This window comes from Serratia sp. Ser99, assembly GCF_024519545.1.
Taxonomy (GTDB): domain Bacteria; phylum Pseudomonadota; class Gammaproteobacteria; order Enterobacterales; family Enterobacteriaceae; genus Serratia; species Serratia liquefaciens.
In genome coordinates, this window is the sequence record NZ_JALJRT010000008.1 from 57,672 (window position 1) to 115,342 (window position 57,671).

A 57,671-nucleotide genomic window follows, 5' to 3' on the forward strand; every position below is an offset into this window, starting at 1 on the left:
CTCCTGATTATTTCCCCACCGCATTTCGTTTATTTCCCCATCAGCGCGTTAACGCTTTCGCCACCTGATTTCACGCAAAACCAACACAACGGACAATCAGCGTTTTTTATATGAAGATTTACATTATGTTACATCACAAATTCATATAAAAAAGGGTGGAAAAAGGCTCGCAATCCCCAATTCGTTACGGTAATCTCGGATGCGTTTGTGCCTGGTTTAACCTGACTCAGCTTCAAATCCACTAAAAATGTGCGTTCCAGCACGTTTTCAGAGGTAACTGATTGTCGTTAAAACAGCTGCAGATTAGTCTCGTTCCGTTTGGCATTTTTCAGGTAGCGACTGACGTCGTTAAGGACTTCAAGGGAAAACAATAACAATGGTCAAATCTCAACCGTTTCTGAGATATTTTTTGCGGGTAGTACCTGCAATTGCCGCAGCGGTAATGCTCTCCGCGTGCAGCACTACTCACACTTCGAACTTGAATAACGCACAAACTGAGATGCGTGCAGTTAATGACAAAGACGGTCTTTTACTGCAAGCCTCTCAGGATGAATTCGAAGCAATGGTCCGTAACGTTGACGTCAAGTCAAAGATTATGGATCAGTATGCAGACTGGAAAGGCGTTCGCTACCGTTTAGGCGGTGAAACCAAGCGCGGCATCGATTGCTCAGCGTTTGTACAGCGTACTTTCCGCGAACAGTTTGGCATGGACTTACCGCGTTCGACCTACGAACAGGAAGACATGGGCAAGAAAATCTTGCGCACCAAACTGCGTCCTGGCGATCTGGTGCTGTTCCGCGCCGGCTCAACCGGGCGCCACGTCGGCATCTATTTAGGTAACGATCAATTCGTTCATGCCTCTACCAGCAACGGCGTGATGATTTCGAAACTGAGCGATAACTACTGGAATAAACGTTATCGCGAAGCCCGCCGGGTGCTTACCAGCAGCTGACGGCGCATGACCTGATTGTCCTGAATACCAAACGAGCGATAGAACGCTGCCTTCGGGCAGCGTTTTTTTTTGCAGCGCTGTCTGCTCCGGAGTGAGATCTTATTATCCGTTCGCAGCGCTTTGCCCCTATCCCAGTATTTCGCGATATTATTTGTAGGAAACTACGCACCGATGAAAAACTCACCTATTATCGTCAAATGGGATAATGGTAGTCATGCCTGATTTAAACGATTAACAACCGTTAAATAATCGATGAATAATGACTGCAACAGCGCCGTTGGGATATATTACGCAGTCACTCTATAACAAAAACAAATTGATACGCCGTGCTCAGGGGGCAGGTTTATGGGCTTGAAAAGGGCATTTGCACGCCACGTCTCTCACAGACGACGCAGTTTGGCTAAAAGCGCCATCGTAGCCCTGGTCTTTTTTATCCTGTTCATGGCGATTACACTCTCTCTGATTGACCACCAGCGCACGCAATATCAACATCGGGTCGAGCAACGCACGCAAAAATTCACAGCCGATACGCTTAATGATCTGACAACCATCATGCAGCAGTTAATGCCGCTGATTGACCGCCCCTGTTCTGCCAGCCAACCGGATATTACTTACCAGGCTGCTTTCCATTCCGGCGTACGCACTTTTATGCTGGTAAAAAATGGCTTTGCCTATTGCTCTTCGGCCACCGGCGAAATGATGCTGGCGCTGAAAAACATCTATCCGGAGATTGACCCGCATCAGTCGTTGGATCTCAAATTGCAGCAGGGAACGCCGCTGGTACCGGGGAAACCGGCAGTAGCCGTCTGGTTACGTCAACCAGGAAAAGAAGACACCGGTGTGCTGGCGACGCTGGATATCGCGCTTATGCCCTATCAGTTGTTTACCTCTCGCCCGGAGCGGGCACCGGCGATCGCTATTATCCTGGGCGATCGTGCGCTGACCAGCTTTAGTCCGAATTTGATGCCGGTGAACCAGTTACCGAACGAGAAAGCCGATCGCATCTCTATCGCCGGCACGCCGATGACCATTCTGTTTTATAACCAAAAGCTGACGCCCAACGATATTCGCCTCACCCTGATGGGCAGCCTGGTACTGTCATTAATGATCGGCGTGCTCTGCTATTACATGCTGTTGCTGCGCCAGAGCCCGGAACGCGCCCTGATGCGCGGTATCAAGCGCAACGAATTCTTTATCGAATATCAGCCGGTGTTCCATACCCAAAGCGGCACCATCGGCGGGCTGGAGGCCTTGATCCGCTGGCAGCATCCGATTGAAGGCCGCATCCCGCCGGATCTGTTTATTCCCTATGCCGAAAGCGAAGGGCTGATTGTGCCGCTAACGCGCCATCTGTTCCGCCTGATTGCCGAAGATGCACCCAAGCTGGCGACGGCGCTACCGCAGGGGGCCAAGCTCGGTCTGAACATCTCCCCTTCCCATCTTAGCGCCCCCTCCTTCCATCACGACGTGTATGAATTGCTGGCGCAACTGCCGGGCGATTACTTTACGTTGGTCTTTGAGATTACCGAGCGCGGCATGGTGGAAGAAAGCAATGCGCTGGCAGAGTTCGACTGGCTGCACCAGCAGGGCATCGAGATCGCCATTGATGATTTCGGTACCGGCCACAGCGCGCTGATCTATCTGGAACGCTTTAGCATGGATTATCTGAAAATAGATCGTGGTTTCGTTAACTCCATCGGCCAGGACACGGTCACCGCCCCGGTCCTGGATGCGGTGATTTCGCTGGCGAAAAAGCTGAAAATGCAAACCGTAGCGGAAGGCGTAGAAACCGCAGAACAGGTGAGCTTTCTGCAGGAACAGGACGTGAATTTCATGCAGGGATATTATTACAGCAGACCACTGAGCATCGACAACTTCGTGGCCTTCTGCAATGCCCATACCGTAATGGATCATCAGGCGCTAAAGGGCTGATCTTTGAACTTCTTTACCCTGCGGCGCGGCGGCAAATGTTATGCTGGCCGCAGGCTTAATTGACTTTACAGCAGGAGCTTACCGTCAAGATGTCCGTGCGCGTTTTTGCTGCCCTGGTGCTCTCAGCACTGAGTTTCGGTCTGCAGGCTGAAACCCTCAATGAAAGCTATGCTTTCGCCCAGCTCGGTGAGCCCAAATACTCCACCGATTTTAGCCATTACGACTACGTTAACCCTGCGGCGCCCAAAGGTGGCGATGTGCGGCTGGCAGCGATTGGCACCTATGATAACTTCAACCGCTACGCCCCCCGCGGCGTGCCCGGCGAACGCACCGACGCATTGTATGACTCTCTGTTTACTACCTCGGACGATGAAATAGGCAGCTACTACCCGCTGATTGCCGAATCTGCCCGCTTCCCGGCCGACATGCGCTGGGTAGAGATCGATATCAACGCCCGCGCCCGCTTCCACGATAGCACGCCCATCACCGCCGCCGACGTGGCCTTCACCTTTAACAAGTTTATGACCGAAGGCGTACCGCAGTTTCGCGTCGCCTACAAAGGCATTGCGGTCAAGGCTATCTCACGTCTGACGGTACGTATCGAATTCCCGCAGCCGGATAAAGACAAACTGCTGGGGCTGTTTAGCCTACCCATATTGCCGCAAAGCTTCTGGAAAGATCACAAGTTGAATGAACCCCTGAGCACGCCGCCGCTCAGCAGCGGGCCATACAAGATTGCCAGCTACCGCCTAGGTCAATATATTACCTATCAGCGCGTGCGAGATTACTGGGCGGCTAATCTGCCGGTTAACCGTGGCCGTTTTAACTTCGACAGCATCCGCTACGACTACTACCTGGACGATAAAGTTGCGCTGGAAGCCTTTAAGGCCGGTGCCTATGACTTCCGCATTGAAGGCTCGCCAAAAAACTGGGCAACCCAGTACCAGGGGGGCAATTTCGCCCGCAACTATATAATCAAACAGGACGAAACCAACCAGTCGGCGCAAAATACCCGCTGGATGGCCTTCAACATGAGACGCCCGCTGTTTGCCGACCCCAAGGTTCGCGAGGCGATCACGCTGGCGTTTGATTTTGACTGGATGAACAAGGCGCTGTATTACAATGCCTATCAACGCACCAACAGCTATTTCCAAAATACGCCTTACGCCGCCAGCGGTTATCCTGACGCGGCTGAATTGGCGCTGCTGGCACCGCTGAAGGGCAAGGTACCGGCGGAAGTCTTCACCAGTATCTACCAGCCACCGTCCTCCGACGGCAGCGGCAACGATCGCCAGAACCTGCTGAAAGCCACACAATTGCTGAACCAGGCCGGCTGGGAAGTGAAAAACCAGCGGTTGGTGAACAGTAAAACCGGCCAGCCCTTCAGCTTCGAACTGATGCTGCTGAGCGGCAGCAACTTCCAGTACGTATTGCCGTTCCAGCACAACCTGAAACGGCTGGGCATTGATATGCAGATCCGTGAGATCGACATATCCCAGTTCACTAAGCGTATGCGAGACGGTGATTTCGACATGATGCCGACGGTCTATTTGGCTATGCCCTTCCCAAGCTCCAGCCTTGAGACGCTTTGGGATTCCAAATACATCAACTCCAGTTGGAATACCCCCGGCGTCACCGATCCGGCCGTCGACAGCCTGGTCAGGCAGATCGCCGCGCACCAGGGCGACGAGAAAGCCCTGCTGCCGCTGGGCAGGGCGTTGGATCGGGTACTGACCTGGAACAGGTACATGCTGCCGATGTGGTATTCCAATCACGATCGCTACGCGTACTGGGACAAATTCTCCACGCCGCCTATCCGCCCGGCCTATGTGATCGGCTTCGATAACTGGTGGTTTGACGTCAATAAGGCGGCGCGTTTGCCGGCTCAACAACAATAAGGAATCTGCGATGGCGGCTTATTTAATTCGCAGACTGCTGCTGATTATCCCCACCCTGTGGGCGATCATCACCATTAACTTTTTTATCGTGCAAATTGCGCCCGGTGGCCCGGTCGATCAGGCCATCGCCACTATCGAAATGGGCCAGAGCAGCGGCTTCGGCGGCGGCGGAATAGGCGACGGCTTGGGACATGCGCGCACCGGCGTTGCCAGTGCCACGGACAGTCAATACCGCGGCTCCCGCGGGTTGGATCCGGAAGTGATCGCCGAAATCACCAAACGCTATGGCTTCGACAAGCCGCTGCACGAGCGCTATTTCACCATGTTGTGGAATTACATGCGCCTCGACTTCGGCGACAGCCTGTTCCGCGGCGCGTCGGTGATGCAGCTGGTCGGTCATAGCCTGCCAGTCTCCATTACGCTGGGGCTGTGGAGTACGCTGATCATTTACCTGGTGTCGATCCCGCTAGGGATCCGCAAAGCCGTACATAACGGCAGCGCCTTCGACACCTGGAGCAGCACCCTGATTATCATCGGTTACGCCATTCCCGCTTTTCTGTTCGCCATTCTGATGATTGTGCTGTTCGCCGGCGGCAGCTATCTCGACTGGTTCCCGCTGCGTGGTCTGGTTTCCAGCAATTTCGATACCCTGCCGTGGTACAGCAAAATCACCGACTACCTGTGGCATATCACCCTGCCCGTTCTGGCGACGGTGATTGGCGGTTTCGCCACCCTGACCATGCTGACCAAGAATTCGTTCCTCGACGAGATCCGCAAACAGTACGTGGTTACCGCCCGCGCCAAAGGGTTGGACGAGAACAAAATCCTTTATCGCCACGTGTTTCGCAATGCCATGCTGCTGGTGATCGCCGGCTTCCCGGCGACCTTTGTCAGCATGTTTTTCACCGGCTCTTTACTGATCGAGGTTATGTTCTCGCTTAACGGGCTGGGTCTGTTAGGCTATGACGCCACGCTGCAGCGCGATTATCCGGTGATGTTCGGCACGCTGTATATCTTCACCCTGATTGGCCTGCTGTTGAATATTCTCAGCGATATCACCTATACCCTGGTCGATCCGCGTATTGATTTCGAGGCCCGCCAATGAGCCGCTTAAGCCCAATTAACCAGGCGCGCTGGGCACGTTTTCGCAGCAACCGCCGCGGCTACTGGTCGCTGTGGATTTTTCTGGTGCTGTTTGTCCTCAGCCTGGGGGCCAACCTGATCGCCAACGACAGGCCACTGCTGGTGCGCTACGAAGGGCGCCTGTATCTGCCGTTCGTCATCGACTACAGCGAGACCACCTTCGGCGGCGAGCTGAACACCGCCACCGACTATCAGGATCCCTTCGTAAAAAAACAGATCGACAGCCACGGCTGGGCTGTTTGGCCGCCGATCCGCTTCAGTTATGACACCATCAATTTCGCTACCGAAGTGCCCTTCCCCTCCGCGCCTTCACGCCACAATCTGTTGGGCACCGACGGTAACGGCAGCGACGTGCTGGCCCGCGTGCTGTATGGCTTTCGTATTTCGATGCTGTTCGGGCTGGCGTTGACGCTGTTTTCCAGCGTGATTGGCGTTTGCGTCGGTGCCGTACAGGGCTACTACGGCGGGCGCATAGACCTGTGGGGCCAGCGCTTTATCGAGGTGTGGTCGGGCATGCCGACGCTGTTTTTGATCATTTTGTTGTCGAGCATCGTACAACCCAATTTCTGGTGGCTGCTCGGCATCACCATTTTATTCGGCTGGATGAGCCTGGTGGGCGTGGTGCGCGCGGAGTTCTTGCGTACCCGCAACTACGACTATATCCGCGCCGCACGCGCCATGGGGGTGCAGGATCGGGTCATTATGTATCGCCATATGCTGCCCAATGCGATGGTGGCGATGCTGACTTTCTTGCCGTTTATTCTGTGCGGCTCCATCACGACCCTGACCTCGCTCGACTTCCTCGGCTTCGGTCTACCGATAGGCTCCCCGTCGCTCGGCGAACTGTTGCTGCAGGGCAAGAACAACCTTCAGGCGCCGTGGCTCGGCATCACCGCTTTCCTGGTGCTGGCGGTGCTGCTGTCTTTACTCATCTTTATCGGCGAAGCGGTACGCGACGCCTTTGACCCCAGCAAGGCGCATTAATATGGCTAGCACTCCTCTGCTTTCAATTCAGGATCTCGGCGTGGCTTTTCGTCAGGGAGAGGTATTGAACCCGGTGGTCAATGGCCTTTCGCTGCAGATCGAAAAGGCAGAGACGCTGGCGTTGGTGGGTGAGTCCGGTTCAGGCAAAAGCGTCACTGCGCTGTCGGTATTGCGCCTGCTGCCCTCGCCTCCGGTGGTCTATACCGCCGGCGATATCCAGTTCAACGGCAATTCGCTGCTGCATGCGCCAGAGGCCGAGCTGCGCAAGGTGCGCGGCAACCAGATTTCGATGATTTTCCAGGAGCCGATGGTGTCGCTCAATCCGCTGCACACCATTGAAAAACAGCTGGCCGAAGTACTGGCGCTGCATCGCGGCATGCGGCGCGACGTCGCACGCGGCGAGATCATCCAATGCCTGGATCGCGTCGGTATCCGCAATGCCAAAGGACGGTTGAAAGACTATCCGCATCAGCTTTCCGGCGGCGAACGACAGCGGGTGATGATCGCCATGGCGGTGCTGACCCAGCCCAAATTGCTGATCGCGGATGAACCCACCACCGCGCTTGATGTGACTATCCAGGCGCAAATTCTGCTGCTGCTGAAGGAGCTGAAGCAGGAAATGGGCATGGGGCTGCTGTTTATCACCCACAACCTGAATATTGTGCGTCGCCTGGCGGACAACGTGGCGGTGATGCGCCAGGGCCAATGCGTTGAGCAGAACGACCGTGTCCGCCTGTTTAGCCAGCCGCAGCATCCTTACACCCAGCAATTGCTGGCGGCGGAGAACGTGGGCGATCCGCTGCCATTGCCGGCGGATGCCGCTCCGCTGCTGAAGGTGGAAAACCTGCAGGTCAGCTTCCCAATCAAGCGCGGTTTGCTGCGCCGCACGGTCGGTCATCATTATGCACTGAAGGATTTGAGTTTTGAGCTGAAGGCCGGGGAAAGCGTTGGGCTGGTAGGAGAATCAGGTTCGGGGAAAAGCACCACCGGGCTGGCGCTATTGCGTCTGCTGAGTGCCAAAGGCGCTATGTGGTTTAACGGCCAGCCGCTGCACCAGTTCAGCATGAAGCAAATGCTGCCGTACCGCAGCCAGATGCAGATTGTGTTCCAGGATCCTTTCTCGGCGCTGAACCCCCGGCTGAACGTGCTGCAAATTATTGCCGAAGGTCTGGAAGTACATCAGAAACTGAGTGCCGAGCAGCGAGAACAGCGGGTGACCGAGGTATTGCAAGAAGTGGGATTGGATCCTGCTTTGCGCCACCGTTACCCTACCGAGTTTTCCGGTGGCCAACGCCAACGTATCGCCATCGCACGTGCGCTGATTTTACAACCGCAGTTGCTGATCCTGGATGAGCCAACCTCGTCGCTGGATAAATCGGTGCAGGCGCAAATCCTGACGTTGCTGAAATCACTGCAACAACGCCACCGGCTGGCCTATCTGTTTATCAGCCACGATTTGCAGGTAGTGCGTTCGCTGTGTCATCAGGTCATTGTATTGCGACAGGGAGAGGTGGTTGAGCAAGGCGATTGTCAGACGATCTTTAACTCGCCCGCCGCCGCTTATACGCAGCAGCTGTTGCAGTTGGCGGACTAGCGGCGGGAGTCAGAAAGGATATTGCGCACTCATGGGTTCGGCGATAGCGGCACCGACGTTTTTGAGCCGACACAGGGTGGTGCTTTCGTCACAGCGTTGCACAAACAGGCAAGGCTCCCCTTCCCACTCCACGATGGCGCAGTCGACCTGAATCTCCTGCAAAGACAGATTAAGCTGCTGCATGACCTGCCAGGCGTCAGCCCCTTCATGGCTGAGCAGTTTCAGGCCAATCAGGTTGTTATCTTCGTCTATTCCGCTGATCGGAATCGGTTCGACCTTGACGCCGGTAGAGCCTGATAGCCAACGATAACTTTGCGGCAAGCGATGCACTACCGAAAGTTGGATACTTTCCACATGAAATCCCTAGTTTGAAAAATGAAACGCTTTTAACCTGACAGGGTAACTAAGTTATAGCCGCTGCGTCCCGACTCTGCCGCCCATGAATGTTATTTAAATGTAAATAATGTCACAGACAGTTAACTTACCCCTGCGCTTACTGATGTCCTGCCGTTTTTCAGACACTCTGCGTTGTCGTTTCACAGCATTTTGCGACTCAGCTCGCATTTTTGCGTTATATGTAACCCTTTCCCGCCGCAATCTCAACTCTTTTTTCTCTCAATGCGGTTACTTTTCGCTCTTTATAATTTTACATTGTGGAAACATTTAACTTATTGACGCCGAGCTCAACCTTAAGTTAATGCCTTGATTATCAATGACCCTAACCTAAACACCCGCCGATTTCCCTTCAAAACCCGGAGTGTAAATACCCGCCACCGCTTGCCACAGGCAGAGCAATTTATTTAACAAAAAGCACACAGCATGAACGGCAACCTGTTGATTGGCGCGTGGAGGCTTAGCAATAAATCGACTGACGTCATTGAAGTTCAGGGAGGCAAAACGGAAGGTGCAACCCACTCAGGCCCAAACGTAACGTTGAGCCTGAGTCAGGGAGGAGAACTACGGCGTGTTCGGTGAGGCTTTATGGCGCGGCCGGCTGGCGTATAAATAGAACAGTACCGCAACGATACTGCACAACGCCATCGAAGAGACCATCGGCCAGGCGCTCTTGCCGGGCGCCATCGCCAGTATCGCGCCCACCAGCGCACCAATACTGAAACGTAGCGTACCGGCCAGAGAGGAAGCGGTGCCCGCCATATGCGGGAAATCGTCCAGGATCACTGCCATGGCGTTTGACGAAATCATGGCGATACAGCCCAGATACACCGCCACGCCCAGCACCAACGCCCAGAAGCCGAGGCCGATTGCGCTAACCGCCAGTAACCACAACCCCATCGCCAATTGAACAAACAGGCCCAAACGGAACATTTTGATCGCCCCCAGCCGCCGCACATTGCGGCTGTTGACCAGCGTCGTCAGGAACAAAAACACAATGTTCAGCGCAAAATAGTAACCAAAATGCTGCGGCGATACGTGATTAAGCTCGATATACACAAACGGCCCGGCGCTGAGGAACGAGAACATGCCGGCAAACGAGAAGGCGCTGGCCAGCATGTAACTCAGCACCCGCTTGTGCCGGAACAATGAAGCGAAGTTGCCCAGCGTGGTTCGCAAATGAAATTTCTGCCGTCGCTCCTTCGGCAGCGTCTCCTTGATAAAGAACGCCACCAGCAACGACCCGATCAGCGCCGCCGCGCCCATGGTCCAGAAAATCGCATGCCAACTGAACCACAGCAGCAGCGCACCGCCGATCATAGGCGCCAGCAAAGGGGCGATGGTCATCACCAGGATGACGAACGACATCATGCGTGAGAATTCGTCCTTGGTGAACATATCGCGCATCAGGGCGTTAATCACCACGCTCGCCGCCGCCGCCGACAGCCCGTGCAGGAAACGCAGGTTGATCAATTGGTCGATCGACTGCGCCATTGCACAGGCGCCGCCGGCAATCGCGAAGATCAGCGTTCCCCACAGGATCACCGGCTTGCGGCCGATACTGTCTGACATTGGCCCGTAGAACAGCTGCCCCAAAGCAAAGCCGAGCATATAGGCGCTGAGCGTCATCTGCACGCTACCCGCCTCGACGCCGAACTGTTTGGCAATCACCGGCATACTGGGCAAATACATGTCGATAGCCAATGGCATCAGCATGGAAAGCAGGCCCAGAATAAAAATCAAACCGAGGTGAGATGACCGGTTCTGTTGCACGTTCAACGACTCCTTCATCAGCCGTAGTAGAGTAATGAATTAATCCTGCAGGTGCGGTGCGCCCACGCTGGCAATCTCTTCTTCGGTCAGCGGACGGTATTCGCCCTCGGCCAGATCCTCATCCATCACGATGGCACCGATACGTTCGCGGTGCAGTTCAATAACCCGGTTGCCGACCGCTGCAAACATGCGTTTCACCTGGTGATAACGCCCTTCGCTGATGGTCAAACGCACCAGGTTGTCTTCTATCTTTTCCAGTTGCGCAGGACGGGTCAGATCTTTTTCGTTATGTAACTGCACGCCTTCGGCAAAGCGCTGCGCGGTGTCTTCCGCCAGCGGATGCTCCAGCGTCACCAGATAGGTTTTCTCACAGTGGTGTTTCGGTGAGGTGATGCGGTGCGACCATTGACCGTCGTCGGTCATCAGCACCAAACCGGTGGTATCGATGTCCAGGCGACCGGCGGCGTGCAGCTTATAGGCAACCGGCTCATCGAGGAAATACAGCACCGTCGGATGATCGGGATCGTCCGTAGAACATACGTAACCTTGCGGTTTATTGAGCATAAAGTAGCGCGGGCCCGTGAGCTGCTGCAGCGGGTTGCCGTCAAACGCCACCACCTGCTCCGGAGTCAGTTTCAGGGCTCCGCTCTTAACCACTTCACCGTCGACGGTGACGCGTTTGGCCCGAAGTTCACGCGCTACCAGCGCACGGCTAACACCTAACTGCTGAGATAAAAACTTGTCCAGTCGCATTGAATCTGCTTTGCCTGTCGTTGTTATGATCGCATTGATCGTATTGCTAAAATATGACACCCACCGTTGCACCAGGTGCAACAGGGCAGGTTCGAAGAGGGGGGAACAGCGATTACTGTCACACGAGTATAGCGGCGGAAACGGCCCCCTGACAGAGGTAATTTCCACGCTTCTCGCACCGCGCGCGCTCAGAAGGCATAATAATAGAAATTTTTTAGCCATCAGGGGAGTAGAATGTCACTGTTTTTGTGGGTTCAGATGTTACAAAACCTGTTCCCGATGGCCCTTCTCAATCCACGGCGTTAATTTATGGCCTTTACTCTGCGCCCCTACCAACTGGAAGCGGTCGAAGCCACCATTAAACATTTCCGCCAGCACCCGCAGCCGGCGCTGATTGTGCTGCCGACCGGCGCCGGTAAAAGCCTGGTGATCGCCGAGCTGGCGAAGCGCGCGCGCGGCAGGGTCCTGGTGTTGGCCCACGTGAAAGAACTGGTGGCGCAAAACCACGCCAAATATCGCGCTTACGGACTGGAGGCGGATATCTTTGCCGCCGGTCTGCAGCAAAAAGACAGCGCCGGTAAGGTGGTATTTGGCAGCGTTCAATCGGTGGCGCGCAATCTGTCGCTGTTCGACGGTGCATTTTCCCTGCTGATCATCGACGAATGCCACCGCATCAGTGACGACGACGAAAGCCAGTACCAACAGATTATTCAGCATCTGCAGAAAACCAACCCACAGCTGCGGCTGCTGGGACTGACCGCCACCCCGTACCGGCTGGGAAAAGGCTGGATTTATCAGTATCACTATCACGGCTTTACCCGCGGCGATGCCAGCAGCCTGTTCCGCGACTGCATTTATGAGCTGCCGCTGCGTTACATGATCAAGAACGGCTATTTGGTGCCGCCGGAACGGCTGGACATGCCGATTGTGCAGTATGACTTCAGCCGTCTGGAGGCCAGAAGCAACGGCCTGTTCAGCGAGGTGGACCTGAACCGCGAACTGAAGCAGCAAAATCGCATCACTCCGCATATCATCAGCCAAATCGTGGAATACGCCGAAACGCGTAAGGGGGTGATGATTTTCGCCTCCACCGTTGAGCACGCCCGTGAAGTTCACGGTCTGTTGCCGTCAGGCGAGGCCGCGTTGGTCAGTGCAGAAACCCCTGCCGCCGAGCGCGATGCCCTGATTGAAGCGTTCAAACAGCAGCAATTGCGCTATCTGGTGAATGTGGCGGTACTGACCACCGGTTTTGATGCACCACACGTTGATCTGATCGCCATCCTGCGCCCAACAGAGTCCGTTAGCCTATATCAACAAATCGTCGGCCGCGGGCTGCGGCTGGCCCCCGGCAAAGAGGATTGTCTGATCCTCGACTACGCCGGGAACCCGCACGACCTGTTCACGCCGGAGGTGGGGGTCAGCAAGCCGCACAGCGATAGCCAACCTGTGCAGGTATTTTGTCCCGGCTGCGGCTTCGCCAACCTGTTCTGGGGCAAGTGCACCGAGAATGGCGATATCATCGAACATTACGGTCGCCGTTGTCAGGGTTGGCTGGAGGACGATGAAGGCCATCGCGAACAGTGCGATTACCGTTTTCGTTTCAAAAGCTGCCCGCACTGCGGTGCGGAGAACGACATTGCCGCTCGCCGCTGCCATCAGTGTCAGGAGGTGCTGGTCGATCCCGACGATATGCTGAAGGCGGCGCTGAAGCTGAAAGACGCCCTGGTATTACGCTGTGGCGGCATGGAGTTGCAAAGCGGCCGCGATGAAAAAGGGGAGTGGCTAAAGGCGACCTATTACGACGAAGATGGCACCAGCACCAGCGAACGTTTTCGTTTGCAAACGCCGGCGCAGCGCAAAGCCTTCGACATGCTGTTCCTGCGCCCACATCAGCGTGCGCCTGGGGTGCCGTTCGCTTGGCAAAATGCCGCCGACGTGCTGGCTCAGCAAGCGCTGCTGCGTCATCCGGATTTTGTTGTGGCGCGCAAACGCGGTCAATTCTGGCAGGTACGAGAAAAAGTGTTCGATTATCAAGGACGCTTCCGCCGCGCCAATGAGCTGTACTGATCTTTGCCCCTTGCAAATCAGGCAGGTTTCCATTGCCCTGTGGGCGGCTTTCCGTTAAAATGCCGCCCGCTTTGCCTGGGTTCGCCCGGTGCTAAAGCAGGTTATCGAACTTGCTACTGGGTCGCCTGTAGCAGGGTAAATTTTCTTTTAAGAGAAAAAACAATGTTCACTATCAATGTAGAAGTACGTAAAGACCAGGGTAAGGGTGCGAGCCGCCGCCTGCGTGCAGCAAATAAATTCCCAGCTATCGTTTACGGTGGCGAAGAAGCTCCAGTTTCCATCGAGCTGGACCATGATTCTGTTAAGAACATGGAAGCTAAAGCAGAATTCTACAGCGAAGCTGTAACTCTGGTTATCGACGGTAAAGAAACCAAAGTTAAAGTTCAGGCTGTACAGCGTCACCCGTTCAAGCCGAAGCTGACCCACATCGACTTCGTTCGCGCGTAATCGCAACGTATTCGAGCTTTTCGGGACGCCGAAGTAGAAAACGCCGCAATTGCGGCGTTTTTTATTGTCTGCGATCCGGCGAAATTATTTGTTGCCACCGCCCAAACGACGTTGCAACTGATCGCGCAGGTTCGGCGGCGTGCCTTTAATGGTTAGCGTGTCGGTCGCCGCATCCCAGAATACACGTTCCCCCAGCAGCATGGCGTCAAAGTTCATGCTGATGCCGCCGCCGCTGCCGGCAAACTTGGTTAACTGACGCAGCGTACCGCGATCGGCCGGGAAGCTGTCTTCCAACTGATAGCCCTGCTCGCTGGAAAACTGCAGAAAATCTTTCTCGCCCACCGGCGCAATCTCTTTCGACAGCTCCTGCAGCTCAATCTCTTCGCCTGCCTGCAGCTGTTCGTTGCAATAGCTGTAAACCTGCTGGCGCACCGACTGGCGCTCATTTTTATCCAGCTGCGCATCAGCACAATAATCGTCAACCGCCTGCAGCAAGCCGCGGTTCTGAGCCTTGGTGTCCAGCCCTTCCGCCGCCGCCAGGAAGTCCATAAAGAAATCGGAAACCTTACGGCCCACACGTCCACGCAGGAAGGTCAGGTAACGGGTCGATTCCGGATTGGTTTCCCACTCGGTCAGATCGATACGCGCGACGATGTCGGCGTGGTTGATGTCCAGATAATGGGTGGTGTTGATATCCAGCTCTTCGTTAACGCGCGAACTGTTGCGGCTGTTGAGGACCGCAATCAATAAATACTCCGCCGCCAGATAACGGTACTGGCCAAACAGCACCACGCCACCTTCGGCGAACGGGTACTTGGCCAGCTCATCGCGCAGACGCCCGGTCGCGGCACGGCTGAAAGCCAGAAAGTCTTTGTCTTCCTTGCGGCAGGTGCGCAACGCGTCCGCCAGTTCACTGCCCTCATTGAACAGGCCGTAAGCCTTGCTCTTGGCGCTATAGACACGATGCAGCTCTTCCATCATCTCTTCTACCGCCGCATTGGTGGGCAGCAGAGTATCGCGCAGCACCACGTCCAGCGTTTGTTCGTCACGTTTGATCAACTGGTGCAGAGCAATCTGGTCGATATCCAGACTCATGGTAAATCCTCCTGTTCTTTTAGCGCGTATTCAAACACTGAAGGCCCCTGCGCTGCAACTTTAAAGCAGTGTTCAACCCGTCGACGATCAATATATTTCCACCATCCATACAGGCGCTAAATACCTCGATTCACCGACGTATTACAGGCTATACACCGGCAATCGCGCAGAATCCTTGACGGGGGAACGCAGGTGCCCCCGCCACGCTACGGTTTGAAAGACAAAGGGAATCGATAAAAGAGCAGAAAATCACTGTCCTATACGGTAAGATATGGGACTTTGTCAGGCTTTGAGCGCAATTTTTATGCCACAATCATCCCGTTACAGTGACGAACACGTTGAACAACTGCTCTCCGAGCTGGTTAATGTTCTGGAAAAACACCATACTCCCACCGATCTGTCTTTGATGGTGCTGGGCAACATGGTGACTAATTTGATCAATACCAGCGTTGCTCCAGTTCAGCGGAAAACGTTGGCAAGATCGTTTGCAGAAGCCCTGCAAGCTTCTATTCGTGAAGATAAAGCGCATTAATAATTACTTATGGTGACAAACCGTCAGCGTTATCGTGAAAAAGTCTCCCAGATGATCAGCTGGGGGCACTGGTTCGCCTTATTTAATATCCTGCTCGCCCTCGGGCTGGGTAGCCGCTACCTGTTTGTCACTGACTGGCCCTCTTCCCTGTTGGGCCGGGTTTATGCCCTGGTCAGCTTACTGGGGCATTTCAGCTTTATCGTTTTCGCCGGCTACCTGCTGGTTATTTTCCCGCTCACCTTTGTGGTGATGTCGCAGCGGTTGTTGCGATTTATCTCCGCCGCGCTGGCCACCACCGGCCTGACGCTGTTGCTGGTCGACAGCGAGGTCTTTACGCATTTCCACCTTCACCTTAATCCGGTGGTGTGGGAACTGGTGGTCAACCCGGATCAAAGTGAGCTGGCGCGCGACTGGCAGCTGATGTTTATCTGTGTGCCGGTGATCTTCCTGGTGGAGATGCTGTTTGGCACCTGGAGCTGGCAAAAACTGCGCAGCCTGAACCGCCAACGTTTCGGCAAGCCTCTGGCGGTGCTGTTTATCAGCGCCTTCTTTGCCTCGCACCTGATTTATATCTGGGCCGATGCCAATTTCTATCGCCCGATCACCATGCAGCGGGCGAACCTGCCGCTGTCGTATCCAATGACCGCGCGTAAATTCCTTGAGAAACACGGCCTGCTCGATTCGCAAGAATATGAACGTCGGCTGGTGCAGCAAGGGAACCCGGAAGCCGTTGCGGTGGAGTATCCCCTTAGTGATCTTAGCTACGGCGACAAAGGCAGCGGTTATAATCTGCTGATGATCGTGGTAGACGGCGTTCGCGAACAGGATATGAAGCAGGATATGCCAGCCCTCACCCGCTTCGCGCAGGAAAACATTCGTTTCGGCGATCACTACAGTTCCGGTAATCATGCGGATACCGGCCTGTTTGGCCTGTTCTACGGCATTTCTCCGACCTATCTGGACAGCATTCTTGCCGCGCGCAAACCTTCCGCTCTGATCAGTGCGCTAAGCGCCCAGGGTTATCAATTTGGTTTGTTCTCATCCGACGGCTTTAACGCCAGCCTGTATCGCCAGGCGCTGTTGACCGATTTCACACTGCCGGCACCTGCCCAACAAAATGATTCGGTGACTACGCAACAGTGGCAGCGCTGGTTGGCCGATCAGAACAGCAATGCCCCGTGGTTCTCTTACATCAACTTCCGCGGTGCAGAACCGGTAGCCAATGATAAAACACTGGCCCCGGCTGACTTTATTCAACGCTACCAAGCCGGTGCGCAGGATGTGGATACGCAGATTGCCCAAGTGCTCAACACGCTGAAAGAGCGTGGCGTACTGGATAAAACCGTGGTGGTAATCACCGCAGAGCACGGCGTTGAATTTAATGACACCGGTAAAGGCTATTGGGGCGCAGGCAGCAGTTTCAGCCAGCAACAGTTGCAGGTACCGTTGATTATCCACTGGCCGGGTACGCCAGCGCAGACCATTAATAAATTGACCGGCCACAACGACGTGATGCGGACCCTCATGCAGCGTTTGCTGCACGTAAAAACCGCCCCGAATGATTATTCGCAGGGGGAAGACCTGTTTACTGCCCAACGCAGAAACAATTGGGTAGCAACCGGTGATAACAGCCTGTTGGTGATCACCACCCCAACGCAAACTCTGGTATTGGACAGCAGCGGCAACTACCGTGCGTACGATAAAAATGACAAAGAGATCAAAGACGAAAAACCGCAGCTCGCTCTGTTGCTGCAGGTCTTGACCGATGTGAAACGCTTTATCGCCAACTAATTGCTTAAAATACAATCAGTCAGGTGAATTCACTCTTGCTTTGAATCGGGGAACAGGTAGTATTATTTTCCATAGCGTCGGCATGTAGCGCAGCTTGGTAGCGCACCGTCATGGGGTGTCGGGGGTCGGAGGTTCGAATCCTCTCATGCCGACCAAAAATCCTTAGAGAAACCAACCCTTTGCGGTTGGTTTTTTTTTAACAAAATCTTCAATGGTAAAATGGTGATAAAATTGCCGATAAGACCGCCATTTTTACGACGTTAAATTCAGAAGAGCGTGAAGTTATCATCAAACTCATCAGCATGCCATGCTACGCTTTTCATAATCATGATGTAATCGATCCCCCTAGCTAAGTGACACCGGCCTCCCTATCTCAAAGATGAAGGCATCATCGTATGTCTTATCTAGCCAATAACCACCGCCACATTCTTTTGGCCGTTGAATGAACATTACTCTTCCAAGGGGAATGTAATCCCGCATTTCTCCGCGGTATAAATGTCATAGTCACCGTCTTTGCAACCCATACAATCCTCACGCAACGACTGCTCATACACACATATATAAACATGGCAAAATCATTGCGCGATGATAAATTTACACGGTGAATGATATACTGCTGATAGGCAAAGAAATAAATATGTTCGGGACCTCTCCCGGCCTTATTACTACTCCCTGGCTCCCTCCCCTTGCTCACTTGATGCCAGTTTCGCCACTCTCAGGCTCTGGAAAATTCAATATTAACTGTGATTCATTTTAAATTTAATAAAGATAAAAACACATTTAGAATACCCAGAAAGCTCAAAAGACCATCGGAATCGCCATCATAGACTGTCTATTCGCGGTAGCACATCAGTTGAAGGAGGCAAGTAGAAACGGGACTTCGGGGGTTACGAGAAAGTCCGAATTACTGGCTTCAAAGGTGGAGTAAACGCGCTACTGATGTGATAATCTTTTCTGTGTTTAGACTTGATAACAGGATTTATCATGAAAAATATTTTTCAAGACACCTTTTTGGGCTTCAAAGAAGGAAGACTAAAAAGGCTACGTTATTTCTTATATACTCTCGTTTCATATATTTTCTTAATTATTGCTTTCTATAGCTTTATCAGCAACCCTAAATCAATGTCAATTATCTTTGTTTTTATTTTAACACTCATAATTTTCATGTATTTAAGTATCTTGTTCTTAGCCAAGAGATTTAGAGACATGGGGCTTCCCCCATTAATATCCTCATTAATCTACTGGGCATTCTTCTTCGTTCTATCGTATTTTTCAAGAGAGGATATATATTATGCCATCGCGGCTATTATATCTTTGGCCATATGTTTATCACCTTCGAATTCATTCGCGAAGTAGCCTGTTCGGGTATAACTTACAACAACGATATCTAGTATAAATTGCTGGAATTTCTCCAGGCACTGCTGCCACTCCTTGTTTTATTTGATAGGTGCTAGTGTTTTCACCTGGCACCTTTTCTTGACCTCCCGGTTCGGTTACCTCTGACTGTTAAGGTTCCTGAATAACTTCGCCTTCCAGCCATGGTATGAACTCCGCCTCGTCACCACCAGGCACCTCTACACGTAAATCAATCCAGCGACCCGCAGGGATATCGATTGGTGCCCCCACTTCATATTTGCACCTGATCATCGCTTCTTCAAGGTAAGGAGTTATCAAACGGTCTACCGTGGTTAGGGCTTGTTCTTATCCCCCTTCAAATCTGCTAATCAATCCACTATTTCTTTCCTTTTATCTCGCGTAGCTGATTTTTTAGATTCACCCTTCACGCGATCAACACATTCCATTTCCCAGAAGGTAATTGACCCTGACCCAAAATCCTGCTCCATTTAGAAACAGAATTCCGGCATGCAATATCGAGCTGGAACACGTCAACGCATATATAAAGGAATACCACGCTGATTCATCTGCAAACGTGCGAAACCGGAAAGTCAGTTTTCTGAAGAAGCTGTTCAGCTATGCGGTCGATGAATCATTGATGCTGGATAATCCAGCCACCCGTAAGAAAGTGCGCCGGGTTGAAGAGAAGAAAAGACTGCGTTTGTCATTCGACAATTTTATGGCCATTCGCAGAGCAGCAGCCCCATGGTTAAGAACGGCCATGGATTTAGCATTACAGACAACGCAAGCCAGGCTTGAAGTTTCCCGGATCCGTTATTCTATCCGTGAGCCTAAAAACGGTGTCTGTGGTTGCGTTTGGTTAGAACAGCCGTTAAATGGCATTCACGGTACCCTCTATATCCACCGCCAGAAAGTGCAGAAAAAAGAGGCCTCGCATGTAGCGATTCCGATCGGGGATGAGTTGAAGCGAATTATTGGCGGCAGTCGAGACAATATGGCCAGCCCGTACATAGTACACCGCATACCAGAACGTAACGTAAAACGCAGCAAAGAAGTCGCGCACCCTACCCAGGTAACACCTGAATATCTTAGCCGTTCATTTTCAAAGCTTCGGGATCAGTTTAGGTTATCCGATCATTTGGAAATGGAAGAACGCCCGACATTCCACGAGATCCGGGCATTAGCCGCACACTTGTTCGATAACCAAGGGATAGATCCACAGGGCCGCATGGCTCACAGTGATGGAAAATCCACGAAAATTTATGCCCAAAACTATATCGATTGGGTGGTAGTTCCCCATGGTGAAATCAAAACAGGGTAATGGTAAAAGTGATGATAACCTATTGATGTACATAGGCAGACTTTTGCGAGAAATGCACTGTTTGTATGAACAGCCAAAACAAAGGAGATACAGTCGTGGCGGGGCTTTCAGCGGTTTAGTATCGGTGTCATGGGGGGGAGGTCGGAGGCCGGAGATTCCAATCCGCTCATGCTGACCAAAAAATTCTTAGTGAAACCAACCCCTTGCGGTTGGTTTTGTATATCTATCGCCTCGATAAAGTTCTTCTAAAAAAACATTTTAAATCGACTCAACAGACCTATATTCAGATTTTACCCCGATAAACGTTCTCAATTGACCATGCTATACTGAAAAACTAACAAAAATTCACCTCAGTATGGGTAATTGCTAATGAAATACCGTTCAGAGAGGCTCATCAATGCAGCCGGTTAAAAAATGGTCACAGGAGTTGGAGGGGTTGCGCGGTCTCGCCTCCCTCTGGGTTGTTTTGGGTCATATTTGTATTCTAACCAGTTTCCATTTTCCAATCCTTTCAGATCCAGCAATCGGTGTTGATTTGTTCATTTTGCTCTCTGGATACCTAATGGCAAAAAACTATGTTGAGCGAAAAGACAAAGAGCTGTGGACCGACAGTGCAACCTTCAAAAAGTTTTGGCTCCGCCGCTTCTTTCGTATCGCCCCGCTTTACTACGTGCTTTTGATTGTAGCCATTGGGTTTGGTAACTATTTCGGTGAAGCACGCGAGATTATTGGTCATTTTTACAGTGAAACTCAAACCAACAGTTCGCGTTACAGTGATGCTTCATTCTTGAACGTATTCACCCATGTCACGTTTTTGTTTGGTTTCCTGCCAAGTTTCTCATTTAATACCGTGCTACCTGACTGGAGTATCGGCCTGGAAATGCAGTTTTATTTCCTGTTTCCCTTCATTATGCTAGCCGTAATGAGATTGGGCTTTGCCGGTGCGTGTTTCGCAGTCATTCTTCTTTGCGCAGCAGCCAAATACCTATTCCCCAGTTATTTTGCGGCTTTTCCAATGCCCTCAATGATTCTGATTAAGTTGCATCTGTTTGTTGCTGGTATGTTTATCGCTGAAGCCATACGCAGAAAGAGTATGTGGTATGTTATCTTTGCGTTAGTTTCTGCCATCGCTAGCATCGGTATCTATATGCAAAATGACCTGCGAGCATCCCACTTGTTAGCCCAGATAGGCATGATTTTAATGATGGCAACCATCCTTTGGCCTCGGAACCAAGACAGCACGTGGACAAACTTATTACGCCTCCCGCGCTGGATACTAACGAACAAGTTCAGCGTGTACATGGGGGATGTTTCCTACTCCGTGTATTTGCTGCACTTGTTAATCGTACTCCCCGTCGTCGCTTTCCTGCTGTCAAACACCCAATTTGCTGGCTTGCCCTCCGTCGTACGATTTATCGCCGCCGCCGCTATTATCCTCCCTCTCACTTATGGGATCGCGTCGCTACTGTATAAGTTTATCGAGAAGCCAGGAATTAAACTGGGTAAGAGTGTGATTAGTCGCAGTGAGGCCAAGAATCGTGGCTCAGTAGTCGCTGACTGAACCCGAAAAAATCAGTTTGTACAAAAAAGTAAACCCGGCCGTTTGTGCCGGGTTTTTTATTGTTATCAGTAAAACTGACATAATACATATGCAGATATACATCGGCGAGCCAAAACGAAAAACCCCAGTAACCGTTAAGATTACTGGGGTTCGTGGGCGTGATTAAGCGCCTGTACTGCTTATATGGTGCCGGCTACCGGAATCGAACTGGTGACCTACTGATTACAAGTCAGTTGCTCTACCTACTGAGCTAAGCCGGCTAAATTTGGCGGAAGGACAGAGATTCGAACTCTGGGAGCTGTTACACTCGACGGTTTTCAAGACCGTTGCCTTAAACCACTCGGCCATCCTTCCAATGGGCGCAGATATTAGCGCTACCGTTATGAAATGTCTATCGTTTCATGAAAAAAAATGCAGGAAAAAGTGCGTTTGCTTAAACTTCAAGCCGCTAACGGTTAAAAAATGAAAAACCCCGCAAAAGCGGGGCTGGATTGCTCACTTAATCGGGGATTATTTAGGCTGTGAGTCGTAATCAGAACAGGTCTGATAGCCTTTGTTCATCACATGTCCGGTATCGCTGTAGCTCACAAAATAGGTTTGCACTTTCCCGTCACGCGGCGCTACCGCATAGGTATCGCAAGTCCCCTGAGCGTGAACCAAAGTCGCCGTGGTTGACGGTGGACCGGCAATGGCACGAACCTGCTGTTTGGTCATCCCCACTTTGACATCACTGACCACAGGCTCCTGAACGTAACTGGCGGCCCTGTCATAAGCCGTACAGCCGGCAAGAATAGAAAATGTCGCTGCTGTGCAAACGGCTAAAATCAGCTTGTTCGTCATGACTTGTCCTCTTGGAGTACGTTTGTTGTACTCTAAGTCTAGAAGAGGAAAGGCTTTTCTACAAATTTCACTTTGTCGATAGGTGCGGTTTACGCCGCCGCGTAGCCAGATACCACAGCAAATCACACAGCAGAAACATCAGTAAACTGACGCCCATCACCGGTAAACAAAAGCCCAGCAGCAGCGTCAGGCAGACAATCAGCAACAGCGGCCCTTTTGGCGTTTTGCGCAGCAACATAAAGGGGGAACGGGCTGGTTTACGTACCACTCGCGTTGGCCGACCTCGCCACCACATCAGGTACCCCATCACCACCATCGCCACCAGCCCGGCGGCAAAAACCACCAGCACCAGCTCATTGACCAGGCCAAACAGGACGCCCATATGCAAATCGATTCCCCAGCGCGTTAATTTCGCCGCGAGCGGGTATTGTTCAAAACTGACGCGATCGGTAATGGCCAAGGTTACGGGATCGATAGCAACAGCATCAACCTGCGTCGGCCAACGGCGATCGATCTCCATGACCGTCCAGGCCTGCCCCGCCATCGCCGGCTGCTTGATTTCAACCCTGGCGGCGTCGATACCGGCCTGCCGTGCACCGGCCAGGGCCCTGTCATACATGGCGCCATCCTGAGGCGGTTCCGCCCTGACCATCATATGCTCATGGTGTTCCGCATGATCGCCGGCAGGTACAGCGTCCTGCCCGTTAATCGCCGTCGACAGCGAGGGCGTCGACCAGCCGAATTGCTGGCGCAGCACGCTGATATTCTCCCCAGCCCACTGTGACCAGGTCAGCCCGGTGGCAGAAAAGAACAGCAGGCCGACCAGCAGCAGTACGCCACTTTTTTCATGTAACCTGCGTAAACCACCACGCTGACGCGTTACCTTCTTACGCCTGCGCGCCCCCCAGAGGATCAGCCCCCCCAGCGCGGCAATCCATAGCCAGGAGGCCGCCAGCTCGCTGTAATTGCGCCCTACATCCCCCAGCAACAGACTGCGGTGAAATTGGTCCAGCCAGGTGCGCAACGGCAATACGCCGCTGGTACCATAAACCGTCATTACGCCGTGCGTCTGCGCCGTAACCGGATCAACAAACACCGCCAAACGTTCCGAAGCCTGAAGCCCTGCGACGTTAAACAGTACCCGGGTATTCTCGCCCTCTGTCGGAGAAGGACGCACCGCCGACAGAGAGGCTTTTGATGGCGCTATCGCCTGAGCGGCCATAATCTGCTGTTTTAACGGCAGTGCCGGACCGGTACTGTCGTTATACAACTGCGGGGCATAAAGCCGTGATTCAATTTGCGGCGTCAAGGCATAAAATATGCCACTCAATGCCGCAATAAGTAAAAACGGCCCAACAAAAAAACCAATATAAAAATGAATCCGCATAGCCAACGGAATAAACCAACTACGAGTGGTCACCTGCGGGTTAATATTCTGCGCAGCAGCAGGCAACGCAATATTGCGTTCAGACATGATAAGTCATCCGTGGTCAAATGGAATTACCCGGAATCTACCCGAATTAAATTCATTTAACAAACAGATTTCTTCTCTGTTTAGCTTAATTCTCATCAATGTTACAATAGTGGAACAACTGCTGACATTGTCATTCCTTTACGCTTCAACCCTGTAAGGACGCTCCTGGTGAAACTGTCAATTCAACATATGCGCACGCTGGCCTGGCTGGGCCTGTTCGCTATGTTGATGATATTCATCGCGCCATCAATCTCCACCCATCTTGCAAAAAATAGCATGGATAACAGCGAGATGACTGGCATGCCCATGAGTGCGGAGCATGCTGGACACAGGACAATGATGAGCCAGAACCTCGCCGATAGCCCGTTGGCAGGGCACAACATGGCGGACATGAGCACCGGCGACTGTTTTAACTTCTGTGGCTACTGCAGCCTGTTTCATCATAGCCCGCCACTGGTCATTTTGCCGTCAGCACTCCCGGCGATCAATATTCAACGCGCGCCATCCCTTATTCAAAATCTTTTTCACATTATTATCCCCTCTGCCTTTCCGCCTTATCAAACCCGGGCACCACCTTTCATCCTCATTAATTTTATTAAATATATCTAAACCACACGCCTTATTTTATTGGGTAGGGTTAATTGCGCCAAAATAAAATAGAAAGATAACTTAATCTTTACTTTGCTGCTGTTTTAACTGCGTCTCAAAAGCCCGTTGAGACTGTTGCACATATTGCTGTAGCCCCAGCCGATCGACAAAAGCATCCCGATCGCCAGCCTGAATTCGCGCCATTTTATTTTCCAGATCGAAGCGCGTTCCCTTATTAGCGATAAAAATATCCGCGTGCTGCTGGGCCAAAAGCCCAAAGCTGCTGCGGATGTCCTGCACCAGACTCGGGTAGTTTTTGTTATCGACCAGATAGTAGTCCGGGGTTGCCAAACTGTCGGCATAGACCAGCCGATAGGTTTTCCCACTCTGCCGCAGCGTGGTCGTCCATGAAGTGGCGCCAGGCAAATGCCCCGGCGTCATTAACGCCGTAAATTTCAGCCCGCCCAAAGTAACGCTATCCCCTTGCCCGACGATAATGTCGGCCTTCACCGCTGGAAAACTCAGCGCATCCCCCAAGGCAAAATCCTGTTTTCCTCCCCGTGCCAACTGTTGGGCATTGGCGGCGCTGGCAACCACTTTCGCTCCGCTCCAGGCTTTCAAACGAGCGATGCCTCCAGCCTGATCGAGACGAGCATGGCTGTTAAGAATGAAGCGCAAATCCTTGATGTTGAAGCCCAATGCCTCAATATGGGATTTTATCACCGGTGCACTGGCATCTAACCCCGCGTCAATAAGAATCAATCCTTCCGGCGTGCTGAACAGCACGGAAGAAAGGTTGCGTGTGCCGACATAATACACCTGAGGGAACATCTGGAATGGCGCCACCGGCTGCGCCCATTGCTCAAACAGTGAATATGGCGGCGCGCTGGACAACGGTTGCGCAGGATCGAGCTGTGCCTGAGCGTTAAAGCACAGTGAGAATGTCATAGCCATCAGATAACCCATGTTTTTTTTCATGTTTCAGCTCTACGGGGAAAAACAGGGCTGAAGTATACTCAGCCTAATATTGAAGCGTATTCAATTTAAAAGGCTATTAATGAACATTCTGCAAATGGACATGAACCTGCTGAAAGTGCTCTACCTGTTGACCAGCACCGGATCCAGCCAGAAAACGGCGGATAAGCTCGGCATCAGCACTTCTGCCGTCAGTCACGCCCTGGCCCGCCTGCGTGAGGTGCTGGATGAGCCTCTGTTCCGGCGGGAAGGGCATCGCCAGGTGCCGACGCTGTTTGCCCTGTCGCTTAAAGAAACGCTAACTCCCTTGTTCTCTTCGCTGGACAGTGAATTGTTCGGCCATGTGCCGGACGCGCCACGGCATTTCCCCCTGGTCGTCCCGCCGGCACTGCATCCGATCTTATTGCCGTTGCTGGCGCAGAAGAGCACGCTCGCCAATGCCGATATCCGCTGCCAAAATTTTGAGCGACGCTCATGGCGCACTGAGCTGCTGGAAGGCGCGGTAGATATGGTGATTGCCGTTGGCGATCACCAACAGCGCACCAGCGCGCTGCGTTATGAGCTTATTGGCAGCACCCGCCTGGTGGCGGTATTCGGATCGCCGTTGCGCCAGGTATTAGGTCACAAAAGCGGGCTGACATTTGGTGAACTGGCAGACTACCCGCACTATTACTGCCATCCCTGGCCACAGGCAGAGAACGAACTTGACCGTCAGTTGGAACGCCAGGGTTTACAACGCAGGATCCAGCTCAGCTGTGCCGATTACGCGCAGTTGCCACCGGTACTGCGCGCAGCGCCACTGATGGCGGTAGTTCCGCAACCCTGGTTCAATGCACAGCAGGACAAGCAGGGACTGTACGCCCTGCCGATCCTAGACGACCTGGCGATTGGTTATCTGTTTTCACACTATCGCCAGGGTGAAATCGAGTGGAAAAAACGGCTGATCTCCTCTCTCCATGCGGAACTCAAACCCTATTATCACTAACGGCAATCAGAAGCCAAACTCGCTCAGGGCCGCAATATCATCCGGGCGGCGACCGAGCGGCCAGTGGAATTGCCGATCCTGCTCGCGGATCGGCATATCGTTGATGCAGGCGTGTCTGTTGATCATCTGGCCATCCGTATTGAACTCCCAGTTCTCGTTACCAAAACTGCGGTACCAGTTGCCGGAGTCATCACGCCATTCGTAAGCAAAACGCACTGCGATGCGCGCCCCGTCAAATGCCCATAATTCTTTGATCAGCCGATATTCCAATTCCTTTGCCCACTTGCGTTGCAAAAAAGCGCAGACAGCCTCACGGCCATCGACAAACTCCGCCCGATTACGCCAATGGGTATCGACCGAATAGACCTGTGCTACCCTTTCCGGATCGCGGCTGTTCCAGGCATCTTCCGCCAAACGGACTTTCTCAATCGCCGATTCACGGGTAAAGGGCGGCAAGGGGGGTTTAATGCTCATAGCTTACCTCGGAGGTTAAATTGATGTAGACAGATTTGTCTACATCATTAAGCTAGCGCATGTAGACAGAGTTGTCTACAATCATTGAAATCGATGCTCAGGAGATATTTCAATGTCCGCTCCCCCTCAGGTTCTTCCCCCACGCCAGCGTATCCTGCTGACTGCCCACGATCTGTTTTACCGCGATGGGGTGCGAGCGACCGGTATCGATCGCATCATTAGCGAATCTGGCGTAGCAAAAGTGACCTTTTATCGCTATTTCCCCAGCAAAAACGAGTTGATTGAGGCGTTTCTGGCTTACCGCCATGAGCAATGGTTGAGCTGGTTCAGTCAGTCACTGGCACAGTATGTCGAGCAGTTCGGGGATGTCTTACCTGCCTTGGTGCCTTGTCTTGAGGAATGGTTTAGCGATCCGCACTACCGCGGCTGCGCTTTTATCAATACGGCGGTTGAACTGGCGGATATGTTGCCGGAAAGCCTGGACATCGCCCGCCGACACAAGCAGCAAATGGCCGAGGAGCTCGCTCGCTATCTGCCCCTTGGCCCGAAGCGAGAACAACGGGCAGAGATGCTGGCGATGCTGATTGACGGGGCGATCGTCAAGGTGCAAATAGAGCAGCAACCGCAGAATGCCTTATTGCTGCTGAGGGAAATGCTGAACTCATTAGCCAAAGTATGGGGTGATCAGTAATTCGCCCAAATCCCCGGCGTCACCAGTTCCAGCAGGTGGCCATCGGGATCGCGGAAGTAGATGCTCTCACCGCCGTGATCCCAGCTCATCCGCCCTTCTATCTCGATCCCCTGAGTCGTCAGATGTTGCTCCCAATGCGGCAACTGTTCTTTCGCCACCGCCAGCCCGACATGCAGTGGCCCGCTGCCGTCATGCGGGGGGATATACCCTTCTGGATAATGCGCGCCTTTCAGCGAGTCCCCTTCGATAAACAACAGCAACACGCTTTGTTCACCGACGTTGTAAGCGCGGAAACGCTCGTTCGCCACCATCACCGGCAGTTTTAAAACCTGCTGATAGAATGCAGCGGCGCGTTCGATATCTTTGACGTACAGTACGGTTTCAACCACCCGATTTATGCTGAGTTCCATGCTAACCTCCTGATTTATCTCTGTGTAGAAAGTTTAGGTAAGCCGCAGGATCTCAGAATGGCAATCCGTGCCTCATTCATGCCAATTCGTGCCAAACCGCAGGCAAAAAAAAACGCGGCCCGAAGGCCGCGTGGTGACACTCACACTCTGTTGCTTAGAACTGGTAAACCAGGCCCACGGCAACCACGTTGTCGGTGTTGATCCCGGCAGACTTGGTGAAGTCGTTGTCGTCCAACAGGTTGATTTTGTAGTCAACGTAGGTGGACATGTTTTTGTTGAAGAAGTAGGTCGCACCCAGATCCACAAATTTGACCAGATCTTCGTCGCCGTAATCCTTGCCGTTAGCGGCCAGACCCAGGTTTTTACCTTTGGTTTGGTTATAACCAACGAATGGACGCAGACCGAAGTCAAACTGGTAGTGTGCGTAAGCTTCGATACTTTGCGCCTTGTTGGCATAACCGTAAGCGTCGCTGCTGGTAGAGCCAAAGCGTGCGGCATTGTAAGACTGGGTGAACATCACGGCCAGGTAAGCGTCGTTGGCGTCATATTTCAGACCACCAGAATAACCTTCTGCACGGTCACCACGGCCCATGATGCCACTGTATGCGCCACCGCCGTTTTGCTCGCTGGTACGTTTGGAACTAAAGAAGGCACCTGCAGCGCTGATGCCATAGCCGATGTCGTAGTTCACCGACATGCCGTAGCCGTCGCCGTTCTGATTGAGAACTTCACGGCCGTTGTTAGACTCTTCGCCGCTGCCGTTTTTACCCTGGTACTGCAGAGCAAAGTTCAGGCCGTCAACCAGACCGAAGAAGTCGGTGTTACGGTAAGTTGCCAAACCGCTGGAGCGTTGGAACATGAATTGGTCGGCACCGTAAGTGGAGCCGTCGAACTCAGGCTGCAAGTCGGTATAAGCCGCAACGTCATACAGCACGCCGGTGTTACGGCCGTAGTCAAATGAACCGTAATCGCCAAACTTCAGGCCGGCAAAGCCGTAACGGGTAAAGTTCTTGTTGTCTTGGCTTTCAGCATGGTTGAGGTTTGCCTGATATTCCCATTGACCAAAACCGGTCAACTGGTCGCTGATTTGTGTTTCGCCACGCAGGCCGAAACGCATATAAGACATGTCGCCATCGGAGCCATTGTTGTCAGAGAAATAGTGAAGACCATTGATCTTGCCGTACAGATCCAGTTTATTGCCGTCTTTGTTGTAGATTTCCGCCGCACCTGCGGTGCCTGCAACCAGCAGTGCGGGGACGATCAGAGAAAGAACTCGAAGTTTCATTGTTATTATCCTCGTTTATTATGTCGAGCTATGGCCACTGCCCTTTTGAGCATTATTAGCACGACTGTGCATTACCATTCTGGTAACAAGGGTAATATTAATCCAGAAAGAAAATGATACCAAGTATCCGATAGTGTTTCAGTGTGATTATTAAAGGTTTCCAAATGTAAAATTGAGCGAACTTCCACAAAACATTACAGACATAAAAAATAAGGCACGCAATGACAAAAAACACACTTATAGATATAAAATCATGTAGTTATACAAAAACTTAAGAAAAAAAAGATAGCCATACAAAAGTCACTATCAATAAGCACATTGTGCCAAAAGAATCCCATAACGCTGACGTTATAATAATCCCGCTATCATCATTATTTTCATTATTACCTTCATTATCTGTAAGATAATTTTTTGTACATTCTGTACACTTCAACCGGCTTATGGCCGGTTTTTTATTTCCTCATACTTAGCTCACATTTCATCTTAATTCGCACTTTATGCCAAAAAATAATCACTTGAAGATATTATCCCACCAATTAACTTCCGCACTAATAGCTAATCTTTTCTTCTGTTTTAGACTACTTATTAAGCGCGCTAATTTGGAAAGCATTTTATTGCTTAAATAACTTTCGCTTCGTGCTGCAGGGTTTTGAACCAACAACATTGGTCGCACGGTTGCTATTTTGATAACCTGCACAAAATGCCCCGAAGAAGATGAACCATGCTATTTCAACCCAAAGCGCTATGGCGTCGGCTACAAAGCTCCCCTTTCCGCGCCAAATTTCGTCTGAATCCCAAAGACCAGCTTTATTTTGAAACCAAAGGCTTGCCGCTGATCCTCAGCCATGCACGAGATTTTATCGATCAACGGTTGGCTGCGCCTTTTCCGAACAATGACGGCAAGCAGACCCCCATGCGCGGCCATCCGGTGTTTGTCGCCCAGCACGCCACCGCGACCTGTTGTCGTGGTTGCCTGGCCAAGTGGCATAACATTCCGCAAGGGCAAGCACTGAGCGAACAGCAAAAGCAGTATATTGTGCAGGTCATTGGCCTGTGGCTGGAACGTCGCGCAGCACCGAAGGCCAATGACGGCGCAATTCCTTTCGACCCGGATCGCGGATTGTGATAAAAACATTCCATAACTTTCAGTCCCTCTTCCACAATAGATCCCAAAGCCCACATGACATCCACCTTATGCAATGAACAGCAAAAACCCGGGGTACCGGCTCAGATCGCCACGCGGCTGGCCTTTTTTGTCGCCGGGTTCGGCATGGCCGCCTGGGCGCCCCTGGTTCCCTTCGCCAAAGCGCGCATCGGCATTGATGATGGCTCTCTGGGTCTGTTGCTGCTGTGCATTGGTGCGGGTTCGATGCTGGCGATGCCGCTCACCGGTTTTCTGACCGGCAGATTGGGCTGTCGGCCGGTGATCTTGCTTGCTGGTTTAGCGCTGTGCATCGATTTACCGCTGCTGGTGCTGATGAATACCACCCTGGGCATGGCGTTGGCACTGCTGCTGTTTGGCGCAGCAATTGGCATGATCGATGTGGCAATGAATATACAGGCCGTGGTGGTCGAGCGTGCCAGCGGCAAGGCAATGATGTCGGGCTTTCATGGTTTCTTCAGCGTTGGCGGCATTGCCGGCGCCGGGGGCGTTAGCATCATGTTGTGGCTGGGACTCTCCCCTCTGTTAGCGACCTGTGTCACCGTATTGACCATCGCGGCGTTGCTAACCGTAGCCAGCCGCAATTTACTGCGCGAAAGCGGCGGTGAAGAAGGTGGACCGATGTTCGTCGTGCCACGCGGTTGGGTGATGTTTATCGGCATCCTGTGCTTTATCATGTTCCTGGCGGAAGGGTCGATGCTCGACTGGAGCGCCCTGTTCCTCACTACCCTGCGTGGGGTTGACCACAGCCAGGCCGGATTAGGCTATGCGTTGTTCTCCATCACCATGACCCTCGGCAGGTTGAACGGTGACCGCATCGTCAACGCCCTGGGCAGATATAAGGTTTTGCTGCTCGGCAGCCTGTGTGCCGCTATCGGTCTGAGCATGGCGATTGTGTTCGATAATGCCATGGTCTCGCTGATCGGGTTTATGCTGGTAGGGTTGGGTGCCTCTAACGTGGTGCCGATCCTGTTCAGTGCCGCAGGCAATCAACATGATATGCCGGCCAATCTGGCTATCGCCTCGGTGACTACCGTAGGCTATGCCGGCATTCTCGCCGGGCCGGCGTTAATCGGCTTTATCGCCCAGTTCTCCAGCCTGACGGTAGCCTTTGCCTGCGTTGCCGTCTTACTCCTGGCTGTTACCGCCAGCGCCCGGGCGATAACCCGTTGATTCAGGAAATGCGCAGCCAACTATGCAAAACAAACAACTGACCATTAGCTCAAGCAATATTACCCGTTGCTTCCTGCTATTTGCCGTGCTGCTGACGATTGCCATTGGCCTGTACGGCTACAACTATACCAACGCCTGGCTGGCGGAGAAAAAATATGCGCTGAACAGCATCGCCAATGGGCTGCAAAAGCGCATCGACAACTATCGCTACGTCACCTATCAGATCTACGATAAATTCGGCAATGCGGCCTCCCTGAACGTCGATCCCAGCCTGCAAGAGACCCGACTGCGGCCAGACGTTTACTATCTGGAAAAACCTCACAAGAAAACCGACGCGGTGATTTTCGGCAGCCATGAAGAAAGCACATTGGCGATGATCGCCAATATTTCAGACTATCTGGATGCCCGCTGGGGGGCCAAGACCGAAAATTACGCCATGTATTACCTTAATGGTCAGGACAACAGCCTGAGTCTGATCACCACTCAGCCTTTAAAAGAGTTGGCCTCTCGCTTCAAGGAAAACTACCTGACGACATCGGCGGAAGATCGTCGCGCCGAAATGCTGCAACAGGCAAATATGCTCGACGAGCGCGAAAGCTTCTCCGCCTTACGCAAGCAGCGTTTCCAAAACGCCTATTCGTTTTCAATCCGTACGACCTTCAATCAACCGGGGCATCTGGCCACGGTGATCGCCTTCGATTTGCCGATTAACGATATCATCCCGATTAATATGGCGCGTGCCAACTTTATGCTGCTGCCCGATAACAGCAATCTGGACGATGGAACTCTGCCGATTGAAGGCACCACCAACGCCGGTATAACGATGAGTGGCAACTGGGTCGACTTCACGGCCTCCTTGCCCAACGCACCGCTAAAAGTGGTTTATCGGGTTTCCGCCATCAGCCTGGCGATCGACCTGCTGCGTAACAATATCTGGTTAATCGCCATCAATCTGTTGCTGTTGGCGCTGTCGCTGGCAGGCATCTACTTTATTCGTCGACAATACATTCGCCCTAGCGAGAACATGGCGGTTGAACTGGAGGCCGAACGCGCGCTGAATCAAGAGATTATCGCCAGCCTGCCTTCCGGCCTGCTGGTGTACAACTTTGCCAGCAATACGGTGATCGCCAGCAATAAGATTGCCCAACATCTGCTGCCTCACCTGAGCCTACAAAAAATTGCCCATATGGCCGAACAGCACCACGGGGTGATTCAAGCGACGGTCAACAATGAGGTGTATGAAATTCGCATTTTCCGCAGCCAGCTCTCAGCGGAAACTTACCTGTTCCTGTTAAACGATCAGGACAAGGAAGTCATGGTCAACAAGCGGTTGCAGCAGGCACAGCGCGAGTACGACAAAAATGTACAGGCACGCAAACTGATGCTGCACAATTTGGGGATCGAGCTCAACCAACCGGTGCGCCAAATGCACGATCTGGCCGATCGCCTGCGTACGCAACCGGATGAAGAACAACAGCAAGCGCTGCTAACAGAGTTGACCGCACAATCGTCTTCGGTGCTGGGCTTGATTGAAAACATCACCCTGCTCACCCGGCTGGAAACTCAGGACTGGCAACCTTCGCGCCACCCGTTCAGCCCCTCGACCCTGATAGATGAATTGCTGCGCGAGGCCCTGCCTTCCATCAATCAAAAAGGACTGTCGCTGTTCAATCATTTCCAGCTTGATGTCGAGCAGCAATACATCGGTGACGCTAACGCGCTACGCAAGGTGATCTCGCTTCTGGTGCATTACGCGATTATCACTACCGCCTGCGGCAAGATTTCTCTGGTGGTTGATCATGAACCCGAGCACCCCGATCGCCTGGTGTTCCACATCAATGATACCGGCTCGGGTATTTCCAACGAGGAAATCAGTAACCTCAACTATCCGTTCCTCAGCCAGACGCTGGTGGATCGCTTTAATCATGGCTCCGGCCTGACCTTCTTCCTGTGCAACCAGCTGTGCAAGAAACTCAACGGCCAGTTGGATATTCGCAGCAAGGTCGACATCGGCACCCGCTACACCATTCGCGTGCCGATGGAAATGGAGAAAAAGGAGACGGAAGCGCAGGAAAAACTGCTCGACGGCGTAACCGCCCTGTTGGACATCACGTCCGAAGAAGTGCGCGGCATTGTTACCCACTTGCTGCACGCCTATGGCGCGAGCTGCATCATTGCCGATGAACGCCAGATTAACCGCGACTACGATGTTTTGCTGACCGACAATCCACACAGGGCTGACGATTATACCCTGCTGCTGACCAGCGATGAGGCCGGATGGCAACAGCTTGAGAAACGCTATATTCGAGTAAACTATAACCTGAGTGGCGCAATGATAGACGCCGTGTTGATGCTGATTGAGCAGCAAATGGCCGCCCTGGAACAGCCGGAAAGCCCGCTTTCGCTGACCGCCGACGACATCCAACTCTATGAAAAACAATTGAAATCAAGTGATTACTATGGCCTGTTTGTTGATACAGTACCCGACGATATCAAAAAACTGTATACTGAGGCGGGCAGCAGTGATTTCAATGCTCTGTCACAGACAGCACACCGCCTGAAAGGCGTGTTTGCCATGTTAAATCTGCTTCCCGGCAAGCAACTGTGTGAATCGTTAGAACAGCACATCGCAGACGGTGATGCGCTCAAGATCGAGAATAACATCAGTCAGATTGATTTTTTCGTCAGCAGACTGCTGGAGCAAGGTAGCCAACAACATGAATAACCTGAACGTAATTATTGCTGATGACCATCCTATCGTACTGTTTGGCATCCGGAAGTCACTTGAGCAAATTGAATGGGTGAATGTCGTTGGGGAGTTTGAAGACTCAACAGCACTGATCAACAACCTGTCCAAACTGGACGCCAATGTACTGATCACCGACCTTTCTATGCCAGGCGATAAATATGGCGACGGCATTACGCTGATCAAATATATCAAGCGCCATTATCCACAGTTGTCGATCATCGTTCTGACCATGAACAACAACCCGGCGATTCTGAGCGCCGTGCTAGATCTGGATATCGAAGGTATCGTGCTGAAACAGGGTGCGCCTACCGACCTGCCGAAAGCGCTGGCCGCATTGCAAAAAGGCAAGAAGTTCACGCCGGAAAGCGTCTCCAAACTGTTGGAGAGGATCAGCGCCAGTGGTTACGGTGACAAGCGCCTGTCGCCAAAAGAGAGCGAAGTACTGCGTCTGTTCGCCGAAGGTTTCCTGGTGACCGAAATCGCCAAGAAACTCAACCGCAGCATCAAAACAATCAGTAGCCAGAAAAAATCGGCAATGATGAAGCTGGGTGTCGAGAACGATATTGCACTGCTCAACTACCTCTCTTCCGTCAGCATGGCACCGCTGGACAAAGAGTAAGCTTCCCGGTAGTTAACGAGGGCGCGGCATAATGCTGCGCCCTTTTGCTTTCAGGCGTTTTCCGATTCGGCACGCATGTTACGCACCTGCAGGCTGTAATACGCCAATGTTTGCTCCAGCGTTTCCAGCGTCACCGGTTTCGACAAGCAGTTATCCATCCCCGCCTCAATACAGCGCTGTTTCTCTTCCGCCAGGGCATTCGCCGTCACACCGATCACCGGAGAGGTAAAGTCCAACTCACGCAGACGCTGAGTCAGGTGATAACCATCCATGTTCGGCATATTGACGTCAGTCAGCACGATGTCGACGGTGTTACGACTGAGTACATCCAACGCATCGACCCCATCATTGGCCGTCACCACCTGGTAGCCCAGCGAGCTAAGCTGATCGGACAGCAACCGACGGTTGATCGGATGGTCGTCCACCACCAGTAAATGAATATCACCGTTGTCGATCAAGCTAGCCTTGGCCGGCAACGGCAATTGTGCCAGGGTATTGCCGCTTTCACCTTGAGTGCCAAACAGCCGGTTAAGCAGCACCAGGGTTTCACGCGGCGTAGAGGTGCTGTGCATCCAGTAACCCGGGCGCGTTTCCTGCGACGGGCCGATGTGTTCAATGGAAAATTGGATCTGCGCCAGCAGCGGCGTGCTAATCATCAACGGGTGATCGCTGAGCATGACTTCGCCTTCGGCGGTGTCCTGCCCCTGATGGCGTAATACCGTCGCACCATAACCGCCCAGGATCTCCATCAGGTAACTTTCCAGCCGCTGGTTGCGAATATCCAGCCACAGCGTTTTGCCCTGCCAGGTATCGCTCGGCTGCGGGATCGGGAACTGGGCGCTAAACAGAGGAATACGGATGGTGAACAGGCTACCTAATCCCGGTTCGGATTCAACGGCAATGTCGCCGTCCATCATGTTGATCAGCTTCTCGCAAATCGCCAGCCCCAGTCCGGTACCCTGGAAATGGCGCTGCACACCGCTGCCCACCTGGAAGAACGGGTCAAACAGGCGGGTAATTTCTTTCTCAGGAATACCGACTCCGGTGTCCCGAACGCTGAATTCCAGATAATTGCCACGGGTGCAGACCTGCAGGATGATGCAGCCGGTATCGGTGAACTTAATGGCATTGTTCAACAAGTTGGACAACACCTGCTGCAATCGAACTGGATCGCCGGAAATGCGCTCAGGCACGTTTTGCTCGATAAAGCAGTACAGCCCCAACCGCTTCTTCACCACCAGCGGTAAATAGTTGCCGGCGATGTGGGTAATCACCTCCAGACAGGAGAACTCCCGCGGTTCAATCTTCAACTGCTCGGATTCAATTTTCGAGAAGTCCAGAATATCGCTGATGATCTTCAGCAGCAGCCCGGAAGAATTGTTCATCGCATTGACCAGTCGATCAACGCCCTGCGGCAACGCCTTGGTCTGCAGCAAATCGAGGTTGCCGATAATGCCGTACAGCGGCGTACGTAATTCATGGCTAACGGTCGCCAGGAACATCGATTTCGATTGGCTGGCCTGTTCCGCGGCGGCGGCCATCTCTTGCAGCGATTCTTCCATTTTCACGCGGGCGCTGACATCTACCAGCACACAAATCGCCACATCCTCATTACGATAGCGAGAATGAACGAAGCTGATCTGCAGGTTATTATTATTACTGGTCATCACATCGACAAAATTCACCTGCTGTTCGCAGATGATACGTGTAATGCGGTCACGGTCTTCGTGGGTCAGTAAGTTGATGTAATTGTGCGCCAGTTCGTTACTCAGAATGTTGGTTCCGTCGCTGATGCGCAGAATACAGATGCCCACCGGCGCCGAGGCGACAATTTTGCGGTTAAACTGCTCATGTTCTTCCAGCCGGAAGGCGTTATCCTCTGCCGGCAGGAACATTTTTCGCTCAAACAGCCAGGCCAGCGTAAACAGCACAATGGCGGACAGCAAGTTCAGCAGTACCGCATTGAGAATCAACATCTTGAAACGCTCGACCACCGTCTTCACCGGCACCGCATACACGATGCTGAGCGATGACGGCGGCAACGCCTTTTTCATTATCAGGTCGTGGTAATTATCGACATAACCAAAGTAGGCCTGATCGGGCGGATAGCTGTCGGGCGCTTGCGCATTGCGCTCACCATCCGCCAGTTGCAGTATCGGTTCGTTGTTTTCGTCCAGCAAGGTCACAGCAATGGGCAAGTTGCCGGTAGTCACGAAGTCTTCCAGACGTATAGTCTGCTCTATGCCCAGCAACGCCTCCAGCTTGGAACCAATATAGATTGGCGTCAGCACATACAAATAGCCGACATCCGGTCGCTGCTGGCTTGGGCTGATCCAGTACAGGTTATTGTCTTTATCCTGGTACTTAGCGTTGCGATATTTAAGGATACGCTCATGCAGGGTTTTCAAGGCCTCTGCGCGGTTAGCCACGCCGCTGCTGCTGCCGAACTCTGCCATACACAGGCTATCGCCACCGATGAAAAATACCCGGTTGAGATCGTAAGCCGCGACGAAGTTCTCTTTCCAGTACTGGATCAGCCCGCTCAACGCATTGAGCGAGTTGCGATAGGTGGTATTAAGTGAACAGTTAGACTCAGGATACAGCGGGAAAAACTCCGGCGAGCTGGTCTTGCCGGGAAAAATGCCGCTGAACATATCCATACTGCTGACCGAGCCATTGAGGCGGTTTTCTGCCATATATTTGATATCACGAATGATATCGGCCGAATGACGGATATAGCCCTGTGCCTGATCAAAATTGAGATTGTAGTCCTGGCGGATGTCAGACTCTTTCTGATGCAGAATATTCAGGATATAGAAAGTGGTGAGCAACGCCCCCAACGACCACAGCATTATCGCCAGCACCCGGAACAGATAGCGGGAAATCTTTAACGTGGTGCGAAAAGAGGCTAAATATTTCAATCGGATACCATACGAATGTGAGTGGCGACCAGCGCGTTCATAGCAGAGCCGGGAGCTTTAGCTTGAGTTCGCTAATTAAACCATATAACTGAAAAAGGGCCTAGCATCGCTGCCAGGCCCTGTATTCATCTGTGCGATAGGGGCGTTATGCCGCCCACTATGGCTTAGACGTTGTCATCTTCCGCGTCGTCTACCGCTTCAGAATCGTCGTCGCCTTCATCCAGCGGCGTAGCGTCTTCTTCTACGGCTTCTGCGCCGGCTTCCAGACTATCCAGCTCTTCGTCTTCTACCGGTTCGGCAACGCGCTGCAGGCCGACGACATTCTCGTCTTCCGCAGTACGGATCAGCGTAACACCCTGGGTATTACGGCCAACCACGCTGACTTCCGAAACGCGAGTACGCACCAGCGTACCGGCATCGGTGATCATCATGATCTGATCGGTGGTATCCACCTGCACCGCACCCACTACCTGACCATTACGCTCGCTCACCTTGATGGAGATAACCCCTTGGGTGGCACGTGACTTGGTCGGGTATTCGGTGACCGCAGTACGCTTACCGTAGCCGTTCTGGGTAACGGTCAGAATATCGCCTTCACCGCGAGGCACAATCAGGGAGATAACGCTGTCGCCTTCACCCAGGTTGATACCGCGCACGCCGGTAGCAGTACGGCCCATTGAACGCACCTGCGTTTCCGGGAAGCGAACCACTTTACCGTTGGCGGAGAACAGCATGACTTCGTTACTGCCGTCGGTCAGGTCAACACCAATCAGCTCGTCACCCTCATTGAGGTTAACGGCGATGATCCCGGCGCTGCGTGGGCGGCTAAAGTCGGTCAACGCGGTTTTCTTCACGGTGCCGCTGGCGGTTGCCATGAACACATGACGCCCTTCTTCATACTCGCGCACCGGCAGAATGGCGGTGATACGCTCATTGGCTTCCAGCGGCAGCAAGTTGACGATTGGACGACCACGTGCGCCACGGCTGGCTTCAGGCAGTTGATACACCTTCATCCAGTACAGGCGGCCGCGGCTGGAGAAGCACAGGATCGTATCGTGGGTGTTAGCCACCAACAGACGATCGATAAAGTCTTCTTCTTTAATACGTGCAGCGGACTTGCCCTTACCGCCGCGGCGTTGCGCTTCATAGTCGCTCAATGGCTGATACTTCACATAGCCCTGGTGCGACAGCGTAACTACCACGTCTTCCTGATTGATCAGGTCTTCGATATTGATATCTGAAGTATTGGCGGTGATCTCGGTACGACGGCCGTCGTTGTACTGCTCTTTAATTGCGACCAGCTCTTCGCGGATCACTTCCATCAGGCGGTCTGGGTTTTCCAGAATAAAGATCAGCTCGGCAATGGCAGTCAGCAGCTCTTTATACTCGTCCAGCAGCTTTTCATGCTCCAGGCCGGTCAGTTTCTGCAGGCGCAGATCCAAAATTGCCTGAGCTTGCTGCTCGGTCAGGTAATATTTGCCGTCACGGATACCGAACTCCGGCTCCAGCCACTCAGGGCGAGCCGCGTCATCACCCGCGCGTTCCAGCATGGCGCCTACATTACCCAGATCCCACGCCTGAGCGACCAAACCGGCTTTCGCTTCCGCAGGGGTTGGCGCACGACGGATCAGTTCGATGATCGGATCGATGTTGGCCAGAGCGATAGCTAAGGCTTCCAGAATGTGGGCGCGATCGCGAGCTTTACGCAGTTCAAAGATGGTACGACGGGTGACCACTTCACGGCGGTGACGAACAAACGCCTGCAAAATGTCTTTCAGGTTCAGCAACTTCGGCTGGCCCTGGTGCAATGCCACCATGTTGATGCCGAAGGTGACCTGCAATTGCGTCAGTGAGTACAGGTTGTTCAGTACCACTTCGCCAACCGCATCGCGTTTGATCTCAACCACGATACGCATGCCGTCTTTGTCGGACTCGTCGCGCAGTGCGCTGATGCCTTCCACGCGCTTTTCTTTAACCAGCTCGGCGATCTTCTCGATCAGACGCGCCTTGTTCACCTGATACGGGATCTCGTGAACAATAATGGTTTCGCGCCCGGTCTTGGCATCGGCTTCCACTTCAGCGCGTGCGCGCAGATAGATTTTGCCGCGCCCGGTGCGGTAGGCCTCTTCGATACCGCGGCGACCGTTGATGATCGCCGCCGTCGGGAAGTCCGGCCCCGGGATGTGTTCCATCAGGCCTTCGATGCTGATGTTTTCATCATCGATATAGGCCAGACAGCCGTTGATAACCTCTGACAGGTTATGCGGCGGAATGTTGGTGGCCATACCCACGGCAATACCCGACGAGCCGTTAACCAGCAGGTTCGGGATCTTGGTTGGCATGACGGCTGGGATCTGCTCGGTGCCATCGTAGTTAGGCACGAAGTCGACGGTTTCTTTTTCCAGATCCGCCAGCAGTTCGTGAGCAATTTTTGACATGCGCACTTCGGTATAACGCATTGCCGCGGCGGAGTCGCCGTCGACGGAACCGAAGTTACCCTGACCGTCCACCAGCATATAGCGCAGTGAGAAAGGTTGAGCCATACGCACGATGGTGTCGTAAACCGCGCTGTCACCGTGTGGGTGATATTTACCGATGACGTCCCCGACGACACGGGCCGATTTCTTGTATGGTTTATTCCAGTCGTTACCCAGTACGTTCATCGCGTACAAAACGCGGCGGTGTACCGGCTTCAGTCCATCACGAACATCTGGCAGCGCACGTCCGACAATTACGGACATCGCGTAGTCCAGATACGAGTTTTTCAACTCGTCTTCGATGTTTACCGGTGTGATTTCTCTGGCAAGGTCGCTCATGGAGCTGCTATCCCTCTACTAATGATTCATCTGCCCGCTGCCATAGTGGCAAAGGTGTAAAACTATATCACAAAGCACGCTTTACGGGAAAATAACCGCCGCCGATTCACTGAAATTGTGCATATATGTGCGCTAAAAATGCATCGGCGCAGACGGCGCTGCGCCGGAACATGTATAATCCGCGCAACGAGAACCAGGAGCAAAATACGCCCATGAATGCAGAATCATCCAGCCAAGCGCAAAACGTAGACCATCAGGAAATCGCCAAGTTCGAGGCCGTGGCCTCTCGCTGGTGGGATTTGGAAGGTGAGTTCAAACCGCTGCACCGTATCAACCCGCTGCGTCTGAATTATATCCTGCAACGTTCAGGCGGCATTTTTGATAAAACCGTCCTCGACGTGGGCTGCGGTGGCGGCATTCTGGCGGAAAGCATGGCGCGTGAAGGTGCCAAAGTGACCGGTTTGGACATGGGCGCCGAGCCATTGCAAGTGGCTCGATTACACGCGCTGGAAACCGGCATGAATGTGAATTACGTGCAGGAAACGGTAGAGAGCCACGCCCAGGCCAACCCACAAAAATACGACGTCGTGACCTGCATGGAAATGCTGGAGCACGTTCCCGATCCGGCTTCGGTGGTGCGCGCCTGCGCTCACCTGGTCAAACCGGGTGGTCATGTGTTCTTCTCCACCATCAACCGCAACACCAAGGCCTGGTTGATGGCGGTCATAGGTGCGGAATATATTCTGAAGATGGTCCCGCAGGGTACCCACGACCATAAGAAATTCATCCGCCCTTCTGAACTGATCGGCTGGATCGACCACACGCCGCTGCGCGAAAAACACATGATTGGCCTGCATTACAACCCGATCACCGACCACTTCAAGCTGGGCGGCAACGTTGATGTGAACTACATGGTACATACTCAACACGAAGGCTGATGCCACTCTCAAATGCGGTGAGTATTTAAGCGCTCGCCGCACAAAAATAAATGCCCTTCTTCAGGCCCCGTCATTGGCCTTCTCACCCTTTTCAATCAAAGAGTTGACCGCCGTATTAAAATGGTTCGTCATCGCTTTCATCGCTCCTTCCGCGTCCTTGGCGCAAACGCAATCGCAAATATCCTGATGCAAAGAGACAATCTGTTTTCTTTCGGCGTCGGTTCCACTTTGCGCCTCAAGGCCAGCATGGATAGAACGTCTGAGTTGTTCATGCAGGGATTGCAATAAAATAGCGGACAGAGGGTTGCGAGATGCCCTGGCAATAATGAGATGGAAGTTAATGTCATGCTGAATGAATTTGTCTGTATCGAAGATACAATCCTCAATCTGCTTCATCTCATCCTGTAACTGGCGAAAATCCTCTTCATTGCCGTTGGTCGCCGCCATGCCGGCACTGCCGATTTCAAGCCACTGACGCACGCTAAGTATTTGGGAGACGGACACCTGATTTGAAGCTATAGCAAAGCCAAAAATAAGCTCAAGCACGCTGCTGTCGAACGCTTTCACCCGCGGGACTTTACCGCTTTTTATCTCCAGAATACCCAGAGCGGATAGCGAACGGTATGCCTCACGGATCACCCCACGACTGACACCCAGCTCCTCAATTAATTTTACTTCGCTTGGAACCGCCATCCCCGGCGTCAGCTGTTGCTGGCTTATCATATCCAGCACGTAATGCTTGATTTGCGAGGACAATGTGTGGCTCTGAATCGGCATCTTTGTATCCATTTTAAACGACTCCAAAATTTACAACTTCAAATGAACTAGATGAAAGCAAAGCAGAAAACATCACGATATTTTCTTCTCTCAGACCACCACCACAATTCAACACCATCAACGGCCCCTTCCGGGCGGTTCTCGCCGCCATTTTACTAAAAATGTGAGCTTAATATCATATATAAAATCATCCCTGTCAACCTGTTTGACAGGTTGACAGGTTGCGCGTAATTTTTCCTGTGCAAACACCCGAGCCTGCTCTTAAGGCCAAATAGAAATTGTCTTTTCAGGAGAAAAAAATGTGGTCGAATGATAAAGAGCTGTTCCAACTGATGCGCACCAAGCTGTTCCCCGCCGTTGTGGGGGATATTCTTGATACTATGGGATTTTTACATCAGTTTTTTGCCCCCTCCATTAAACCGCTTCAGATGAATATGGTGGTTGCCGGCAGAGCGATGCCGGTGCTCGAAGCCGATGTCTACGAGCTCAAATCCAGCTCTGGGCATAACGAAATCACCCAACAGCCTTTTGGGTTAATGTTTGAAGCACTGGATTCGTTGAAAGAAGACGAGGTGTACATCGCCACGGGAAGTTCTCTGCGTTACGCGCTTTGGGGCGGCCTGATGTCAACCCGGGCTCGTCATCTGAAAGCGGCTGGCGCCGTGCTGGATGGTTATCTACGCGACAGCAATGAAATTCTGGAATTAAATTTCCCCACTTTCTCGCACGGCACTTATGCACAAGATCAAGGCCCCAGAGGAAAGGTGATCGATTATCGCGTTCCTATTGAATTTAACGGAATAAGGGTACACCCAGGCGATATCGTCTATGGCGATCGCGATGGTGTATTAATCATCCCGCAAGAAGTTGAACGTGACGCCATTAGTTTGGCATTAGAAAAAGTCTCCACAGAGAATCGCGTCAGGACGGCCATCAGCAATGGCATGAGCACGGTAGAGGCATTCGAAACCTTTGGCGTAATGTAATTTCACTAAGCCCATAATATTGATTGGCAAGGTGGGTTTATATTTAGTCATACAATATGAGTATGCAATCATGAAACAGAGAAATAAAATAATAACACTCTTGTTTATAGCCAGCATTATTAACTACCTGGATCGGGCTGCATTTTCTGTTGCCATGCCCTATATAAAAGATTATCTACAACTCTCTCCTGCTGAAATTGGTGTAATGCTGAGCAGCTTCTTTTTCGGCTATGCCTTATTTAACTTCGTCGGGGGGTACCTGTCTGACATTTACGGCCCGCGCAAAGTGATGGCCATTGCCATGCTTACCTGGTCGTTATTCTGTGGTCTGACAGGGGTCGCTTTCAGCTATATTATTCTGTTTATAATTCGGGTTATTTTCGGGATGAGCGAAGGCCCGGTCAGCACCAACATCAATAAGGTCATCACCCACTGGATCCCGATTCACCAGCGCGCACGCGCCATTGGTATTGCCAATGCAGGCAACCCACTTGGAGGGGCTATCGCGGGCCCCATCGTTGGATTCCTGATCATTATGTGGAACTGGCGAGTGGCCTTTATCATCCTCATGTCACTTGGCTTTGTGTGGACCTTCTTCTGGCTGAAAAACTTTACTGACCACCCTAAAGATCACCCGAAGACCCAGCCTATTGAAATTGAAGAGTTTGAAACGGCTCTGCACAATGCGCCGGTAAACCATGATACCCAGACCAAGCTGCCGTTTCGCTTTTATCTGACACAGCCACTGGTTTTGGCGACCGGCATGGCGTTCTTTGCCATCAACTATATTCTTTATTTCTTCCTGACCTGGTTTCCCAGCTACCTCTCAATGGCAAAAGGGCTGAACATTGCTGAAATGAGTATTGCCTCCTCGATTCCGTGGTTACTCGGCAGTGTGGGCATGGTCATGGGAGGCGCTGTCTCCGATTATATTTACAAGAAAAGCGGAAGATTACTTTTTTCCAGGAAGCTGCTTATTGTTGTCGGTTTAATTGCCTCGTCTGTATGCATCTGTATTGCCGGGATCGTCGACTCCGTGACCTTTGCCGTCATTATGATGTCATTCGGCATATTCTTTATGTATCTGGCAGCATCATCGCCCTGGTCTATTATTTCCGACAGTATTTCCGCAGATAAAGTGGGTGGCGTGGGCGGCTTTGTTCACCTGCTGGCGAATACTTCAGGCATGATCGCCCCTATTCTGACCGGTTTTATTGTTCAATACAGCGGTGGCAGTTTTATTTCAGCCTTCGTATTAGCCGGTATCGTAGGTATTTTCGGCGCATTAAGCGTAGCGTTATTTGTCAAACCCATTAATTCAAATAAAAAAGCACAACCTCTCACGGACACCTTAACAAACCTGAGGAAACAATAATAATGAAAGCATTAACCATTGATAAAAATTCCCATACCGAGTTCGTCGACATCCCTGAGGCCGTATGCGGTGATAATGATGTTCTTATTGATGTCCAGCGCGTCGGCCTCTGCGGCTCCGATTTAAATACCTACCGTGGGTTTAACCCCCTGGTTGTCTACCCTTGCATCCCCGGCCATGAAATTAGCGGCGAAGTTATCCGCACAGGGTGCAATGTCACGACGGCCAAACCGGGCGATCGTGTGGTGGTCTTGCCTTGCACAGAATGCGGGGTTTGCAGCAGTTGCCTCGCTGGCAGACCGAACGCTTGTAAGCACAATCAAACGCTCGGCGTCCAGCGTCAGGGGGGTATGGCGCAAAGGCTGGTTATCCCAGCGAATAAAATTCTTGTTTGCAATGCCCTGAGCTTTGATGAACTGGCTCTGGTTGAACCTCTGGCCGTTGGGCTGCACGCCGCCCGTCGTGGTGCCATTCAGGTTGGAGAATGGGTGGCCGTGATAGGTTGCGGTGTCATTGGTCTGGGGGCCATAGCCGCCGCCGCAGCAATGGGAGCACGAGTGATCGCCATAGACATAGACGATCGCAAACAGGCCGTGGCTCTGGCCTGCGGCGCTTGCTCATTCCTCAATGGGGCAAGGGTCGACCTCGCCGACGAGCTGGGCAGGATCGACGAAGGCCGTGGCCCGGCATTGGTCATTGAAGCCGCCGGGCAAACCTCTTCAATCGAGCAATCTCTCGAACTGGTCGCCTTTTCTGGCCGCATCGTTTACGTCGGCTACGCAAAAAAACCGGTTAACTACAACAGCGCGCTTTTTTTGCTGAAAGAAGTGGATATCCGCGGCTCACGAAACGCCACGGTGGCAGATTTTCGCGCCGTACTGGCCTTGATGGAACAACAGCGCTATCCCCTGCATTCAATTATCACCACTCATTACCCGCTCGACCAGGCAGGTGAAGCCTTTATTGCGTGGGCAGCCGATCCTGGTGCCGTGACCAAAATACTTATCGCCTTTTAACCGCAATTAATCAGAGATTATAACTATGTTAAAAAATGCATTTTCACTCGAAGGTAAAACGGCATTAATTACTGGCGCGGCCAGCGGCTTGGGTTACGCAATGGCTGAATGCATGGTGGCCAGTGGCGCAAAAGTCATCATAGCCGACCTCAATGGCCCACTCGCTCAGCAGGCTGCTGAAAACCTCGGTCCTATGGCAACCTACAGTCAATTTAACGTCAGTGAAACCACCAAAACCCAGGCATGGGTGAACGGTTTGCTCGAGCAGGTTGGGCAGATCGACATCCTGGTCAACAACGCGGGCAACCATTGCAAAAAGCCCATCGAGGAGATGAGCGTTGAGGATTTTGAATCCGTTCTTGATGTTCACGTTGTCGCAGCGTTTGCCTTGACCAAAGCGTTAGTCCCGCACATGAAGCGGCATGGCAATGCCAGCGTTCTGTTTACCGCCTCCATGACGTCATTTCTCGGGCAGCCCTATGTCGCTGGCTATGCGGCGGCGAAATCGGCCTACCTGGGGCTTATCCGCGCGCTGACCACCGAACTGGCTGGGGCAGGCATACGCGTCAACGGCATCGCCCCGGGCTGGATCGACACGCCCATGCTGCGGAAGGCCATTGAAGGAGATGATGAGCGCCGCAATAAAATTCTCGGACGAACCCCGATGAAGAAATTCGGTAAGCCAGAAGACATTGGCTGGGCCGCTACTTATTTGGCTTCAGAGGCAGCCGCCTTTATCAGCGGTCAGGTTCTGGTGGTTGATGGTGGCGCTCTGATTGGTTTCTGATTGATTAGCCAGTGCTATTGCTTGGTGATAGCACTGAATATCCGTCTAAATAATAAGATCAGGAGGGCTATTATGGAGCAAGTCGCATACAAGATTAATGACATTGATAATGTCGCTACGGCGCTAACGCCCATACAAACCGGCAAAGTCTCGGTTCGCGGCTGTGGGAATGACACCGTCATCGCCAATGAGAATATCAATATCGGCCATAAAATAGCGTTATGCCCCATTTCCATGGGCGACCCCATCATTAAATACGGCATCAACATAGGCAGTGCGACCCAAGCGATAAAAACCGGCGATTGGGTTCACCTGCACGTTATGCATAGCAACTATGACGAACGCTCATCCCACCTGGATCTGGTGACCGGTGCCCCTAAGGATGTCAAATATGAATAAGTTAGAAAGCCTGAAATCGGTGACGTGGTCAGGTTACCAGCGCCAGAACGGCACCAAGGGGATCCGCAATAAAATATTGGTTATTTACACCGTGGAATGCGCCCATTTTGTGGCCGATAAGATAACCGAAAAAGTGAATGACGCCGAAGTTGAAGCGGTTGGGTTTTCCGGTTGTACCGACAATGAGTACGCCGTAAGAATGCTGATCTCATTAATTCGCCATCCTAATGTCGGTGGTGTCCTTGCCGTAGGGTTAGGGTGTGAGTACATCCAGCCAGAGTGGCTTAGCAATATCGCAAAAGAAGAAGGAAAGCCGACGGCCTGGTTCTATATTCAGCAAACCGGCGGCACAAAAGGCAGCGTGGAGTTAGGCGTTGAGCATGTCAGGAGAATGCAGACAGAATTAACGCGCACCAGCCGAGTGCCTATGGGCTTTGCAGACTTGATTATCGGCAGTGAGTGTGGGGGCAGCGACTATACCAGCGGGCTGGCGGGCAATGTGGCGGTGGGCAACTTTTTTGATTGGTTGGTCGATGCGGGCGGTACGGCAATTTTTGAAGAGATCGTGGAAGCCATAGGCTTGATTGATATTTTGTCCCAGCGCGCGGCATCCGAAAGCGCTAAGGATGAAATCGTTGCCACCTACAATAAGGCGCTCGATTACTGCAAATCGGTGAGGCAATACTCGGTCAGCCCAGGAAACTTTGCCGGTGGACTATCCACAATCGAAGAAAAAAGCATGGGTGCCGTAATAAAGAGCGGCTCTCGCCCCATTCAAGGCGTGCTTAAAGTCAGCGGTTGTCCCCAGCGAAAAGGCCTATGGTTACTTGATAGCACGCCAGATCCTCACTGGATGCAATTTGGCATCACTAACCCTAATGATAATGAAGGGCTGATGGATCTTATCTCCTGCGGTAGCCATATTATCTTTTTTGTCACCGGTCGCGGCAGCGTAGTGGGCTCCGTGGTTGCCCCCGTGATAAAAATCACCGGTAACAGCCAAACGTTTGAAAACATGATTGATGATATGGATGTGGATGCCGGCCGGCTGCTAAGCGGGGCCATATCGCAACAACAGCTTTCTCTGGAAATCGCTCAATTGATAGTGACGATTGCAGCCGGGCAAAAAAGCAAAAGTGAGGAACAGGGCCATAAAGAATATTTTATTCCTTATAAATATCAAAGCAAAGAGGTGCTGATCCCCACGCGATGCGAAAGCTAGCCGTATCAACCGCCATCAGTCGATACCTAAAAATGATCAATTTACGGGAGTGAGGCGACATGAAAGCTCCCGTAAACCTCTTGTGGCGCAAACGCTCTATTGCGAAAGCAACGGCTGGAACCCGCGATCTCTGGTCTGATATCGCACGGACGAGAAACCGTGGTTAATGGCAGCCCTCATTTTGGGGTAAAGTAGCTACGTGGAATCACACAGACAGACATTGGACAAAAGATTGCGCCAGCCCAGTGTTCTTCTTGTTTATGAATTTTTAGAACTTTGATGGCTAACAATATGCCGTTTTTTTCTAGCGTTTAATAAAGCGGCAAACGATCACGTTTTTCTGATTATAGGGAAAATCTTATCCCGCTTATTGACAAGCTTGTCGCACCAGTCACAGCGCGCACTGCGAAAGACAAGTCACATTTCACCCCCAAGTTATCCACAAATTAGGCCACTTTTGTTCACTTGCAAACGCCCTGTTTTCTCACTATCTTGTTACCTCACCGACATACACCCCCTATATATAGTGTTTACATACTGAGCAGAGCTACTACACTTCTGCTTAGGGGCACCATACGGACAGGTAAAACACCACATGAACCAAAGTCTGCTTGTTACTAAACGCGATGGGCGTAAAGAGCGCATCAACCTCGACAAAATCCACCGTGTCATCGACTGGGCCGCGGAAGGGTTAAACAACGTCTCCGTTTCTCAAGTAGAGTTGCGTTCCCATATTCAGTTTTATGACGGCATCAAAACCGCTGATATTCATGAAACCATTATCAAAGCAGCAGCCGATCTGATCTCGCGCGACGCGCCGGATTACCAGTATCTGGCCGCGCGCCTGGCCATCTTCCATCTGCGTAAAAAAGCTTACGGTCAGTTCGAGCCGCCAAAGCTGCTCGCTCACGTGACGCGCATGGTAGAAATGGGCAAGTACGATAAGCATCTGCTGGAAGACTACAGCACTGAAGAGTTCGAGCAGATGGACTCCTTTATCGATCACTGGCGTGATATGAACTTCTCCTACGCGGCCGTTAAGCAGCTGGAAGGGAAGTATCTGGTGCAGAACCGCGTCAGCGGCGAGATCTACGAGAGCGCGCAGTTCTTGTATATCCTGGTGGCCGCGTGCCTGTTCTCCAACTACCCGCGTGAGACCCGTCTGGACTACATTAAACGTTTCTACGACGCGATCTCCACCTTCAAAATCTCACTGCCTACGCCAATCATGTCCGGCGTGCGCACCCCTACCCGCCAGTTCAGCTCTTGCGTGCTGATCGAGTGCGGCGACAGCCTGGATTCCATCAACGCCACTTCCAGCGCCATTGTGAAATACGTTTCGCAACGCGCCGGCATCGGTATCAACGCCGGTCGTATCCGTGCGCTGGGCAGCCCGATCCGTGGTGGTGAAGCCTTCCATACTGGCTGCATCCCGTTCTACAAACACTTCCAGACCGCGGTGAAGTCCTGTTCTCAGGGCGGCGTACGCGGTGGTGCAGCGACGCTGTTCTACCCGATGTGGCATCTGGAAGTTGAAAGCCTGCTGGTGCTGAAAAACAACCGTGGTGTTGAAGGCAACCGCGTTCGTCACATGGACTACGGCGTACAGTTGAACCGCCTGATGTACCAGCGCCTGATCAAGGGCCAGGACATCACCCTGTTCAGTCCTTCTGACGTCCCGGGCCTGTATGACGCATTCTTCGCCGACCAGGACGAGTTTGAACGTCTGTATACCAAGTACGAGCAAGACGACAGCATTCGCCAGAAACGCGTGAAAGCGGTCGAACTGTTCTCGCTGATGATGCAGGAACGCGCCTCTACCGGCCGTATCTACATCCAGAACGTTGACCACTGCAACACCCACAGCCCGTTTGATCCGCAGATCGCGCCGGTGCGCCAGTCCAACCTGTGCCTGGAAATTGCCCTGCCGACCAAACCGCTGGACGACGTCAACGACGAAAACGGCGAAATCGCCCTGTGTACGCTGTCCGCCTTTAACCTGGGCGCCATCGAAAGCCTGGACGATTTGGAAGAGCTGGCTACCCTGGCAGTGCGCGCATTGGACGCCCTGCTGGATTACCAGGACTACCCAATCAAAGCCGCACACCGTGGCGCCATGGGTCGTCGCACCCTGGGTATCGGCGTGATTAACTACGCTTACTATCTCGCGAAGAACGGCGTGCGTTATTCCGATGGCAGCGCCAACAACCTGACTCACAAGACATTCGAAGCTATCCAGTATTACCTGCTGAAGGCCTCAAACCGTCTGGCTCAGGAACAAGGGGCTTGCCCGTGGTTCAATGAAACCACCTATTCGCAGGGGATCCTGCCGATCGACACCTACAAGAAAGATCTGGATGTCATCTGCCAGGAGCCGCTGCACTACGACTGGGAAACCCTGCGTAAAGAGATCAAGGAAACCGGTCTGCGCAACTCAACCCTGTCGGCGCTGATGCCTTCGGAAACCTCTTCGCAGATTTCCAACGCCACCAACGGCATTGAGCCGCCACGTGGTCACATCAGCATCAAAGCGTCGAAAGACGGCATCCTGCGCCAGGTGGTGCCGGAGTACGAACGTCTGAAAAACGACTACGAGCTGCTGTGGGAAATGCCGAACAACGACGGCTACCTGCAACTGGTCGGTCTGATGCAGAAGTTTATCGACCAGTCGATCTCTGCCAACACCAACTATGACCCAACCCGTTTCCCGGGCGGCAAGGTGCCAATGAAGCAGCTGTTGAAAGACCTGCTCACCACCTACAAGTTTGGTGTCAAGACGCTGTACTATCAGAACACCCGCGACGGCGCGGAAGACGTCCAGGAAGATTTGTTGCCGGCCAAGGGCGGCGATGATGACTGCGAAAGCGGCGCCTGCAAGATCTAAAGTTTGAAACAGCGGGCCGGAACTCTTCCGGCCCCTTCATTTAGCCACGATACGATGGACTCAGGCTTATGGCTTACACCACATTTTCTCAGAATAAAAACAACCAGCTGCTGGAACCGATGTTTTTCGGCCAGTCGGTTAACGTTGCGCGTTTCGATCAGCAAAAACATGAAATTTTCGAAAAACTGATTGAGAAGCAACTGTCCTTCTTCTGGCGCCCGGAAGAGGTTGACGTTTCTCGCGACCGTATCGACTACCAGGCGTTGCCGGAACATGAAAAACACATTTTCATCAGCAACCTGAAATACCAGACGCTGCTGGATTCGATTCAGGGCCGCAGCCCGAACGTGGCGCTGCTGCCGCTGATCTCGATCCCGGAATTGGAAACCTGGGTGGAAACCTGGTCATTCTCTGAGACCATCCACTCACGTTCTTACACCCATATCATCCGTAATATCGTTAACGATCCGGCGCTGGTGTTTGACGATATCGTCACCAACGAAGAGATCCTCAAGCGTGCGAAGGACATTTCCGGCTACTACGACGATCTGATCGAGATGACCGGCTATTACCATCTGCTGGGTGAAGGCACGCATCAGGTCAACGGCAACACCGTTACCGTTAGCCTGCGTGCGCTGAAAAAACAGCTGTATCTGTGCCTGATGAGCGTTAACGCGCTGGAAGCCATCCGCTTCTACGTTAGCTTCGCCTGTTCATTTGCCTTCGCGGAACGCGAGCTGATGGAAGGCAACGCCAAAATCATCAAGCTGATCGCCCGTGACGAAGCGCTGCACCTGACCGGTACCCAGCACATGCTGAACCTGATGCGCTCCGGTGCCGATGACCCGGAAATGGCAGAAATCGCCGTTGAGTGTCAGCAACAGTGCTACGATCTGTTCGTGTTGGCGGCCGAGCAGGAAAAAGAGTGGGCGGAATACCTGTTCCGTGACGGCTCGATGATCGGCCTGAACAAAGACATTCTGTGCCAGTACGTGGAATACATCACCAATATCCGCATGCAGGCAGTGGGCCTTGGCCTGCCGTTCGCCACCCGCTCTAACCCAATCCCATGGATTAACGCCTGGTTGGTCTCCGACAACGTACAGGTTGCACCCCAGGAAGTGGAAGTCAGCTCCTACCTGGTAGGGCAGATCGACTCGGAAGTCCATGCCGACGACCTGAGCGACTTCGAACTCTAAGCGATGGCATCATCAATCGTGACGCTGCGTACCACTGGTACGCAGCTTGCCTGCCCAAAAAGTGAAAATTGCCTGCTCGACGTGCTCGAATTGCACGACGTTGAGGTGGAATATCAGTGCCGTTCCGGCTACTGCGGCGCCTGCCGCCTGAAGCTGGTAAAAGGTGAAGTGACCTACCGCCAACAGCCATTGGCGTTTATCAACCAGGGTGAAATCCTGCCTTGCTGTTGCATGCCGCTGACGGATATCGAGTTGGAAATCTGATTTTCAAGAACATCCTTCCATCACCTGAATATACCCTATGACTTTCGAGTTGTAGCCAACAACGCTGCAGCTTGAAAGGCGACGGGTATAAATACCAAAATCGTAATAGATACAACGACTAACGAGTGAAACATCTGCTTTAACTGCATGCTTGCCTCCTTGCTGTGAAGAGGCTAGCGTAACGGTGTCTAGGCGGTATGTGCAGCCCCATTCTGATTGAGAGTCAATACCGTTTGGGGCTTTCATCTATCCGCCTTGCCACACAATGCCCAAGACCAACAGTCTCAAGCCTCCCTATTCGATAATCTCCAGCGTCTCCAGCCAGGCATTCCTGCCGCATACCGGCCCACCGTTCAACCACCGCCGCAGCATGTCTAGCGCCAGCATCGCCACCGACTCTTGCCTTAACCGCAGGCTATGCCGCGCAGCCCGATAACGTACCGTCTGCCCGATGCTGCCTTTTGGCGTATGCAGCCCAATGCTCACCCGATCGCCGCTCATGGCGCTGACCGCCAATGCCAGCTGCGCCCCGGTCAGTTCCGCCAACGAACGAGCGCGCGCCAACGTGGTTTCCAGCGTTTCCACGCAGTGCGACGGCAACAATTCGCCACCGGCCAACGGCGCCCCTTCGCTTTGCAGTTGTAGATTGATCAGCCCGGCGCTGAACTGTTCGCTCAGCGCCAACTTCAGCCCTTGCTGATTCAACCGCTGTGTCAGCACTGCCGGCAGGCCAAGGGTTCCTTCAAACAGGGTGTTATCACCCGCAACCTGACGAACCCGCTCCCACGCTTGCTCCATCGCCGCACGCTGGGCAACCGGGCCGGTCAGCTTCAGTTCAATGATCGGGCTGGAGGAACGATAACCCAGAACCACATCCGGCGGCAGCGGCATGCCGTCCAGCTCAGCAGCCAGATCGCTTTCCGAAGTACCAAAAGTGGTTAACCGCAGGCACAGCGGTGGTGCCGGTAAGGTAAAACGCTGACGCAGGCGCGGCACAATTTGCTGTTCGACCATCACTTTGAATTCAGATGGCACGCCGGGCGTGAAAAACATCATGCATCGGTTCAGTTTCAAAGCAAAACCACAGGCGGTGCCAACCGGGTTGTCGAGCATCTCTGCGTTAGCGGGGATGTGCGCCTGCTTGCGGTTTGAGGCCGCCATCGGCCTGCCGCGCTCGGCAAAATACGCCTCGATACGCGCCATCCATTCAGCATGCTCAACCAGCTCGACGCCGCAGGCGGTCGCGGCCGCCTGAGCACTGAGATCGTCACTGGTCGGCCCCAGACCGCCGTTAACGATCAGCACGTCGGCGATATGACTGCGTTCCTGTAATGTTTCGATCAGAGAGGAGATACTGTCCCCCACCGTTTCACGGCCGCTCATCGGCATGCCCTGCTGGAACAGATAGTCTGCCAGCCAGGCGGCGTTGGTATCTATAATTTGCCCGTGTAGCACCTCATCACCAGTGCTGAGCATCTCCACCCTTAACATTGATCTCTCCCACATTTTCCGATCTTTCCACTATAGAAGCCTGTAAATAAGTTTTCACTAGGCACCACCAGTTAATTTCGGTTAAAGGCATTTTTTTGCGAGATAGCGCAGCCTGCAACATCGTAAAGATAAGTTAACAGCACCCGTAACGCCCGTTTGACACGAAATATTCCATCAACTATCCTGCCGCACTTAGAATCAGTTACCTATAATTTTCCAAAATCTTTGGTTGATAGAGAAAAACGTGAAAAATCGCACGCTTGGCAGTGTATTTATCGTAGCAGGAACCACCATCGGCGCCGGGATGCTGGCAATGCCGTTGGCGGCGGCCGGTGTAGGCTTCGGCGTCACCCTGGCTCTGTTAGTCGGCCTGTGGCTGTTGATGTGTTATACCGCGCTGCTGCTGGTCGAAGTCTATCAACATGAACAGGCCGATACCGGCCTCGGTACCCTGGCAAAGCGCTACCTCGGCGGCGGCGGCCAATGGCTGACCAGCTTCAGCATGATGTTTTTGATGTATGCCCTGACTGCCGCCTATATCAGCGGCGCCGGTGAATTGCTGGCGGCCAGCATCAGCCAGTGGACATCGCAGGACTTCCCCACCACGCTTGGCGTATTGCTGTTTACTCTGGTGGCCGGCGGCGTAGTCTGCATCGGCACACATTCGGTCGATCTGTTTAACCGTATTCTGTTCAGCGCCAAAGTGGTGTTTCTGATTGTCATGCTGGGCCTGATGCTGCCCAATATCCACCAGACCAACCTGATGACGCTCCCACTGGAGCAAGGGCTGGCGCTGTCGGCCATTCCGGTGATCTTCACGTCGTTCGGCTTTCACGGCAGCGTGCCAAGCATCGTGAACTACATGGGCGGCAACATCCGCAAGCTGCGTTGGGTGTTCATTATCGGCAGCGCAATTCCGCTGATAGCCTATATTTTCTGGCAGTTGGCCACGCTCGGCAGCATCAGCTCCACCACTTTCGTCGGTATCCTGGCACAGCAAGCCGGTCTGAACGGCCTGTTGCAGGCGGTGCGCGACGTCGTGGCTTCCCCACATGTCGAACTGGCGGTGCATTTGTTTGCCGATCTGGCGCTGGCAACCTCCTTCCTGGGGGTAGCGCTCGGGCTGTTTGATTTCCTGGCCGATTTGTTCAAGCGCCAGGATAACGTACGAGGCCGTCTGCAGACCGGTGCCATCACCTTCTTGCCGCCGCTGGCTTTCGCGTTGTTCTATCCACGTGGCTTTGTGCTGGCGCTGGGCTTCGCCGCCATCGCGCTGGCAGTGCTGGCGTTGCTGCTACCGTCAATGCTGGTGTGGAAAACGCGTCAACAGCATCAGGCGAAATACCGAGTCTGGGGAGGTACTCCGGCGCTGGCGGTGGTGTTTGTCTGCGGGGTGACGGTGATTGCCATTCAGGTGGGTATCGCCAGCGGTATCCTGCCGGCCGTCGGCTAATAGATTTTTCGATAAAACGAAGGGGCCAATTGGCCCCTTCGCTGTTTGTATCAGAAGCTCAGACCCACGCCAACATAAGGGCCATCGGCCAAGGTGTTGTCACGACGCCCGTCCTTACCTTGCATCTGAATATAGCGGTAACCCACATCTACGCTAAGCGGGCGGAAAACCGTCCAACGCAGGCCGCCGCTGGCTTCGTTGTAAGCCTTAACGCCACTGGTCAGTGATTCCGGGGCGAAATAGCCTTCGCCATGCAGGCTGAGAGAACGCGTGATTGCCCAGTCAAGACCGCCGCCCAGTGCCAAAGCCCCACCGCTCTTACCGTCCTTCGGGCTCAGATACAGCGCCTTGCCCCCTAACGTCGCAGTCAACGGCCCCAGTGGCAGGCCGAAGTTCAGCCCCAGGCTGCCAACGTTGCCGTTATGATCGCTACGGGCCCAGTTACCCGTTAAACCCAAACCGCTGGTGCCTGTGTCCTGACCGAAGCCGAGGTTGGTGTAATGCTTGCCGGCTTCGCCAGACAGGCTGAGCGCGTTCGCCGCACCGGTCATAAACAGCATGCTTGCCGCGCAGGCGACCAAAGTCTTTTTCATCGTCTATCCCTCTTGCTACTTCATCCATTAAGAATGATATGAGTTAACCCGTAATAATACCGTCACGAGTCTATACCAAACCACAACCAGTCCTTAAGGGATAAAAGCGAAAAAATTCTTCTGTAATCAAATGAATGTAAAGTTTTGCAAGGAAAAGCGTCCTCCCGGGTGGCAATAGCAACGATAACCCAGACCTATTTGCCGAGTGCGTTCAATAGGTCTACAACTAGTAGTGGCATTGATTAGGGTCAGGGTGAGAACGCCCTGGCGGATTATGATGAAAGCTTGAGTCGCCCAAGTCTTCACTCAATTGCAATACGATAAGGAGCAAGTGATGAGCAAGAAAGGACTGACCACCGCAGCCGGAGCCCCGGTTGTCGATAATAATAACGTGATCACCGCAGGTAAACGCGGCCCGATGTTGCTGCAGGACGTTTGGTTCCTGGAAAAGCTGGCTCACTTCGACCGTGAAGTGATCCCCGAGCGCCGCATGCACGCCAAAGGATCCGGCGCCTACGGCACTTTTACCGTCACCCACGATATTACCCAGTACACCCGCGCAAAAATCTTCTCTGAAATCGGCAAGCAAACTGACATGTTTATCCGCTTCTCCACCGTAGCCGGTGAACGCGGGGCCGCCGACGCCGAACGCGACATTCGCGGTTTCGCGATGAAGTTTTATACCGAGGAGGGCAATTGGGACCTGGTGGGTAACGACACCCCGGTGTTTTACCTGCGCGACCCGCTGAAATTCCCCGATCTTAACCACGTGGTCAAACGCGATCCGCGTACCAATCTGCGCAACCCAACTTATAAATGGGATTTCTTCTCGCTGTCGCCGGAAAGCCTGCACCAATTGACCATAGACTTCAGCGACCGCGGCATCCCGAAATCTTACCGCCATATGCACGGCTTCGGCAGCCACACCTTCAGCTTTATCAATGCCAACAACGAACGCTTCTGGGTTAAATTCCACTTCCGCTGCGAACAAGGCATTGAAAACCTGATGGATGACGAAGCGGAGGCGATCATTGCCAAAGACCGTGAAAGCTCACAGCGCGATTTGTATGAAGCCATCGAACGGGGTGATTACCCGCGCTGGAAACTGCAGATTCAGATCATGCCGGAACACGAAGCCTCGCAGACGCCTTACAACCCCTTCGATCTGACCAAGGTATGGCCGCACGGCGATTACCCGTTAATCGACGTTGGCTTCTTCGAGCTGCACCGCAACCCGGAAAACTACTTCGCGGAAGTGGAACAAGTGGCGTTGAACCCAGCCAACGTAGTGCCTGGGATCAGCTTCTCGCCGGATAAAATGCTGCAGGGTCGCCTGTTCTCTTACGGGGATGCCCACCGCTACCGTCTGGGCGTTAACCATCATCAAATCCCGGTTAACGGCGCAAAATGCCCGTTCCACAACTACCACCGCGACGGCGCGATGCGCGTGGACGGCAACAGCGGTAACGGCGCGACCTACGAGCCAAACAGCTTTGGCCTGTTCCAGGAGCAACCGGACTTTAGAGAGCCACC

At 52.8% G+C, this 57,671-nt stretch carries 45 protein-coding genes, 3 tRNA genes and 1 pseudogene (1 of these 49 only partly in view); 32 read left to right on the forward strand and 17 right to left on the reverse strand.

The genetic code is table 11. The annotated features are described in order from the left end of the window. Nucleotides 1–376 precede the first annotated feature (376 nt). The 6 genes from mepS (at nt 377) to yejF (ending at nt 8,503) form a co-directional block, all read left to right on the forward strand. A complete protein-coding gene (mepS, locus tag NR114_RS16515) occupies nt 377–952 on the forward strand; it encodes a bifunctional murein DD-endopeptidase/murein LD-carboxypeptidase (RefSeq protein WP_041414762.1) in 576 nt (191 codons plus the stop codon). Between the two features lie 345 nt (nt 953–1,297). Further along, nucleotides 1,298–2,884 (forward strand): cyclic di-GMP phosphodiesterase, encoded by a 1,587-nt coding sequence (locus NR114_RS16520; RefSeq protein WP_256813471.1) that lies wholly within the window; start codon nt 1,298–1,300, stop codon nt 2,882–2,884. 89 nt (nt 2,885–2,973) lie between these two features. Then, a complete protein-coding gene (locus NR114_RS16525) occupies nt 2,974–4,782 on the forward strand; it encodes an extracellular solute-binding protein (protein WP_234528943.1) in 1,809 nt (602 codons plus the stop codon). Between the two features lie 10 nt (nt 4,783–4,792). Continuing rightward, complete coding sequence (locus tag NR114_RS16530) at nt 4,793–5,887, forward strand: microcin C ABC transporter permease YejB (RefSeq protein ID WP_048759238.1); 1,095 nt, start codon at nt 4,793–4,795, stop codon at nt 5,885–5,887. Continuing rightward, a complete protein-coding gene (locus NR114_RS16535) occupies nt 5,884–6,909 on the forward strand; it encodes an ABC transporter permease (RefSeq protein WP_129940887.1) in 1,026 nt (341 codons plus the stop codon). Before NR114_RS16530 ends, NR114_RS16535 begins: the two co-directional genes overlap by 4 nt. A gap of 1 nt (nt 6,910) precedes the next feature. Further along, nucleotides 6,911–8,503 carry a microcin C ABC transporter ATP-binding protein YejF gene (gene yejF / locus NR114_RS16540; protein ID WP_234528942.1) on the forward strand — a complete coding sequence of 531 codons (1,593 nt, stop codon included), beginning with the start codon at nt 6,911–6,913 and terminating at the stop codon, nt 8,501–8,503. Between the two features lie 9 nt (nt 8,504–8,512). Here the strand turns inward: yejF and NR114_RS16545 are convergent, their stop codons facing one another. The 3 genes from NR114_RS16545 to rsuA all read right to left on the reverse strand — a co-directional run bounded on the left by NR114_RS16545 (nt 8,513) and on the right by rsuA (nt 11,422). Then, on the reverse strand, nt 8,513–8,857 hold the full coding sequence (locus tag NR114_RS16545; RefSeq protein ID WP_048759243.1) for a YejG family protein: 345 nt from the start codon (nt 8,855–8,857) through the stop codon (nt 8,513–8,515). A gap of 603 nt (nt 8,858–9,460) precedes the next feature. Further along, on the reverse strand, nt 9,461–10,669 hold the full coding sequence (locus tag NR114_RS16550; protein ID WP_041415525.1) for a Bcr/CflA family multidrug efflux MFS transporter: 1,209 nt from the start codon (nt 10,667–10,669) through the stop codon (nt 9,461–9,463). 39 nt (nt 10,670–10,708) lie between these two features. Next, on the reverse strand, nt 10,709–11,422 hold the full coding sequence (gene rsuA / locus NR114_RS16555) for a 16S rRNA pseudouridine(516) synthase RsuA (RefSeq protein ID WP_020827783.1): 714 nt from the start codon (nt 11,420–11,422) through the stop codon (nt 10,709–10,711). A gap of 309 nt (nt 11,423–11,731) precedes the next feature. Here rsuA and NR114_RS16560 point away from each other — a divergent pair, with 309 nt between their 5' ends. Further along, entirely contained in the window at nt 11,732–13,489 is a 1,758-nt protein-coding gene (locus NR114_RS16560; RefSeq protein WP_048759244.1) for a DEAD/DEAH box helicase, read from the forward strand. A 162-nt stretch (nt 13,490–13,651) separates the two neighbouring features. Then, on the forward strand, nt 13,652–13,936 hold the full coding sequence (gene rplY / locus NR114_RS16565; RefSeq protein ID WP_020827785.1) for a 50S ribosomal protein L25: 285 nt from the start codon (nt 13,652–13,654) through the stop codon (nt 13,934–13,936). A gap of 84 nt (nt 13,937–14,020) precedes the next feature. Here rplY and yejK read toward each other — a convergent pair whose 3' ends face one another. Continuing rightward, entirely contained in the window at nt 14,021–15,031 is a 1,011-nt protein-coding gene (yejK, locus tag NR114_RS16570; RefSeq protein WP_020827786.1) for a nucleoid-associated protein YejK, read from the reverse strand. Nucleotides 15,032–15,335: 304 nt separating this feature from the next. On the opposite strand from yejK, the gene NR114_RS16575 reads away from it, so the two are divergent. The 5 genes and pseudogenes from NR114_RS16575 to NR114_RS16595 all read left to right on the forward strand — a co-directional run bounded on the left by NR114_RS16575 (nt 15,336) and on the right by NR114_RS16595 (nt 21,592). After that, nucleotides 15,336–15,563: a YejL family protein gene (locus NR114_RS16575; RefSeq protein ID WP_020827787.1), complete on the forward strand. Its 228-nt coding sequence runs from the start codon at nt 15,336–15,338 to the stop codon at nt 15,561–15,563. Nucleotides 15,564–15,572: 9 nt separating this feature from the next. Beyond that, entirely contained in the window at nt 15,573–17,354 is a 1,782-nt protein-coding gene (gene yejM / locus NR114_RS16580) for an LPS biosynthesis-modulating metalloenzyme YejM (RefSeq protein ID WP_234528941.1), read from the forward strand. 78 nt (nt 17,355–17,432) lie between these two features. Continuing rightward, nucleotides 17,433–17,509: transfer RNA gene (locus NR114_RS16585), tRNA-Pro, on the forward strand. Nucleotides 17,510–19,197: 1,688 nt separating this feature from the next. Further along, nucleotides 19,198–20,031 (forward strand): annotated as a pseudogene (locus NR114_RS16590) (recombinase); the annotation flags it as partial. 397 nt (nt 20,032–20,428) lie between these two features. After that, nucleotides 20,429–21,592, forward strand: a complete 1,164-nt coding sequence (locus NR114_RS16595) for an acyltransferase (RefSeq protein ID WP_234528940.1) — start codon at nt 20,429–20,431, stop codon at nt 21,590–21,592. A 184-nt stretch (nt 21,593–21,776) separates the two neighbouring features. Here the strand turns inward: NR114_RS16595 and NR114_RS16600 are convergent. The 4 genes from NR114_RS16600 to NR114_RS16615 all read right to left on the reverse strand — a co-directional run bounded on the left by NR114_RS16600 (nt 21,777) and on the right by NR114_RS16615 (nt 23,906). Next, nucleotides 21,777–21,852 (reverse strand) — tRNA-Thr (locus NR114_RS16600). A 6-nt stretch (nt 21,853–21,858) separates the two neighbouring features. Then, nucleotides 21,859–21,946, reverse strand: a tRNA-Ser gene (locus NR114_RS16605). 156 nt (nt 21,947–22,102) lie between these two features. Next, nucleotides 22,103–22,432, reverse strand: a complete 330-nt coding sequence (osmE, locus tag NR114_RS16610; protein ID WP_041414766.1) for an osmotically-inducible lipoprotein OsmE — start codon at nt 22,430–22,432, stop codon at nt 22,103–22,105. Between the two features lie 67 nt (nt 22,433–22,499). Further along, a complete protein-coding gene (locus NR114_RS16615; protein WP_234528939.1) occupies nt 22,500–23,906 on the reverse strand; it encodes a PepSY domain-containing protein in 1,407 nt (468 codons plus the stop codon). A 168-nt stretch (nt 23,907–24,074) separates the two neighbouring features. Between NR114_RS16615 and NR114_RS16620 the strand changes: the two genes are divergently transcribed. Then, nucleotides 24,075–24,515, forward strand: coding sequence for a DUF2946 domain-containing protein (locus tag NR114_RS16620; RefSeq protein WP_185959379.1), 441 nt, complete (start codon nt 24,075–24,077; stop codon nt 24,513–24,515). Nucleotides 24,516–24,575: 60 nt separating this feature from the next. Here NR114_RS16620 and blaSPR read toward each other — a convergent pair whose 3' ends face one another. Continuing rightward, on the reverse strand, nt 24,576–25,472 hold the full coding sequence (blaSPR, locus tag NR114_RS16625; protein WP_234528938.1) for an SPR family subclass B3 metallo-beta-lactamase: 897 nt from the start codon (nt 25,470–25,472) through the stop codon (nt 24,576–24,578). A 79-nt stretch (nt 25,473–25,551) separates the two neighbouring features. Here blaSPR and NR114_RS16630 point away from each other — a divergent pair, with 79 nt between their 5' ends. After that, on the forward strand, nt 25,552–26,454 hold the full coding sequence (locus tag NR114_RS16630; protein WP_256824842.1) for a LysR family transcriptional regulator: 903 nt from the start codon (nt 25,552–25,554) through the stop codon (nt 26,452–26,454). A 6-nt stretch (nt 26,455–26,460) separates the two neighbouring features. Here NR114_RS16630 and NR114_RS16635 read toward each other — a convergent pair whose 3' ends face one another. Further along, nucleotides 26,461–26,928 carry a nuclear transport factor 2 family protein gene (locus NR114_RS16635; RefSeq protein WP_020827796.1) on the reverse strand — a complete coding sequence of 156 codons (468 nt, stop codon included), beginning with the start codon at nt 26,926–26,928 and terminating at the stop codon, nt 26,461–26,463. 112 nt (nt 26,929–27,040) lie between these two features. On the opposite strand from NR114_RS16635, the gene NR114_RS16640 reads away from it, so the two are divergent. Continuing rightward, a complete protein-coding gene (locus NR114_RS16640) occupies nt 27,041–27,619 on the forward strand; it encodes a TetR/AcrR family transcriptional regulator (RefSeq protein WP_234528937.1) in 579 nt (192 codons plus the stop codon). On the opposite strand, the gene NR114_RS16645 is transcribed toward NR114_RS16640, so the two are convergent. Beyond that, on the reverse strand, nt 27,613–28,029 hold the full coding sequence (locus NR114_RS16645; protein WP_115058432.1) for a VOC family protein: 417 nt from the start codon (nt 28,027–28,029) through the stop codon (nt 27,613–27,615). The genes NR114_RS16640 and NR114_RS16645 overlap by 7 nt on opposite strands. A gap of 154 nt (nt 28,030–28,183) precedes the next feature. Next, nucleotides 28,184–29,314 (reverse strand): porin OmpC, encoded by a 1,131-nt coding sequence (gene ompC / locus NR114_RS16650; RefSeq protein WP_122079884.1) that lies wholly within the window; start codon nt 29,312–29,314, stop codon nt 28,184–28,186. 721 nt (nt 29,315–30,035) lie between these two features. On the opposite strand from ompC, the gene NR114_RS16655 reads away from it, so the two are divergent. The 4 genes from NR114_RS16655 to rcsB are packed head-to-tail and all read left to right on the forward strand — an operon-like array spanning nt 30,036 to nt 35,017. Beyond that, the gene (locus tag NR114_RS16655) at nt 30,036–30,440 is read left to right on the forward strand and encodes a DUF4186 domain-containing protein (RefSeq protein ID WP_174574468.1); all 405 of its coding nucleotides are present in this window, start codon (nt 30,036–30,038) and stop codon (nt 30,438–30,440) included. A 54-nt stretch (nt 30,441–30,494) separates the two neighbouring features. Continuing rightward, nucleotides 30,495–31,649 carry an MFS transporter gene (locus NR114_RS16660; RefSeq protein WP_122079886.1) on the forward strand — a complete coding sequence of 385 codons (1,155 nt, stop codon included), beginning with the start codon at nt 30,495–30,497 and terminating at the stop codon, nt 31,647–31,649. Between the two features lie 22 nt (nt 31,650–31,671). Then, nucleotides 31,672–34,374, forward strand: coding sequence for a phosphotransferase RcsD (gene rcsD, locus NR114_RS16665; RefSeq protein WP_020827802.1), 2,703 nt, complete (start codon nt 31,672–31,674; stop codon nt 34,372–34,374). Beyond that, the gene (rcsB, locus tag NR114_RS16670) at nt 34,367–35,017 is read left to right on the forward strand and encodes a response regulator transcription factor RcsB (protein ID WP_004947156.1); all 651 of its coding nucleotides are present in this window, start codon (nt 34,367–34,369) and stop codon (nt 35,015–35,017) included. Before rcsD ends, rcsB begins: the two co-directional genes overlap by 8 nt. A gap of 50 nt (nt 35,018–35,067) precedes the next feature. Here the strand turns inward: rcsB and rcsC are convergent, their stop codons facing one another. Together rcsC and gyrA are read right to left on the reverse strand one after the other, a co-directional pair. Then, nucleotides 35,068–37,938 carry a two-component system sensor histidine kinase RcsC gene (gene rcsC / locus NR114_RS16675; RefSeq protein WP_020827803.1) on the reverse strand — a complete coding sequence of 957 codons (2,871 nt, stop codon included), beginning with the start codon at nt 37,936–37,938 and terminating at the stop codon, nt 35,068–35,070. Between the two features lie 164 nt (nt 37,939–38,102). Then, nucleotides 38,103–40,754 (reverse strand): DNA topoisomerase (ATP-hydrolyzing) subunit A, encoded by a 2,652-nt coding sequence (gyrA, locus tag NR114_RS16680; protein ID WP_046373071.1) that lies wholly within the window; start codon nt 40,752–40,754, stop codon nt 38,103–38,105. 212 nt (nt 40,755–40,966) lie between these two features. Between gyrA and ubiG the strand changes: the two genes are divergently transcribed. Continuing rightward, nucleotides 40,967–41,692, forward strand: a complete 726-nt coding sequence (gene ubiG, locus NR114_RS16685) for a bifunctional 2-polyprenyl-6-hydroxyphenol methylase/3-demethylubiquinol 3-O-methyltransferase UbiG (RefSeq protein WP_115058429.1) — start codon at nt 40,967–40,969, stop codon at nt 41,690–41,692. Nucleotides 41,693–41,752: 60 nt separating this feature from the next. Here ubiG and NR114_RS16690 read toward each other — a convergent pair whose 3' ends face one another. Beyond that, nucleotides 41,753–42,481: a FadR/GntR family transcriptional regulator gene (locus NR114_RS16690; protein WP_041414771.1), complete on the reverse strand. Its 729-nt coding sequence runs from the start codon at nt 42,479–42,481 to the stop codon at nt 41,753–41,755. Between the two features lie 287 nt (nt 42,482–42,768). Between NR114_RS16690 and NR114_RS16695 the strand changes: the two genes are divergently transcribed. The 9 genes from NR114_RS16695 (at nt 42,769) to yfaE (ending at nt 52,601) form a co-directional block, all read left to right on the forward strand. Next, nucleotides 42,769–43,455: an RraA family protein gene (locus NR114_RS16695; RefSeq protein WP_048759273.1), complete on the forward strand. Its 687-nt coding sequence runs from the start codon at nt 42,769–42,771 to the stop codon at nt 43,453–43,455. Between the two features lie 70 nt (nt 43,456–43,525). Then, on the forward strand, nt 43,526–44,830 hold the full coding sequence (locus NR114_RS16700; protein WP_104410954.1) for an MFS transporter: 1,305 nt from the start codon (nt 43,526–43,528) through the stop codon (nt 44,828–44,830). 2 nt (nt 44,831–44,832) lie between these two features. Further along, nucleotides 44,833–45,846 carry a zinc-binding alcohol dehydrogenase family protein gene (locus NR114_RS16705; RefSeq protein WP_234528936.1) on the forward strand — a complete coding sequence of 338 codons (1,014 nt, stop codon included), beginning with the start codon at nt 44,833–44,835 and terminating at the stop codon, nt 45,844–45,846. 25 nt (nt 45,847–45,871) lie between these two features. Beyond that, entirely contained in the window at nt 45,872–46,633 is a 762-nt protein-coding gene (locus NR114_RS16710; RefSeq protein ID WP_234528935.1) for an SDR family NAD(P)-dependent oxidoreductase, read from the forward strand. A gap of 72 nt (nt 46,634–46,705) precedes the next feature. Next, nucleotides 46,706–47,032, forward strand: a complete 327-nt coding sequence (locus tag NR114_RS16715; protein ID WP_234528934.1) for a UxaA family hydrolase — start codon at nt 46,706–46,708, stop codon at nt 47,030–47,032. Then, nucleotides 47,025–48,254 carry a UxaA family hydrolase gene (locus tag NR114_RS16720; RefSeq protein ID WP_020827812.1) on the forward strand — a complete coding sequence of 410 codons (1,230 nt, stop codon included), beginning with the start codon at nt 47,025–47,027 and terminating at the stop codon, nt 48,252–48,254. Before NR114_RS16715 ends, NR114_RS16720 begins: the two co-directional genes overlap by 8 nt. Nucleotides 48,255–48,849: 595 nt before the next feature. After that, nucleotides 48,850–51,138, forward strand: coding sequence for a class 1a ribonucleoside-diphosphate reductase subunit alpha (nrdA, locus tag NR114_RS16725; RefSeq protein WP_020827813.1), 2,289 nt, complete (start codon nt 48,850–48,852; stop codon nt 51,136–51,138). 68 nt (nt 51,139–51,206) lie between these two features. Then, complete coding sequence (gene nrdB, locus NR114_RS16730) at nt 51,207–52,337, forward strand: class Ia ribonucleoside-diphosphate reductase subunit beta (RefSeq protein ID WP_020827814.1); 1,131 nt, start codon at nt 51,207–51,209, stop codon at nt 52,335–52,337. 3 nt (nt 52,338–52,340) lie between these two features. Beyond that, on the forward strand, nt 52,341–52,601 hold the full coding sequence (gene yfaE / locus NR114_RS16735; protein WP_048759285.1) for a class I ribonucleotide reductase maintenance protein YfaE: 261 nt from the start codon (nt 52,341–52,343) through the stop codon (nt 52,599–52,601). A gap of 294 nt (nt 52,602–52,895) precedes the next feature. Here yfaE and NR114_RS16740 read toward each other — a convergent pair whose 3' ends face one another. After that, complete coding sequence (locus NR114_RS16740) at nt 52,896–54,092, reverse strand: nicotinamide mononucleotide deamidase-related protein YfaY (protein WP_234528933.1); 1,197 nt, start codon at nt 54,090–54,092, stop codon at nt 52,896–52,898. A gap of 244 nt (nt 54,093–54,336) precedes the next feature. Between NR114_RS16740 and tyrP the strand changes: the two genes are divergently transcribed. Continuing rightward, complete coding sequence (gene tyrP, locus NR114_RS16745) at nt 54,337–55,545, forward strand: tyrosine transporter TyrP (protein ID WP_041414776.1); 1,209 nt, start codon at nt 54,337–54,339, stop codon at nt 55,543–55,545. A 50-nt stretch (nt 55,546–55,595) separates the two neighbouring features. Here the strand turns inward: tyrP and NR114_RS16750 are convergent, their stop codons facing one another. Continuing rightward, nucleotides 55,596–56,138, reverse strand: a complete 543-nt coding sequence (locus NR114_RS16750; RefSeq protein ID WP_020827818.1) for a YfaZ family outer membrane protein — start codon at nt 56,136–56,138, stop codon at nt 55,596–55,598. 334 nt (nt 56,139–56,472) lie between these two features. On the opposite strand from NR114_RS16750, the gene katA reads away from it, so the two are divergent. Continuing rightward, on the forward strand, nt 56,473–57,671 hold the 5' portion of the coding sequence (gene katA / locus NR114_RS16755) for a catalase KatA (protein WP_048759292.1). Its footprint extends 238 nt past the window's final position; only the first 1,199 of its 1,437 coding nucleotides appear in the window; it begins with the start codon at nt 56,473–56,475; the stop codon falls past the right edge of the window.

Coding starts and splice junctions, on each gene's coding strand:
- mepS (WP_041414762.1), top strand. CDS start 377: ATGGTCAAATCTCAACCGTTTCTGAGATATTTTTTGCGGGTAGTACCT.
- NR114_RS16520 (WP_256813471.1), top strand. CDS start 1,298: ATGGGCTTGAAAAGGGCATTTGCACGCCACGTCTCTCACAGACGACGC.
- NR114_RS16525 (WP_234528943.1), top strand. CDS start 2,974: ATGTCCGTGCGCGTTTTTGCTGCCCTGGTGCTCTCAGCACTGAGTTTC.
- NR114_RS16530 (WP_048759238.1), top strand. CDS start 4,793: ATGGCGGCTTATTTAATTCGCAGACTGCTGCTGATTATCCCCACCCTG.
- NR114_RS16535 (WP_129940887.1), top strand. CDS start 5,884: ATGAGCCGCTTAAGCCCAATTAACCAGGCGCGCTGGGCACGTTTTCGC.
- yejF (WP_234528942.1), top strand. CDS start 6,911: ATGGCTAGCACTCCTCTGCTTTCAATTCAGGATCTCGGCGTGGCTTTT.
- rsuA (WP_020827783.1), bottom strand. CDS start 11,422: ATGCGACTGGACAAGTTTTTATCTCAGCAGTTAGGTGTTAGCCGTGCG.
- NR114_RS16560 (WP_048759244.1), top strand. CDS start 11,732: ATGGCCTTTACTCTGCGCCCCTACCAACTGGAAGCGGTCGAAGCCACC.
- rplY (WP_020827785.1), top strand. CDS start 13,652: ATGTTCACTATCAATGTAGAAGTACGTAAAGACCAGGGTAAGGGTGCG.
- yejK (WP_020827786.1), bottom strand. CDS start 15,031: ATGAGTCTGGATATCGACCAGATTGCTCTGCACCAGTTGATCAAACGT.
- NR114_RS16575 (WP_020827787.1), top strand. CDS start 15,336: ATGCCACAATCATCCCGTTACAGTGACGAACACGTTGAACAACTGCTC.
- yejM (WP_234528941.1), top strand. CDS start 15,573: ATGGTGACAAACCGTCAGCGTTATCGTGAAAAAGTCTCCCAGATGATC.
- NR114_RS16595 (WP_234528940.1), top strand. CDS start 20,429: ATGCAGCCGGTTAAAAAATGGTCACAGGAGTTGGAGGGGTTGCGCGGT.
- osmE (WP_041414766.1), bottom strand. CDS start 22,432: ATGACGAACAAGCTGATTTTAGCCGTTTGCACAGCAGCGACATTTTCT.
- NR114_RS16615 (WP_234528939.1), bottom strand. CDS start 23,906: ATGTCTGAACGCAATATTGCGTTGCCTGCTGCTGCGCAGAATATTAAC.
- blaSPR (WP_234528938.1), bottom strand. CDS start 25,472: ATGAAAAAAAACATGGGTTATCTGATGGCTATGACATTCTCACTGTGC.
- NR114_RS16630 (WP_256824842.1), top strand. CDS start 25,552: ATGAACATTCTGCAAATGGACATGAACCTGCTGAAAGTGCTCTACCTG.
- NR114_RS16635 (WP_020827796.1), bottom strand. CDS start 26,928: ATGAGCATTAAACCCCCCTTGCCGCCCTTTACCCGTGAATCGGCGATT.
- NR114_RS16640 (WP_234528937.1), top strand. CDS start 27,041: ATGTCCGCTCCCCCTCAGGTTCTTCCCCCACGCCAGCGTATCCTGCTG.
- NR114_RS16645 (WP_115058432.1), bottom strand. CDS start 28,029: ATGGAACTCAGCATAAATCGGGTGGTTGAAACCGTACTGTACGTCAAA.
- ompC (WP_122079884.1), bottom strand. CDS start 29,314: ATGAAACTTCGAGTTCTTTCTCTGATCGTCCCCGCACTGCTGGTTGCA.
- NR114_RS16655 (WP_174574468.1), top strand. CDS start 30,036: ATGCTATTTCAACCCAAAGCGCTATGGCGTCGGCTACAAAGCTCCCCT.
- NR114_RS16660 (WP_122079886.1), top strand. CDS start 30,495: ATGACATCCACCTTATGCAATGAACAGCAAAAACCCGGGGTACCGGCT.
- rcsD (WP_020827802.1), top strand. CDS start 31,672: ATGCAAAACAAACAACTGACCATTAGCTCAAGCAATATTACCCGTTGC.
- rcsB (WP_004947156.1), top strand. CDS start 34,367: ATGAATAACCTGAACGTAATTATTGCTGATGACCATCCTATCGTACTG.
- gyrA (WP_046373071.1), bottom strand. CDS start 40,754: ATGAGCGACCTTGCCAGAGAAATCACACCGGTAAACATCGAAGACGAG.
- ubiG (WP_115058429.1), top strand. CDS start 40,967: ATGAATGCAGAATCATCCAGCCAAGCGCAAAACGTAGACCATCAGGAA.
- NR114_RS16690 (WP_041414771.1), bottom strand. CDS start 42,481: ATGGATACAAAGATGCCGATTCAGAGCCACACATTGTCCTCGCAAATC.
- NR114_RS16695 (WP_048759273.1), top strand. CDS start 42,769: ATGTGGTCGAATGATAAAGAGCTGTTCCAACTGATGCGCACCAAGCTG.
- NR114_RS16700 (WP_104410954.1), top strand. CDS start 43,526: ATGAAACAGAGAAATAAAATAATAACACTCTTGTTTATAGCCAGCATT.
- NR114_RS16705 (WP_234528936.1), top strand. CDS start 44,833: ATGAAAGCATTAACCATTGATAAAAATTCCCATACCGAGTTCGTCGAC.
- NR114_RS16710 (WP_234528935.1), top strand. CDS start 45,872: ATGTTAAAAAATGCATTTTCACTCGAAGGTAAAACGGCATTAATTACT.
- NR114_RS16715 (WP_234528934.1), top strand. CDS start 46,706: ATGGAGCAAGTCGCATACAAGATTAATGACATTGATAATGTCGCTACG.
- NR114_RS16720 (WP_020827812.1), top strand. CDS start 47,025: ATGAATAAGTTAGAAAGCCTGAAATCGGTGACGTGGTCAGGTTACCAG.
- nrdA (WP_020827813.1), top strand. CDS start 48,850: ATGAACCAAAGTCTGCTTGTTACTAAACGCGATGGGCGTAAAGAGCGC.
- nrdB (WP_020827814.1), top strand. CDS start 51,207: ATGGCTTACACCACATTTTCTCAGAATAAAAACAACCAGCTGCTGGAA.
- yfaE (WP_048759285.1), top strand. CDS start 52,341: ATGGCATCATCAATCGTGACGCTGCGTACCACTGGTACGCAGCTTGCC.
- NR114_RS16740 (WP_234528933.1), bottom strand. CDS start 54,092: ATGTTAAGGGTGGAGATGCTCAGCACTGGTGATGAGGTGCTACACGGG.
- NR114_RS16750 (WP_020827818.1), bottom strand. CDS start 56,138: ATGAAAAAGACTTTGGTCGCCTGCGCGGCAAGCATGCTGTTTATGACC.